This window comes from Leclercia sp. UBA1284, from assembly GCF_002308415.1.
Lineage (GTDB): Bacteria > Pseudomonadota > Gammaproteobacteria > Enterobacterales > Enterobacteriaceae > Enterobacter > Enterobacter pneumoniae.
The window spans coordinates 339,689-396,845 of record NZ_DBUS01000009.1 but is presented as its reverse complement, the minus strand read 5'-3'; the positions used below and the strand labels follow the sequence as shown (position 1 = coordinate 396,845).

At 54.5% G+C, this 57,157-nt stretch carries 56 protein-coding genes, 1 tRNA gene and 1 other RNA gene (2 of these 58 cut by a window edge); 21 read left to right on the top strand and 37 right to left on the bottom strand.

Annotation, left to right across the window (positions count from 1 at the left end):
* Positions 1–714, bottom strand: the 5' end (the start) of a protein-coding gene (locus tag B3511_RS20495; protein WP_286791464.1) for a glycoside hydrolase family 1 protein. The gene continues 714 nt to the left of window position 1, outside the view; the window shows 714 of its 1,428 coding nt (coding positions 1–714); the start codon lies at positions 712–714; its stop codon lies beyond the left edge, outside the window.
* A gap of 7 nt (positions 715–721) precedes the next feature.
* On the bottom strand, positions 722–2,059 hold the full coding sequence (locus B3511_RS20490; RefSeq protein WP_040074187.1) for a PTS sugar transporter subunit IIC: 1,338 nt from the start codon (positions 2,057–2,059) through the stop codon (positions 722–724).
* Between the two features lie 290 nt (positions 2,060–2,349).
* On the opposite strand from B3511_RS20490, the gene B3511_RS20485 reads away from it, so the two are divergent.
* Positions 2,350–3,387, top strand: coding sequence for a LacI family DNA-binding transcriptional regulator (locus B3511_RS20485; RefSeq protein ID WP_207292346.1), 1,038 nt, complete (start codon positions 2,350–2,352; stop codon positions 3,385–3,387).
* Here B3511_RS20485 and lysA read toward each other — a convergent pair.
* On the bottom strand, positions 3,357–4,619 hold the full coding sequence (gene lysA / locus B3511_RS20480; protein ID WP_286791462.1) for a diaminopimelate decarboxylase: 1,263 nt from the start codon (positions 4,617–4,619) through the stop codon (positions 3,357–3,359). The two genes, B3511_RS20485 and lysA, sit on opposite strands and share 31 nt — an antisense overlap.
* Before the next feature lie 120 nt (positions 4,620–4,739).
* On the opposite strand from lysA, the gene B3511_RS20475 reads away from it, so the two are divergent.
* Positions 4,740–5,657, top strand: a complete 918-nt coding sequence (locus tag B3511_RS20475) for a LysR family transcriptional regulator (protein ID WP_286791485.1) — start codon at positions 4,740–4,742, stop codon at positions 5,655–5,657.
* On the opposite strand, the gene B3511_RS20470 is transcribed toward B3511_RS20475, so the two are convergent.
* Complete coding sequence (locus B3511_RS20470) at positions 5,644–6,336, bottom strand: aspartate/glutamate racemase (protein ID WP_286791461.1); 693 nt, start codon at positions 6,334–6,336, stop codon at positions 5,644–5,646. The genes B3511_RS20475 and B3511_RS20470 overlap by 14 nt on opposite strands.
* Before the next feature lie 137 nt (positions 6,337–6,473).
* On the opposite strand from B3511_RS20470, the gene B3511_RS20465 reads away from it, so the two are divergent.
* Entirely contained in the window at positions 6,474–6,797 is a 324-nt protein-coding gene (locus tag B3511_RS20465; protein WP_040074182.1) for a cupin domain-containing protein, read from the top strand.
* Positions 6,798–6,836: 39 nt separating this feature from the next.
* Here B3511_RS20465 and wzz(fepE) read toward each other — a convergent pair whose 3' ends face one another.
* Positions 6,837–7,961 carry an LPS O-antigen length regulator Wzz(fepE) gene (gene wzz(fepE) / locus B3511_RS20460; RefSeq protein WP_286791459.1) on the bottom strand — a complete coding sequence of 375 codons (1,125 nt, stop codon included), beginning with the start codon at positions 7,959–7,961 and terminating at the stop codon, positions 6,837–6,839.
* Between the two features lie 547 nt (positions 7,962–8,508).
* On the opposite strand from wzz(fepE), the gene B3511_RS20455 reads away from it, so the two are divergent.
* The 5 genes from B3511_RS20455 (at position 8,509) to B3511_RS20435 (ending at position 13,927) form a co-directional block, all read left to right on the top strand.
* Complete coding sequence (locus tag B3511_RS20455) at positions 8,509–9,399, top strand: carbohydrate ABC transporter permease (RefSeq protein WP_040074179.1); 891 nt, start codon at positions 8,509–8,511, stop codon at positions 9,397–9,399.
* On the top strand, positions 9,392–10,294 hold the full coding sequence (locus B3511_RS20450; RefSeq protein ID WP_040074178.1) for a carbohydrate ABC transporter permease: 903 nt from the start codon (positions 9,392–9,394) through the stop codon (positions 10,292–10,294). The genes B3511_RS20455 and B3511_RS20450 overlap by 8 nt, the downstream gene beginning before the upstream one ends.
* Positions 10,295–10,306: 12 nt before the next feature.
* Positions 10,307–11,434 carry an ABC transporter ATP-binding protein gene (locus B3511_RS20445; protein WP_046887096.1) on the top strand — a complete coding sequence of 376 codons (1,128 nt, stop codon included), beginning with the start codon at positions 10,307–10,309 and terminating at the stop codon, positions 11,432–11,434.
* Between the two features lie 14 nt (positions 11,435–11,448).
* Positions 11,449–12,735, top strand: coding sequence for an ABC transporter substrate-binding protein (locus B3511_RS20440; RefSeq protein WP_207292350.1), 1,287 nt, complete (start codon positions 11,449–11,451; stop codon positions 12,733–12,735).
* Between the two features lie 64 nt (positions 12,736–12,799).
* Positions 12,800–13,927 (top strand): oligogalacturonate lyase family protein, encoded by a 1,128-nt coding sequence (locus B3511_RS20435; protein WP_286791455.1) that lies wholly within the window; start codon positions 12,800–12,802, stop codon positions 13,925–13,927.
* Between the two features lie 48 nt (positions 13,928–13,975).
* On the opposite strand, the gene B3511_RS20430 is transcribed toward B3511_RS20435, so the two are convergent.
* From B3511_RS20430 to kduI, 3 genes are all read right to left on the bottom strand, one after another.
* A complete protein-coding gene (locus tag B3511_RS20430; protein ID WP_286791453.1) occupies positions 13,976–15,391 on the bottom strand; it encodes an arabinose-proton symporter AraE in 1,416 nt (471 codons plus the stop codon).
* Positions 15,392–15,706: 315 nt separating this feature from the next.
* Positions 15,707–16,468: a 2-dehydro-3-deoxy-D-gluconate 5-dehydrogenase KduD gene (gene kduD / locus B3511_RS20425; RefSeq protein WP_040074172.1), complete on the bottom strand. Its 762-nt coding sequence runs from the start codon at positions 16,466–16,468 to the stop codon at positions 15,707–15,709.
* A gap of 62 nt (positions 16,469–16,530) precedes the next feature.
* Positions 16,531–17,367: a 5-dehydro-4-deoxy-D-glucuronate isomerase gene (gene kduI / locus B3511_RS20420; protein WP_040078401.1), complete on the bottom strand. Its 837-nt coding sequence runs from the start codon at positions 17,365–17,367 to the stop codon at positions 16,531–16,533.
* 443 nt (positions 17,368–17,810) lie between these two features.
* On the opposite strand from kduI, the gene B3511_RS20415 reads away from it, so the two are divergent.
* Complete coding sequence (locus B3511_RS20415; protein ID WP_286791452.1) at positions 17,811–18,986, top strand: oligogalacturonate lyase family protein; 1,176 nt, start codon at positions 17,811–17,813, stop codon at positions 18,984–18,986.
* A gap of 136 nt (positions 18,987–19,122) precedes the next feature.
* Here B3511_RS20415 and B3511_RS20410 read toward each other — a convergent pair whose 3' ends face one another.
* Positions 19,123–19,806, bottom strand: a complete 684-nt coding sequence (locus tag B3511_RS20410) for an oligogalacturonate-specific porin KdgM family protein (protein WP_040074170.1) — start codon at positions 19,804–19,806, stop codon at positions 19,123–19,125.
* A gap of 325 nt (positions 19,807–20,131) precedes the next feature.
* Positions 20,132–21,310 (bottom strand): acetyl-CoA C-acetyltransferase, encoded by a 1,179-nt coding sequence (locus tag B3511_RS20405; protein WP_040074167.1) that lies wholly within the window; start codon positions 21,308–21,310, stop codon positions 20,132–20,134.
* Between the two features lie 227 nt (positions 21,311–21,537).
* On the opposite strand from B3511_RS20405, the gene B3511_RS20400 reads away from it, so the two are divergent.
* Both B3511_RS20400 and B3511_RS20395 read left to right on the top strand, forming a co-directional pair.
* A complete protein-coding gene (locus tag B3511_RS20400) occupies positions 21,538–22,716 on the top strand; it encodes a M20 aminoacylase family protein (protein WP_040074164.1) in 1,179 nt (392 codons plus the stop codon).
* A 14-nt stretch (positions 22,717–22,730) separates the two neighbouring features.
* Positions 22,731–23,507 (top strand): ABC transporter substrate-binding protein, encoded by a 777-nt coding sequence (locus B3511_RS20395; RefSeq protein ID WP_212476458.1) that lies wholly within the window; start codon positions 22,731–22,733, stop codon positions 23,505–23,507.
* Positions 23,508–23,521: 14 nt separating this feature from the next.
* On the opposite strand, the gene B3511_RS20390 is transcribed toward B3511_RS20395, so the two are convergent.
* A complete protein-coding gene (locus B3511_RS20390; protein ID WP_286791450.1) occupies positions 23,522–24,433 on the bottom strand; it encodes a LysR family transcriptional regulator in 912 nt (303 codons plus the stop codon).
* Between the two features lie 106 nt (positions 24,434–24,539).
* Between B3511_RS20390 and B3511_RS20385 the strand changes: the two genes are divergently transcribed.
* On the top strand, positions 24,540–25,001 hold the full coding sequence (locus tag B3511_RS20385; RefSeq protein WP_286791448.1) for a multidrug/biocide efflux PACE transporter: 462 nt from the start codon (positions 24,540–24,542) through the stop codon (positions 24,999–25,001).
* Between the two features lie 121 nt (positions 25,002–25,122).
* Positions 25,123–26,352, top strand: a complete 1,230-nt coding sequence (locus tag B3511_RS20380; RefSeq protein ID WP_263616346.1) for an amino acid permease — start codon at positions 25,123–25,125, stop codon at positions 26,350–26,352.
* Here the strand turns inward: B3511_RS20380 and B3511_RS20375 are convergent.
* From B3511_RS20375 to xerD, 10 genes are all read right to left on the bottom strand, one after another.
* Positions 26,349–26,852 (bottom strand): GNAT family N-acetyltransferase, encoded by a 504-nt coding sequence (locus B3511_RS20375; protein ID WP_286791446.1) that lies wholly within the window; start codon positions 26,850–26,852, stop codon positions 26,349–26,351. The genes B3511_RS20380 and B3511_RS20375 overlap by 4 nt on opposite strands.
* A gap of 90 nt (positions 26,853–26,942) precedes the next feature.
* The gene (locus tag B3511_RS20370; RefSeq protein ID WP_040074156.1) at positions 26,943–27,215 is read right to left on the bottom strand and encodes a GNAT family N-acetyltransferase; all 273 of its coding nucleotides are present in this window, start codon (positions 27,213–27,215) and stop codon (positions 26,943–26,945) included.
* A 10-nt stretch (positions 27,216–27,225) separates the two neighbouring features.
* Positions 27,226–27,456 carry a 4Fe-4S mono-cluster protein YjdI gene (gene yjdI / locus B3511_RS20365; protein WP_040074154.1) on the bottom strand — a complete coding sequence of 77 codons (231 nt, stop codon included), beginning with the start codon at positions 27,454–27,456 and terminating at the stop codon, positions 27,226–27,228.
* A gap of 244 nt (positions 27,457–27,700) precedes the next feature.
* Positions 27,701–27,774 (bottom strand) — tRNA-Gly (locus B3511_RS20360).
* Between the two features lie 80 nt (positions 27,775–27,854).
* On the bottom strand, positions 27,855–28,598 hold the full coding sequence (gene actS / locus B3511_RS20355) for an amidase activator ActS (protein WP_212476464.1): 744 nt from the start codon (positions 28,596–28,598) through the stop codon (positions 27,855–27,857).
* Positions 28,599–28,809: 211 nt separating this feature from the next.
* Entirely contained in the window at positions 28,810–30,327 is a 1,518-nt protein-coding gene (gene lysS / locus B3511_RS20350) for a lysine--tRNA ligase (RefSeq protein ID WP_212476465.1), read from the bottom strand.
* A 9-nt stretch (positions 30,328–30,336) separates the two neighbouring features.
* A protein-coding gene (prfB, locus tag B3511_RS20345; protein ID WP_154298971.1) for a peptide chain release factor 2 occupies positions 30,337–31,435 on the bottom strand; the annotation gives its coding sequence in 2 pieces (ribosomal slippage) (positions 30,337–31,359 and positions 31,361–31,435; 1,098 coding nt in all).
* Positions 31,436–31,525: 90 nt separating this feature from the next.
* Entirely contained in the window at positions 31,526–33,259 is a 1,734-nt protein-coding gene (gene recJ, locus B3511_RS20340; protein ID WP_040074148.1) for a single-stranded-DNA-specific exonuclease RecJ, read from the bottom strand.
* Between the two features lie 5 nt (positions 33,260–33,264).
* Positions 33,265–33,978 carry a bifunctional protein-disulfide isomerase/oxidoreductase DsbC gene (gene dsbC / locus B3511_RS20335; protein ID WP_040074147.1) on the bottom strand — a complete coding sequence of 238 codons (714 nt, stop codon included), beginning with the start codon at positions 33,976–33,978 and terminating at the stop codon, positions 33,265–33,267.
* A gap of 25 nt (positions 33,979–34,003) precedes the next feature.
* The gene (gene xerD / locus B3511_RS20330) at positions 34,004–34,900 is read right to left on the bottom strand and encodes a site-specific tyrosine recombinase XerD (protein ID WP_040074146.1); all 897 of its coding nucleotides are present in this window, start codon (positions 34,898–34,900) and stop codon (positions 34,004–34,006) included.
* A gap of 102 nt (positions 34,901–35,002) precedes the next feature.
* Between xerD and fldB the strand changes: the two genes are divergently transcribed.
* Positions 35,003–35,524, top strand: a complete 522-nt coding sequence (gene fldB, locus B3511_RS20325; RefSeq protein WP_286791444.1) for a flavodoxin FldB — start codon at positions 35,003–35,005, stop codon at positions 35,522–35,524.
* Positions 35,525–35,528: 4 nt separating this feature from the next.
* On the opposite strand, the gene B3511_RS20320 is transcribed toward fldB, so the two are convergent.
* Together B3511_RS20320 and sdhE are read right to left on the bottom strand one after the other, a co-directional pair.
* Positions 35,529–35,945 (bottom strand): protein YgfX, encoded by a 417-nt coding sequence (locus tag B3511_RS20320; protein ID WP_046887112.1) that lies wholly within the window; start codon positions 35,943–35,945, stop codon positions 35,529–35,531.
* Positions 35,926–36,192 carry an FAD assembly factor SdhE gene (sdhE, locus tag B3511_RS20315; RefSeq protein WP_040074142.1) on the bottom strand — a complete coding sequence of 89 codons (267 nt, stop codon included), beginning with the start codon at positions 36,190–36,192 and terminating at the stop codon, positions 35,926–35,928. The genes B3511_RS20320 and sdhE overlap by 20 nt, the downstream gene beginning before the upstream one ends.
* 291 nt (positions 36,193–36,483) lie before the next feature.
* On the opposite strand from sdhE, the gene ygfZ reads away from it, so the two are divergent.
* Positions 36,484–37,464: a tRNA-modifying protein YgfZ gene (gene ygfZ, locus B3511_RS20310; RefSeq protein WP_207292359.1), complete on the top strand. Its 981-nt coding sequence runs from the start codon at positions 36,484–36,486 to the stop codon at positions 37,462–37,464.
* A gap of 85 nt (positions 37,465–37,549) precedes the next feature.
* On the opposite strand, the gene trhA is transcribed toward ygfZ, so the two are convergent.
* A complete protein-coding gene (gene trhA, locus B3511_RS20305) occupies positions 37,550–38,209 on the bottom strand; it encodes a PAQR family membrane homeostasis protein TrhA (RefSeq protein WP_040074140.1) in 660 nt (219 codons plus the stop codon).
* Positions 38,210–38,373: 164 nt separating this feature from the next.
* Positions 38,374–38,685 (bottom strand): N(4)-acetylcytidine aminohydrolase, encoded by a 312-nt coding sequence (gene yqfB, locus B3511_RS20300; protein ID WP_286791443.1) that lies wholly within the window; start codon positions 38,683–38,685, stop codon positions 38,374–38,376.
* Between the two features lie 52 nt (positions 38,686–38,737).
* Here yqfB and B3511_RS20295 point away from each other — a divergent pair, with 52 nt between their 5' ends.
* Together B3511_RS20295 and B3511_RS20290 are read left to right on the top strand one after the other, a co-directional pair.
* A complete protein-coding gene (locus tag B3511_RS20295; protein WP_286791484.1) occupies positions 38,738–39,469 on the top strand; it encodes a MurR/RpiR family transcriptional regulator in 732 nt (243 codons plus the stop codon).
* Positions 39,470–39,584: 115 nt separating this feature from the next.
* Positions 39,585–41,018: a 6-phospho-beta-glucosidase gene (locus tag B3511_RS20290; RefSeq protein WP_207292360.1), complete on the top strand. Its 1,434-nt coding sequence runs from the start codon at positions 39,585–39,587 to the stop codon at positions 41,016–41,018.
* Between the two features lie 40 nt (positions 41,019–41,058).
* Here B3511_RS20290 and B3511_RS20285 read toward each other — a convergent pair whose 3' ends face one another.
* From B3511_RS20285 to B3511_RS20250, 8 genes are all read right to left on the bottom strand, one after another.
* The gene (locus B3511_RS20285) at positions 41,059–41,802 is read right to left on the bottom strand and encodes an SDR family oxidoreductase (protein ID WP_286791442.1); all 744 of its coding nucleotides are present in this window, start codon (positions 41,800–41,802) and stop codon (positions 41,059–41,061) included.
* 65 nt (positions 41,803–41,867) lie between these two features.
* Complete coding sequence (gene gcvP, locus B3511_RS20280) at positions 41,868–44,741, bottom strand: aminomethyl-transferring glycine dehydrogenase (protein WP_286791441.1); 2,874 nt, start codon at positions 44,739–44,741, stop codon at positions 41,868–41,870.
* A 125-nt stretch (positions 44,742–44,866) separates the two neighbouring features.
* Positions 44,867–45,256 (bottom strand): glycine cleavage system protein GcvH, encoded by a 390-nt coding sequence (gene gcvH, locus B3511_RS20275; RefSeq protein ID WP_286791440.1) that lies wholly within the window; start codon positions 45,254–45,256, stop codon positions 44,867–44,869.
* Between the two features lie 23 nt (positions 45,257–45,279).
* The gene (gene gcvT / locus B3511_RS20270; protein ID WP_207292362.1) at positions 45,280–46,374 is read right to left on the bottom strand and encodes a glycine cleavage system aminomethyltransferase GcvT; all 1,095 of its coding nucleotides are present in this window, start codon (positions 46,372–46,374) and stop codon (positions 45,280–45,282) included.
* Between the two features lie 428 nt (positions 46,375–46,802).
* Positions 46,803–48,005: an FAD-dependent 2-octaprenylphenol hydroxylase gene (gene ubiI / locus B3511_RS20265; RefSeq protein ID WP_286791439.1), complete on the bottom strand. Its 1,203-nt coding sequence runs from the start codon at positions 48,003–48,005 to the stop codon at positions 46,803–46,805.
* A gap of 11 nt (positions 48,006–48,016) precedes the next feature.
* Positions 48,017–49,195, bottom strand: a complete 1,179-nt coding sequence (gene ubiH / locus B3511_RS20260) for a 2-octaprenyl-6-methoxyphenyl hydroxylase (protein ID WP_286791438.1) — start codon at positions 49,193–49,195, stop codon at positions 48,017–48,019.
* Positions 49,192–50,505 carry a Xaa-Pro aminopeptidase gene (pepP, locus tag B3511_RS20255; protein ID WP_286791436.1) on the bottom strand — a complete coding sequence of 438 codons (1,314 nt, stop codon included), beginning with the start codon at positions 50,503–50,505 and terminating at the stop codon, positions 49,192–49,194. Before pepP ends, ubiH begins: the two co-directional genes overlap by 4 nt.
* A gap of 21 nt (positions 50,506–50,526) precedes the next feature.
* Positions 50,527–51,105, bottom strand: a complete 579-nt coding sequence (locus tag B3511_RS20250) for a YecA family protein (protein WP_154298974.1) — start codon at positions 51,103–51,105, stop codon at positions 50,527–50,529.
* 167 nt (positions 51,106–51,272) lie between these two features.
* Between B3511_RS20250 and zapA the strand changes: the two genes are divergently transcribed.
* From zapA to B3511_RS20235, 3 genes are all read left to right on the top strand, one after another.
* Positions 51,273–51,602, top strand: a complete 330-nt coding sequence (gene zapA / locus B3511_RS20245) for a cell division protein ZapA (protein ID WP_040074128.1) — start codon at positions 51,273–51,275, stop codon at positions 51,600–51,602.
* Positions 51,603–51,643: 41 nt separating this feature from the next.
* Positions 51,644–51,827, top strand: a non-coding RNA gene (gene ssrS / locus B3511_RS20240) — 6S RNA.
* Between the two features lie 28 nt (positions 51,828–51,855).
* A complete protein-coding gene (locus tag B3511_RS20235) occupies positions 51,856–52,452 on the top strand; it encodes a 5-formyltetrahydrofolate cyclo-ligase (protein ID WP_286791435.1) in 597 nt (198 codons plus the stop codon).
* A gap of 43 nt (positions 52,453–52,495) precedes the next feature.
* Here the strand turns inward: B3511_RS20235 and serA are convergent, their stop codons facing one another.
* Both serA and rpiA read right to left on the bottom strand, forming a co-directional pair.
* Positions 52,496–53,728 carry a phosphoglycerate dehydrogenase gene (gene serA, locus B3511_RS20230; RefSeq protein ID WP_040074126.1) on the bottom strand — a complete coding sequence of 411 codons (1,233 nt, stop codon included), beginning with the start codon at positions 53,726–53,728 and terminating at the stop codon, positions 52,496–52,498.
* Between the two features lie 267 nt (positions 53,729–53,995).
* Positions 53,996–54,655, bottom strand: coding sequence for a ribose-5-phosphate isomerase RpiA (gene rpiA / locus B3511_RS20225; protein WP_040074125.1), 660 nt, complete (start codon positions 54,653–54,655; stop codon positions 53,996–53,998).
* A gap of 150 nt (positions 54,656–54,805) precedes the next feature.
* Between rpiA and argP the strand changes: the two genes are divergently transcribed.
* Positions 54,806–55,699 carry a DNA-binding transcriptional regulator ArgP gene (gene argP, locus B3511_RS20220; protein ID WP_040074124.1) on the top strand — a complete coding sequence of 298 codons (894 nt, stop codon included), beginning with the start codon at positions 54,806–54,808 and terminating at the stop codon, positions 55,697–55,699.
* 49 nt (positions 55,700–55,748) lie between these two features.
* Here argP and B3511_RS20215 read toward each other — a convergent pair whose 3' ends face one another.
* Together B3511_RS20215 and argO are read right to left on the bottom strand one after the other, a co-directional pair.
* The gene (locus tag B3511_RS20215) at positions 55,749–56,492 is read right to left on the bottom strand and encodes an oxidative stress defense protein (RefSeq protein WP_286791434.1); all 744 of its coding nucleotides are present in this window, start codon (positions 56,490–56,492) and stop codon (positions 55,749–55,751) included.
* A gap of 93 nt (positions 56,493–56,585) precedes the next feature.
* Positions 56,586–57,157: the 3' portion of an arginine exporter ArgO gene (gene argO / locus B3511_RS20210; RefSeq protein ID WP_286791433.1), read on the bottom strand. Its footprint extends 64 nt past the window's final position; the window shows 572 of its 636 coding nt (coding positions 65–636); the start codon falls outside the window, past its right edge; it ends in the stop codon at positions 56,586–56,588.

The following is a 57,157-nucleotide window of genomic DNA, read 5'->3' as shown; positions in this document are numbered from 1 at the left end:
CGCTGCGCGTGAGCGCGGATAGGTCACCTCCGGGTTGAGTATGCAGCCCACGCTTCCGCTGTAGCCTTTTTCGCGAAACAGTTTCACCACCTTTGCTGTCGCCAGCACTTTGTGATGGTTCCACTGCATCCAGGTGCCGGTGTTCTGCTCGTAGGGCCAGCGCAGCGCATCCAGATAGACGCGGGTCTGTACAACGATCGGCTCGTTAAAGGTGAACCAACGCTTCACGACCTTGTGATAACGGGCGAAGACCTGCTCTGCATACCGGGTGAAGAGCTCCACCACATGCTTCGATCCCCAGCCGCCGTAGGTCTCCAGCAGGGTGCCAGGCAGTTCGTAATGTTCGAGGCAGATCATCGGCTCAATGCCCTGGCGATGCATCTCGGCGAACAGTTCATCGTACCAGGCGGCGTAGGTCTCATCGACCACGGCATTTTCATAGTCGATTAAAAAGCGCGACCAGTTGATGGACGTGCGGTAATGGGTCAGTCCCGCCTGTTTCATCAGCGCCACGTCTTCCCTGAAGCGGTTGATGAAGTCGGTGGCCACCGCCGGGCCATAGCCGTTATGCCAGACGTGGCGATCATTTTTGTACCAGAGGTCAATCCAGGAGTCTTGTCCCTCTCGCTTGCCGCTCCAGCCTTCAGTCTGCCAGGCGGAGGCCGCCGCCCCCAGGATAAAATCCTGAGGGATGCTAATGCGTTTTATGCTCATGAAATCCTCATGCGTTATGGGTCGCCTGCTGGTTCTGGGCCTGCTGCGCGGCAATCTCTGCGCGGCGGGAGGCGATTTTCACAAAGGGCAGATAGATAAGTATCGCGGTCACAATGCAGATCAACTGGGTAATCACCGCCCCCATCGAGCCCGCCGTAGAGAGCCAGGCGTTAATCAGCGGCGGCGTCGTCCAGGGCACCATCACCACGGCTTTGCCGGCAAAACCGGTTACGGTGGCGAAATAGCCGATAGAGCCCGTCACCAGTGGGGTGATGATGAACGGGATCGCCAGAATCGGGTTGAGCATGATTGGCATACCGAAGATCACCGGTTCGTTAATATTGAAAATGCCGGGGCCAATCGAGAGCTTGGCGATCTCTTTCATCTCTTTACGTTTGGTGGCGATCATCACCGCGATCAGCAGCCCGATCGTCAGGCCGGAGCCGCCGATGCTCATATAGACATCCCAGAACGGCATGGTAATGATATTGGGCACCTCTTTGCCCTGCTCAAACGCGCTCATATTTACGGTGATGGCCCCCAGCAGAAGCGGCTCGCGGATCGGTTTGATCATCTGGTTGCCATGAATGCCGATCACCCAGAACAGCTGGGCCACAAACATCAGCAGCAGAATGCCCGGCAGGCTTTGCACCACGCGTTCAAGCGGCTGTTGCACCACCTGATAAACCGCATCGTACAGATACATACCGGTCAGCTGATGGAAGACAAAGCCGAAGGTGGCAATAGCGGTGGTGGTGATGATCGCCGGGATCAGCGCAGAAAAAGAGGCAGAAACGTTAGGCGGCACGGTGTCGGGCATTTTGATCTTCAGCCCGGGGCGGGTCTCCAGCCAGCAATAGATCTCTACCGACAGAATCGCGATAAACATGCCGAGGAACAGGCTGCGGGTGTCAGAGAATTGGCGCAGCAGCACATCTTTTACCACGTGCATTTCACCATCCACCAGCATCTCTACCGTCGTTGGCGTAACGCAAATAAAGCAGATGACCGCCAGCAGCCCCGGAAAGAGCGATTTAATGCCGTTGATCCGCCCCAGTTCGACGCCGATCAGGAACACGGCGCCGATATTCAGGAAGTTAAGGGTGGCGTAGTTAAGCGCGCTGGTGATGGGCTTTAGCGCCGCCAGGAACGAGAGCGACTGAAAGCTGGCCAGGCCGTTTTTCGGATCCAGCACCATATTGGAGATTAGCACCGAAAATGCCCCAACGATGATGACCGGCATTAAGGTGATGAAAGCGGATTTTATCGCCATGATGTAGCGATAACTGTTGAACTTGGTGGCGAAACTGCCCAGAGAATCGATCAGTTTTTCCTGTAAGGCCATAGGGGTAATACCTCAGTAAAAGGGCTTTTATTGAATAAGGTGTACAGCCGGATACTATTGGCATACCAAAAATAGCTTTCAGCGTCATATTGTTCTGTGACTTGGCTCGCAACGCGGTAAGAGGTATCCCAGATTGTGATTTAGATACACTTTGGTATACCACTTATCGCCCGCGATGCCGCGGGTGGCAAAAAGCGTGATCATGATGGGGGTTTTGCCCTACCCGCCCGGCTTAAGCGCCGGAACGTCTGTGATAAACTGCTTTTATAACGGGAATGCAGGAATAACGAATGGCAACAATGCTGGATGTCTCACTGCGTGCGGGCGTATCAAAAGCCACTGTATCGCGCGTGCTGAACGGCACAGGTCAGGTCAAAGAGAGTACGCGGCAGCAAGTGTTCAAAGCGATGGAAGAGCTGGGTTATCGCCCTAATTTTCTTGCCCGCTCGCTGGCTAACCGTACCAGCAACAGTATTGGCCTGGTGGTCTCCACCTTTGACGGATTCTACTTTGGCCGCCTGTTGCAACAAGCCTCGCGTCAGACAGAAACGCATGGCAAGCAGCTGATTGTTACCGATGGCCACGACACGCCCGAGCGGGAGCAGGAAGCCGTGCAGATGCTGGCGGATCGTCAGTGCGACGCCATCGTCCTCTATACCCGGTATATGAGCGAAAAAGCCATTATGGCGCTGATCAACAGCGTGAAGATGCCGCTTATTGTCATCAACCGTGACGTCAGCCAGGCCCGCGATCGCTGCGTCTTCTTCGAGCAGCAGGATGCGGCGTATAAAGCCGTGGATTATCTGATTCGCCAGGGGCATCGGGAGATCGCCTGTATGACGGTACCGATCCATACGCCGACCGGGAAAGCGCGCCTGATGGGGTATCGTAAAGCGCTGGAAGAACACGGCATTGCGTGGGAGGAGAGCCGGGTAAAATATGGCGACGCCGGGATGACGCGGGGCTATGAACTCTGCCGCGAACTGCTTACCGAAAACGTGAAGTTTACCGCCCTGTTTGCCTGTAACGACGATATGGCGCTGGGCTCATCGAAAGCGCTGCACCAGGCGGGGCTGCGTATTCCGCAGGATGTCTCTCTGTTCGGCTTTGATGACGCCCCCTGCGCGAAATGGCTGGAGCCAGCCCTGTCGACCGTCTATCTGCCGATCGACAATATGATCACCACGGCTATCGATCAGGCAATCCGGCTGGCGAATGACCAGCCGATCGAGGCGATCCCGCCCTTTACCGGCACGCTCGTCATCCGGGACTCCGTCGCGCCAGGGCCGGAGTATGATCAGAAGAGTTCCAGCGCCAGTAATTCCTGAATCGTCTGACGGCGGCGGATCAGGCGTGCCGCGCCGTTATCAAACAGCACTTCCGGCAGTAGCGGGCGGCTGTTGTAGTTAGAAGACATCGACGCACCGTAGGCCCCCGTATCATGCAGTACCAGATAATCTCCCGGTACTACGGCGGGCAGCGAACGGGTTTCGACCTTGCCGCCTTCCAGCTGGGTAAAGACATCACCGGATTCACACAGCGGCCCGGCGACCACGGTTTCTACCTGCTCTGCCTGGGTTAAATCGCGCCCGTCGCCAGCCAGCGCGGTAATGTGATGATAGCTGCCGTACATTGCCGGGCGCATCAGATCGTTGAATCCTGCGTCGATCAGTACGAAGTGGCGGCTACCCATTGTCTTGACGCTACGCACCTGTGCCACCAATACGCCGGACTCTGCCACCAGGAAACGCCCTGGTTCGATCTCCAGCTTCACCGGATGGCCGAGGTGAGCGGCAATTTTGTCACGCGCGGCGCTCCACAGACCGTAATAGTGATCGGTATCGATCGCTTCTTCCCCTTCACGATACGGAATAGAGAGGCCGCCGCCCGCAGAGATCGCTTCCAGATCCTGCCCGAAATCCATGACCTGACGCACCATGGCACCGCATACCTGCTCCAGATGGCCGTAATCGACGCCAGAACCAATGTGCATGTGAATGCCCACCAGCTTCAGGTTGTACTGTTGCAATACCTTCAGCGCCGCCGGCAGATCGCTATACCAGATGCCGTGTTTACTGTTCTCGCCGCCGGTATTCGTTTTCTGACTGTGGCCATGGCCAAAGCCGGGGTTAACGCGCAGCCAGACGCGATGACCAGGCGAAACCTCCCCTAACTGGGCAAGCATATCTACCGAGCCCGCGTTAACCGGGATCTGCAGTTCATGCACGCGGGCCAGGGTTTCGCTGTCGATCAGATCGGCAGTAAACACAATGGCATCGCCATCGGCTTGCGGATCATAACCCGCCGCCAGGGCACGTTCGATCTCCCCCAGCGATACGGAGTCGACTTTGACACCCTGCTCGCGCATCAGGCGCAGGATATGGATGTTTGAGCACGCTTTCTGAGCGAAACGCACCACATCAAACTGATGCAGCGCGGCGATTTTTTCGCGAACGATCTGTGCGTCATAAACCCAGACCGGGCAGCCAAACTCCGCAGGCAGGCGCAGCAGATTCTCGGCGTTGAGGGCGGTGTCTGTGTTGTGTAACGAGCGTGGCATGGTCTTCTCCGGTACAGGTTTTTTATGATTACGCCACAGTGCGAACCGAATAAAAAATATCGTTTTATCGTCAGTCTATGCAAAAATGATATGGATAACTTTTTGCCACAGGCCACCGTTATGCCCGCCGTTAACCTACGCCATATCGAAATCTTCCACGCCGTGATGACCGCCGGTAACCTGACCGAGGCCGCACGTCTGCTCCACACCTCGCAGCCCACGGTCAGCCGCGAGCTGGCGCGCTTTGAAAAGGTAATTGGGTTGACGCTCTTTGAGCGAAGCCGCGGGCGTCTGCATCCTACGGTGCAAGGGCTGCGGCTCTTTGAAGAGGTCCAGCGCTCCTGGTACGGGCTGGACAGGATTGTCAGCGCCGCCGAAAGCCTGCGTGAATTCCGCCAGGGAGAGTTGTCGATCGCCTGTCTGCCGGTTTTTTCCCAGTCCTTTTTACCGACGCTGTTACAGCCCTTTCTGACGCGCTATCCCGACGTCAATCTCACTATCGTGCCGCAAGAATCCCCGCTACTTGAGGAGTGGCTTTCCGCCCAGCGACACGATCTGGGGCTGACGGAAACCTTGCTCACCCCTGCCGGAACGGAACGTACTGAACTGCTGTCGCTGGATGAGGTGTGCGTGCTGCCCGCAGGGCATCCGCTCAGTCAGAAGAGCGTGCTCACCCCCGCCGATTTTCAGGGTGAGAACTACATTAGCTTGTCGCGCACCGACAGCTATCGCCAGCTGCTGGATTCGCTCTTTAGCGAGCATCAGGTTAAACGCCGGATGGTGGTGGAGACCCACAGCGCAGCATCGATTTGCGCCATGGTGCGCGCAGGGGTAGGAATTTCGGTAGTGAATCCGCTCACGGCGCTGGAGTATGCGGCAAGCGGAGTGGTTATCCGCCCGTTTAGCCTCTCGGTGCCGTTCACGGTGAGTTTGGTCCGCCCGCTGCACCGCCCGGCCTCCGCCCTGGTGGAGGCATTCAGTGGCTGGTTACAGCAGGGGGCAAAACAGTTTACGGCCGATCTTCTCAGGACAACATAAATTCCACCGCATCTGCCGCGTGGATCGCCGCCGTATCGAAGACCGGAATGGGGCTGTGCTCAGCAGGCACCAGCAGGCCAATCTCGGTGCAGCCGAAGATCACTCCTTCCGCCCCCTGCGCCGCCAGTTTCTCGATCACGCTAAGATAATAGTCGCGCGAGGCATCACTAAAGGTGCCGAGGCAGAGCTCTGCAAAGATGATCTCATTGATGCGCGCGCGGTCTGCTTCATCGGGGATCAGCGTTTCAATGGCAAACTGCGACGTCAGACGGCCCCGGTAAAAGTCCTGCTCCATGGTATAGCGGGTGCCCAGCAGTGCCACGCGCGACATGCCGGATGTCGTAATCGCCCGCCCGGTCGCATCGGCAATATGCAGAAATGGCAGCGGGCAAAGCGCTTCAATATGCGTCGCAACTTTGTGCATGGTATTAGTACAGAGCAGAATAGCTTCGGCCCCCGCCTGCTGCAGGCCCAGCGCCGCGCTGGCCAGCATCTCTCCGGCTTTGTCCCACTCGCCGCTTGACTGACAGGCTTCGATCTCATGAAAGTCCACGCTATGCAGCAGCAGACTCGCAGAGTGCAGACCACCCAGGCGCTGCTTTACGCCCTCATTGATTAAACGATAATAGGGAATGGTTGATTCCCAACTCATTCCGCCCAACAGACCGATCGTTTTCATTCTGCTCCCCTTTCTGGTTTTCCTCAGTGAAGCAAACTTGTGATCGAGTTTCCAGTTCCTTGGTTCAACGTTTTCTTTTTATACGGGCTGAGATAAGTTAATTGAAACAACGTTTCACTCTATATCAGGATACAACCATGTTTATTTTTCATAAAGAGACCCGCCTGGACGATTTGGGCAACGGCGTGACGCGCCGCATTCTGGCTCACGATGGCAAAATGATGGCAGTAGAGGTGAATTTTGAGGAGGGGGCAATTGGCCCGATGCACAACCATCCGCACGAGCAGCTGACCTATGTGCTGTCTGGCGAGTTTGAGTTCACTATCGGTGATGAAAAACATATCGTGACCGCTGGCGATACGCTCTATAAAGAACCGCATGTGATGCACGGCTGCGTCTGTCTGAAGCCCGGTACGCTGCTGGATACCTTCACGCCGGTGCGCGAAGACTTTCTGAAGTAAATAAGAGGGCGCGATTAAGCGCCCTTTTCTTTCCTGCCTTTATGCCGCTACCGCCTCGGGCAGTGGAATACGGGAACTTAATGCCTGGTTCAACAGTACGCTACCGCAAGCGAATAGCCCACCCAGTAATCCCGCCAGCAGTACAATGAGCGCTTTACCCGGGCCGTCTTTATTCACCGGCATAGAAGGGGAAAGCTGATATTTAAACGGCTCTACGTTCACATCTTCAATAGAAAGGTTTTCCAGCTGTTGCAGATAGTATTGACGGTTCTGGAAGTCCGCATTGAGTTCAGCCACGTCCTTGATATTTTTTTCAATCTGCAGTTTCTGCGCGATACCGTCAGCGCCTAACGCCACTGAGTAGTCAGGATCATCCTTCACGGCTTGCCCGTTACTGTAGACCGGCTTTTTGATGCCCGCCGCGTTAGCGACCTCCAGCGAGTAATGCAGGCGCTGAAGATTGGTGTTGTGGACATTGATCAGGCGCACCCTATCAAGCTGCAATTGCTCTTTTACCACTTTGGTTTTCAGCGCGATCTGGTTGCGTATGTTCTGCATTGTCTCCTGCTCGACGATGCGAGAGACGTAGTTGATATAGCCCTCCAGCACGGTCTGCGCATCGGCTGCTGTTGGCGCGGTAAAGCTCAACGTCCAGGAAATATAGGGTGCTTTATCCGTATCTTTTGCGGAGGTGTTATCGGCTGCTTTCATTCTGTCAGCGATGCTGACCACCGCGCGATGCAGCGTCAGGGGATCCACCTCTGTGCCTTTCAACTGCCCCACTACATAGGGGGAACTCGCCATGTACTCTTCGAGAAGGGACTGCGACTGGAATTTTTTAATGAACATTTTGAACACTTCCGGTCGGTCCACCTTAACGTCAACATCAAGGACTTGTAACGCAACCATCATCTGGCGCAGCGGGTTCCACTGTGTCTGTTCTGCCGGGGTGATAATGGCTTTACTGGTCCATTTCTGCGGGAGTAAAAACGCGATTGCCAGGCCGGCCAACGCAAACGCGAAGGTAATTGCCACGATGCGCTTTTTGGCTGCAAAAAGGGTCTGTAACAACTCCAGAAGGTCTATTTCTCGGGTATTGACTGCCGGGGAGGCATAACGAGGGAAATCGAGGTCCGTGTGTTTGTTGGTATCCATAGATGACATAACCGTTTTTCTTTTAAAGGTGCAGTGCATTTCTGCCTTGCAAATTACGGGGATCCCGATGATACAAGAAACTAAGAATAATCTGAACGCCTGAATGGTATATCTGTCGATGGGCTATCAAATTTAGTAGCCCATCCAACAAAAGGATTGCTGCTATAAAATCTCTCCGTTATGCCCCACCCTCCTCTTCCTTTTGGCGAGTGCAATTTTTTGAAATGACGCAAAAATGCCAGCCCCATCACCTTATTGAAACAGCGTTTCGACATCGATCACATTTCCATCATTAACCGAATGACGCGGAAATAAATAGCAATAAAATAAAATAAAACGATGTTTTAGTATTCAAGAAAGGCAGTTCGTAAGTTTTGAAAACCAGACACTTCAGTGCGAGGTGCATTCTGAAAATAACTTATAAATCAGTAGGTAACGGGTGACCAACCTTCGCATCGCCCTAAAAATTTTCCCTCATGCTAAGGAACACAGGCGTGAGCAGTCTTTACAAATGCAGATTCCGTTTTTTAAACCATTGATCGCCAGGTAGGTATGTATGAATGAAAACAAGCTGCTGGGGTTAGCATGGATATCGCCCTACATAATTGGGTTGATACTCTTTACTGCTTTCCCATTTGTTTCATCTTTCTTCCTCAGTTTTACTGATTACGATTTGATGAGCCCGCCGGTATTTAACGGCATTGAGAACTATCGCTACATGTTTACCGAAGACACCCTCTTCTGGAAATCCATGGGCGTGACCTTCGCGTATGTATTTTTAACCATCCCATTAAAGCTGGCCTTTGCCCTTGGCATCGCTTTTGTCCTGAACTTTAAATTACGCGGCATTGGATTCTTCCGAACCGCTTACTATATTCCGTCGATCCTGGGCAGCTCCGTCGCGATTGCCGTTCTGTGGCGCGCCCTGTTTGCCATCGATGGGCTGTTAAATAGCTTTATCGGCGTATTTGGCCTCGATCCGGTCAACTGGCTTGGTGAGCCTTCGCTGGCGCTGATGTCCGTTACCCTGCTGCGCGTATGGCAGTTCGGCTCCGCGATGGTCATCTTCCTTGCCGCCCTGCAAAACGTGCCGCAATCCCAGTACGAAGCGGCAATGATCGACGGCGCATCTAAGTGGCAGATGTTCATGAAAGTGACCGTGCCGCTGATTACCCCGGTGATCTTCTTTAACTTCATTATGCAGACGACCCAGGCGTTCCAGGAATTTACCGGGCCGTATGTCATCACCGGCGGTGGGCCGACTTACTCGACCTATCTGTTCTCGCTCTACATCTACGACACCGCATTCAAATACTTTGACATGGGTTATGGCGCCGCACTGGCCTGGGTCCTGTTCCTGGTCGTTGCTGTCTTCGCCGCTATCGCCTTTAAGTCTTCGAAATACTGGGTGTTCTACTCCGCCGATAAGGGAGGCAAAAATGGCTGATATTCAACAACTCTCCACGGCGAGAAGCATCGCAGAACGCGAGGTGGCCCGTACGCTGCGTCGTGAAAAAATTAGCGCCAGCATTCGCTATGTGATCCTGCTGTTTGTTGGCCTGCTGATGCTCTACCCACTGGTGTGGATGTTCTCGGCGTCGTTCAAACCGAACCACGAGATCTTTACCACCCTGAGCCTGTGGCCTGCCCATGCCACCTGGGATGGTTTTGTGAATGGCTGGAAAACCGGCACCGAGTACAACTTCGGTCATTACATGCTCAACACCTTTAAGTATGTCATTCCAAAAGTGATCCTGACCATTATCTCCTCCACCATCGTGGCGTACGGCTTTGCCCGCTTCGAGATCCCCTGGAAGAAGTTCTGGTTCGCGACGCTGATCACCACCATGTTGCTGCCAAGCACCGTGCTGCTGATCCCGCAGTACCTGATGTTCCGTGAAATGGGCATGCTGAACAGCTATATGCCGCTGTACCTGCCGCTGGCCTTCGCCACGCAAGGGTTCTTCGTCTTCATGCTGATCCAGTTCCTGCGCGGCGTGCCGCGAGACATGGAAGAGGCGGCGCAGATTGACGGCTGTAACTCTATTCAGGTGCTGTGGTACGTGGTGGTACCTATCCTGAAGCCGGCCATCATCTCCGTGGCACTGTTCCAGTTCATGTGGTCCATGAACGACTTTATCGGGCCGCTGATCTATGTCTACAGCGTGGATAAATACCCGATTGCACTGGCTCTGAAAATGTCCATCGACGTCACCGAAGGGGCGCCGTGGAACGAAATTCTGGCAATGGCGAGCATCTCCATTCTGCCATCCATCATTGTCTTCTTCCTGGCACAGCGCTACTTCGTACAGGGCGTAACCAGCAGCGGAATTAAAGGTTAAGAGGGAAATATCATGGCTGAAGTTATCTTCAACAAACTGGAAAAGGTTTACTCCAACGGCTTCAAAGCGGTACATGCTATCGACCTGAAAATAGCTGAAGGTGAGTTCATGGTGATCGTCGGCCCTTCCGGCTGCGCGAAGTCCACCACGCTGCGTATGCTGGCCGGTCTGGAGACCATTAGCGGCGGCGAAGTGCGCATCGGCGACAAGATCGTCAATAACCTGGCGCCAAAAGAGCGCGGGATTGCGATGGTGTTCCAGAACTACGCCCTTTACCCGCATATGACCGTGCGCGAAAACCTGGCCTTTGGCTTGAAGCTGAGCAAACTGCCGAAAACGCAAATTGAGGCGCAGGTGAATGAAGCGGCTAAAATCCTTGAACTGGAAGAGTTGCTGGATCGCCTGCCGCGCCAGCTCTCCGGGGGCCAGGCCCAGCGTGTGGCGGTAGGCCGTGCGATTGTGAAAAAGCCGGATGTGTTCCTGTTTGACGAACCGCTCTCCAACCTGGATGCCAAACTGCGTGCCTCAATGCGTATTCGTATTTCGGATCTGCACAAGCAGCTGAAGGCCTCCGGCAAACCGGCGACCACCGTCTACGTAACGCACGATCAGACCGAAGCGATGACCATGGGCGACCGCATCTGCGTGATGAAACTGGGTCATATCATGCAGGTAGATACCCCGGACAACCTCTACCACAAGCCGAAAAACATGTTCGTGGCCGGTTTTATTGGCTCGCCGGAGATGAACATCCGCGCCAGCAAACTGGTGCACCAGGACGGCCAGCTCGCCCTGACCATCGGCGACCAGACCATGCCGCTAAGCGCTGAACTGAAAGAGAAAGTCGAGAGCCACGTTGGCCAGGACATTTTCTACGGGATTCGCCCGGACTTTGTCTCGCTCTCTGATGAGCCCTTCCTTCAGGGCGGCTGCTGCGGCGAGATGGTTCGCGCCGAAAACATGGGGCACGAATTCTTTGTTTACCTGAAAGTCGCCGACTATGAACTGACAGCCCGCATTCCTTCCGACGAAGCTAAGCCCATGATTGAAAAGGGGCTTCATCGTAAGGTGTATTTTAAGTTCGACATGAATAAGTGTCATATCTTTGACGCGAAATCTGAACAGAACATATCTCTCTGACTGGAGTTATAAAAATGAAAAAAGTGCTTTTAAGCGCAGCAATCTCCGCTACCCTGGGTCTGACTGCTTTGCCATCGATGGCGCAGGATGTTGATTTACGTATGTCCTGGTGGGGCGGTAATGGCCGCCATCAGGTGACGCTGAAGGCGATTGAAGAGTTCCACAAACAGAATCCGGACATCAACGTTAAAGCCGAATACACGGGGTGGGACGGACACCTCTCCCGTCTGACGACGCAAATCGCAGGCGGCACCGAGCCGGACGTGATGCAGACCAACTGGAACTGGCTGCCGATCTTCTCTAAGACCGGTGAGGGCTTCTACGACCTGAACAAAATGAAAGATGTTATCGACCTGGCACAGTTCGATCCTAAAGAGCTGCAGTCCACCACGGTAAACGGCAAGCTGAACGGGATCCCTATCTCCGTGACCGCGCGCGTCTTCTATTTCAACGATGAAACCTGGAAAAAAGCCGGTGTCACCTACCCAAAAACCTGGGATGAGCTGATGGCGGCGGGTAAAACCTTCGAAAGCAAACTGGGAAAACAGTATTACCCGGTTGTACTGGAGCATCAGGACACCCTGGCGCTGCTGAACTCTTATATGACTCAGAAGTACAACATCCCGGCGGTTGATGAAAAGGCGAAAAAATTCTCCTACAGCAAAGAGCAGTGGGTGGAATTTTTCCAGACCTACAAAAAGCTGGTTGATAGCCACGTGATGCCAGACACCAAATACTATGCCTCATTTGGTAAGAGCAACATGTATGAGATGAAGCCGTGGATCCAGGGTGAATGGGGCGGGACCTATATGTGGAACTCCACCATCACCAAGTATTCCGACAACCTGAAGCCACCGGCAAAACTGGAGCTGGGTAGCTACCCAATGCTGCCGGGCGCAACGGACGCGGGTCTGTTCTTTAAACCGGCACAGATGCTCTCCATCGGCAAATCGACGAAGAATCCGGAAGCGGCCGCTAAGTTGATTAACTTCCTGCTGAACAGCAAAGAGGGTGTCCATACTCTGGGCCTGGAACGTGGCGTACCGCTGAGTAAAGCGGCAGTGCAGTATCTGACGGAAGACGGCACCATCAAAGAGAACGATCCTTCCGTAGCGGGTCTGCGCCTGGCGCAGTCACTGCCTGCCAAACTCTCCGTATCGCCATACTTTGACGATCCGCAGATCGTGGCGCAGTTCGGCACCTCCCTGCAATACCTCGACTACGGCCAGAAAACCGTGGAAGAGACTGCCGCTGACTTCCAGCGTCAGGCTGAACGTATTCTGAAGCGCGCCATGCGCTAACAAGGACTTACTTTGAATACCCTGACGCCTATGCGTTGGGGTATTTTTTTATGGAGAAAACACCATGAAAGGCAAAATCATCCCGCTGAATTTTCAGACGCGTCAGGACAGTGAGACTGGACACGAGGTCATACGGATGACGCCCCCGCATATTATTTGCCACCGTAATTACTTCTATCAAAAGTGCTTCACCCGCGATAGCAGCAAGCTGCTCTTTGGCGGCGCCTTTGAAGGGCACTGGAATTACTATCTGTTGGATATCCCCGGTCAGCAAGCCATGCAGCTCACCGAGGGGCCTGGAGATAACACCTTTGGCGGCTTTTTATCGGCTGACGATAAATCGCTCTGGTATGTCAAAGAGACCCGCGAGCTCCGGCGCGTCGACCTGGAGAGCCTTGAAGAGTACGTGGTGTACGAGGTCGATGACGACTGGGTCGCCTACGGCACCTGGGTGGCCAACAGCGACTGCACGAAGCTGGTCGGGATTGAAATTAAAAAGAGCGACTGGCAACCCCTCACCGACTGGAGCAAGTTTCGGGCATTTTACTTCACTCAGCCGGAGTGCCGCTTAATCAATATCGATTTACGCACCGGCGAAAGGAGGGTGATTTTGCAGGAGAAGCGCTGGCTTGGGCATCCCATTTATCGTCCGTTTGACGACAATACCATCGCTTTTTGCCATGAGGGCCCGCGCGATGCTATCGATGCGCGCATGTGGCTGATCAACCCCGACGGTCGCAACCTGCGCAAAGTGCGCCAGCACGCCGCAGGAGAGAGTTTTACCCATGAATTCTGGGTGCCGGACGGATCCGCTCTCTATTATGTGGCGCACAAAGAGCATGCAGCCCAGCGCTATCTGTGCAGTGCCGATCCTGCCACCTTAGAGAACCGCGAACTGATGGCCATTCCCCCCTGCTCTCATCTGATGAGCAACGACGATGGCTCGCTGATCGTCGGCGACGGCTCGCCGCACAACACGGGCGATATCAACCTGAACGATCCTTTTATCTGGGTATTCGATATTAAGAAGGGAACACAAAAAGCCATTTGCCAACATAACAGCAGCTGGAAAGTGCTGGACGGCGACCGTCAGGTGACGCATCCCCACCCCTCGTTCTCGCCGGATAATAAGTGGGTGTTGTACACCTCAGATACGGAAGGAATGCCTGCGCTCTATCTGTGTGCGGTTTAACTTGCTTGCCCCTCTCTATGCAAAGAAGAGGGGCAAACTGAACAGACATTACACGCCGATGTCGCGCAGTTTCTCTCCCGCCATCAGTTTGCGTTCGATATGTTCCAGCGTCACCCCTTTGGTTTCAGGAATAAGCCAGAAGGTGATGCCAATAAACGCCACGTTTAATGCCGTGTAGAGCCAGAACGTTCCCGCCGCACCAATGGCATCCAGCAATGTCAGGAAGGTTGCCCCGATGATCATGTTGGAGACCCAGTTAGTGGTGGTAGAGCAGGTGATGCCAAAGTCACGGCATTTCAGTGGCTGAATTTCAGAACACAAGATCCATACCACCGGCGCGGCGCTCATGGCATAGCCTGCAATGCACATCATGGTCATGCCCACCGAAAGCCAGGAGAGCCCGCTCGATGCGGTGCCGTTATCGAACTGCATCAGGCAGTAGCCGAGGATCAGCGTACCTATTGCCATCACGCTAAAGCCAATCTTCAGCGCCGGCTTACGCCCGGCTTTATCGACGGTGAACACGGCGATAAAGGTGGCAAACATAAAGGTCAGCCCGACCACCAGAGTGGCAATCATCTGCTGTTCTGTGGTGGTGAATCCGGCCATTTTGAAGATTCGCGGAGCGTAATACATGATGATATTCATGCCGGTAAACTGCTGCATCGCCTGCAATAACATACCGAGAAATACCGCGCGGCGTACATTGCGGTTAACCTTAAACAGCGACCAGCCGCCCTGCTTCAGCTTCAGACTTTCGCGGATCTCATTCAGCTCTTCGCGCGCTTTTTCAGAGGTGTCTCGCAGCATGCGTAGCACCTCTTCCGCCTCCACGTGGCGCCCTTTCTGCGCCAGCCAACGCGGGCTGTTCGGCAGGAAAATCACTAATACGATCAGCAGCAGCGCCGGTAACGCCAGTACTCCTAACATAGCGCGCCAGTTACCGCTGTAGCTAAAATAGGTATCCGACAGGAATGCCAGCACGATGCCCAGCGTCACCATCAGCTGATACATACTGATCATTTTCCCGCGCACGTTTTCACTCGCCATTTCCGAGAGGTAGAGCGGCGCCGTATAAGATGCAATCCCCACCGCCACGCCCAGCAGCACGCGGGCGAGCAACAGCACTTCAACCTGTGTGGCAAAGGCAGAGCCAACGGACCCGGCAACAAACAGAATTGCCCCCACCATCAGGCTGTATTTACGCCCCAGACGGAATGAGAGCCAGCCATTAAATAACGCACCTATCGCTGCGCCCAGCATCATGCTGCTCACTACCCACTCCTGCAGGCGGCTGCTGAGGGTGAAATGCTCGGTAATAAACGGCAATGCACCGGCGATCACGCCAATATCGAGCCCGAACAGCAGGCCTGCCACGGCAGCCGCAATCGAGACAAACTGATTCATGCGCCGGGTGTCACGCAGCGCAGCCGGCATAAGGGTAGAGTCATTTATTGATGTCATAATTTCCTGCCAGAACCGAAAATTCGTTAACTGAAATTACGAGATAAGGGGAATAAGTGTCAGGCGGGAATGGGTGAAGTTATGGATTAATTAGCTATGTCATAGCGTTATGTGATGGACATTACAATTTCAAATGATTATGAAAAATCTTAATTACCCGTTAATTAGCTAATAAATAAGCGATAAATGTGTGACGCCTGTCATGCCTGTTTTTTTAGTATGGATTAATTATCTTTCTTGATATGGATAATCAACATTACAGGCAAAAAAAACCTCCGCCCATGGGCAGAGGTTTTTTATAACGTGACGCGAAAATTAACGTGCCAGCCAGCCACCATCAACCGCAATGGTATAGCCGTTGATATAGTCAGATGCACCGGAGGCCAGGAATACCACCGGCCCCATCAGATCCGATGGCAGACCCCAGCGGCCTGCCGGAATACGCTCAAGAATGGCAGCACTGCGCTCTTCGTCAGCACGCAGCTGCTGGGTATTGTTCGTTGCCATGTAACCTGGCGCGATGGCGTTCACGTTAATGTTGTGCTGCGCCCATTCGTTGGCCAGCAGACGGGTCACGCCCATTACGCCACTTTTCGATGCGGTGTAAGAAGGCACACGGATACCGCCCTGGAAGGAGAGCATAGAGGCGATATTAATGATCTTGCCGCCGTTGCCCTGAGCGATAAAGTGCTTCGCCGCCGCCTGAGACATGAAGAACACGCTCTTGATGTTCAGGTTCATCACGTCGTCCCAGTCCTGCTCGCTGAAGTTGATCGCGTCTTCACGGCGAATCAGACCCGCGTTGTTTACCAGAATGTCGATTTTACCGAACTCAGCAACGGCGCGATCCAGCAGCTCAGGAATGGCGTCGATTTTACGCAAATCGGCAGTCAGGCTCAGGAAGCGACGACCCAGCGCAGTAACGCGCTCAATAGTTTCGGTCGGCTCAACGATGTTAATACCAACGATGTCGCAGCCCGCTTCTGCCAGACCTAACGCCATACCCTGGCCCAGCCCCGTGTCACAACCCGAAACAACGGCCACTTTACCTTGCAGAGAAAATGAATCCAGAATCATGTTTTTTCCTTAATCGTTCAGCGCCTGTCATAACAGGCAGAGTTATGCATAACTGCCCGCAGTTAGCGCAAATCTTTAACAGCGACGTGGTCCATGTCATCAAAGACCTGGTTCTCACCCACCATACCCCAGATAAAGGTGTATGCACGGGTACCAACGCCTGAGTGAATGGACCAGCTTGGCGAGATAACGGCCTGCTCGTTGTGCATCACGATATGGCGCGTCTCTTGCGGCTGTCCCATCATGTGGAATACGCAGGCGTCGTCTTCCATGTTGAAGTAGAAGTAAACTTCCATGCGGCGCTCATGGGTATGGCACGGCATGGTGTTCCAGAGGTTGCCCGGCTCAAGCTCGGTCAGCCCCATGCTGAGCTGGCAGGTTTCCAGCACATCGGGAACGAAATATTTATTGATGGTGCGACGGTTGCTGGTGAGGTTATCCCCCAGCGTGACAGGAGCGACGTCTGCCGGGGTCACTTTTTTGGTGGGATAGGTGGTATGCGCAGGCGCGCAGTTGTAGTAGAACTTCGCGGGTTTGCTGTTATCTACGCTGGCGAAGACCACCTCTTTGGCACCCTTGCCTACATACAGCGCGTCGCGATGACCAATTTCGTAGCACTGGCCATCTACGGTGATGGTACCTGGCCCACCAATGTTGATCACGCCCAGTTCGCGACGCTCGAGGAAGTAGCTTACGCCCAGCTGTTTGCCCACTTCGCCGCCCACGGAGACGGTTTTTGCCACCGGCATAATGCCGCCAACAATGATGCGGTCAATGTGGCTGTACACCATGGTGTACTCATCCGCGACAAACACTTTCTCAACTAAAAACTCATTACGCAGCCCCTGGGTATCCAGCGTTTTTGCGTGCGCACTGTGGATGCTTTGTCTGACTTCCACATTAACCTCCAACGTATTCTGGCTAGTTAGCCTGGATAATTAACAAAACGATGTTCCGTTTTCATGATGAGCACATATTATCTTCTGTGAAATGGGTTTTCAATTGCATTCGAAACGTTGTTTCACTTTTTCTGCATGTTAATCTCAGAAGTGTAGTTTCGATCACGATTGTCAGGCTAGCGGCCCTACCGCGCTGTTTAAGGTGTTTTTTAAATAACTTTAAAAACAGGAAGATAGAATAGAGAAAGGTTCTCAGCAGGATATTCAGCACAAAAATTATTATCAGCAATAACATGAAACTGAATGATACAAATGTCTCCATATTGTCCAGAAGTGCGCCACCAGTCACACACATTGAAACGATGTTTTGATAATTTAATACCCAGTTTTTAAACCATTATCTTCAGGGCCTTTGCCCTACCGTCGACATCAAGGAGCGCATCATGGCAAAAGGTATGCGGGTCAAGCTGAACTATGACGTTAGCCGCGATCCGGATACAGGCGTGGAAGTCACCCGCCTGACCCCCCCGGAAGTAACGTGCCACCGTAACTACTTCTATCAAAAATGCTTTTTCAATGATGGCAGCCATCTGCTGTTTGCCGGAGAGTTTGACGGCCACTGGAACTACTACCTGCTGGATATCAACAAAGCCGAGGCCGTACAGCTGACCGAAGGGGCCGGTGATAACACCTTTGGCGGCTTCTTGTCACCCGACGATACTTCGCTCTACTACGTGAAGAACGATCGCACCCTGCGGGAAGTGGATCTGCGCACGCTCGACGAGCGTGAAATCTATCGCGTGAGCGATGACTGGGTCGGATACGGCACCTGGGTGGCGAACAGCGATTGCACGAAACTGGTTGGCATTGAAATCGCCAAAAGCGACTGGACGCCGCTCAATGACTGGAAGATCTTCCACGACTTTTTCCACAAAGGCCCACACTGCCGTCTGCTGCGCGTGGATCTGCAAACCGGCGAAAGCCGCGTCATCCATGAAGAGAAAAACTGGCTCGGTCACCCTATCTATCGCCCGTTCGATGACAACACCGTTGCGTTCTGCCATGAAGGTCCGCACGACCTGGTCGATGCACGCATGTGGCTGGTCAATGAAGACGGGAGACATGTGCGTAAAGTGAAGGAGCACGCTGAAGGCGAAAGCTGCACCCACGAGTTCTGGGTGCCAAACGGTTCTGCCCTGATTTATGTCTCTTATCTGAAGGGCGAACAGGGCCGCACGATTTATCGCTTCAATCCGGATACCGGCATTAATGAAACCGTGATGCAGATGCCCGCCTGTTCCCATCTGATGAGTAACTTTGATGGCACGCTGCTGGTAGGCGACGGCTCTGGTACGCCGGTGGATGTGAAAGACACCAGCGGCTATACCATCGATAACGATCCTTATCTGTATGCGTTCGACGTGGCGAAGAAAGGTTATTTCCGCATCGCGCGTCACGATACCTCCTGGGCCACGGTAGCAAATAGCCGCCAGGTGACCCATCCGCACCCTTCCTTTACGCCGGATGACAGTGCGGTCCTGTTTAGTTCCGATAAAGACGGTAAACCCGCTCTTTATATCGCGAAACTTCCTGAGCAACCTGAAATGTTGCAATCTTAATTGAGTTAGTGTTTCTGTAACTGGCCTTGCCCTCCTTCGCGGAGGGCTTTTTTTATTTCTACTGCCACCCGCAAGATATTTCAGCCACAAAAAAGCCGGCGCATGAGCCGGCTTTTCTTTCCCTGATGCTGTCTGGTTAGAATGAATATGCCACACCTAAACGGAAACGGGTTTGACGTTCATCCGTTGTTTTAACACCGACGTTACCCACTTCAGCGTATGGTGCCCAGTTTTTATCCCACTTATATGCCAGCTTCACGTTATACTCTTGAGAATAATCTTTGTTGTTATTGCGAATGGTGCCTTCAGAGCTTTTCGCATAAACATAATTCAGCTCGGTGCGCCAGTCGCCCATTACCCAACCGATCCACGCATCACCACGATTGACTTTATCGTCTTCCCGGTCTGGCGTAGAAGGATAACGGTTATATTCATAACGGTAACGTGCGGCCATGTAGAAACCGCTATCGAAGCTATATTGCGCATGCAGATAAGGTTTATAGACGGTATTACTCTCTTTGCTTTCCAGCGTCAGGCCCGGCGTTATCGCAATATTCTTGTTTGCTTTCCAGCGCCAGCTAATTTGTTCTTCGTGACCATTGCCCACGATATCTGCAAAAGGCTGATCGGCTTTATCACCACCTGATTTCCATTTCGCTTCAACAGAGAAACCAAAACCATTATCAAAACGATGTGATACGGACACGCGGTCTGCGTTAGTTCCTGTATCGATATACTCATGACGCAAATCTACGGTAACAGCCTGAGCCGCGAAAGACGCACCAATGAGAGAAGCAAGGACCAGAGATTTTTTAAACATGGGACACCCTCAATTAAAATGATGTTTCGTTTTTATGGAATTGCATTTTATTTTTTAAATAACGATATTTTAGTGATCCTGATCGTAATTACTTGTTTCATTTTTTTTGGCAACGATGGACGTGACAACCATCAACAAAAGAAGATGATTAAGGGGAAATTTAATGGTAAGGATCACAAAAGAAGGGTATTAACGCACGGGATTAATGACACTTAAATTATTAGAAAATTGAGAATTGACTTATGCGGATAAAAATAAGATTCATTTCACAAAAAAAGCCCCCAAAATTGGGGGCTGTGTAGCAGGAGATATTACTGCGCTGGGGTTATCTTTCGATGGCGAGCGCCACACCCTGGCCGCCGCCGATACATAATGTGGCCAGCCCTTTACGGGCATTGCGCTTCGCCATCTCATGAACCAGCGACACTAAAATACGACAGCCTGAAGCGCCAATAGGGTGACCGAGGGCGATTGCCCCGCCGTTAACGTTGACCCGGAGAGGATCCCACTCCAGCATCTTACCTACCGACAGCGCCTGCGCGGCAAAGGCCTCATTGACTTCAATCAGATCCACGTCGCTGAGTTGCCAGCCTGCACGCTCGAGACAGCGGCGGGTGGCATAGACCGGCGCAATCCCCATCAGGGCAGGATCGACCCCCACGCTGGCAAAGGCTTTTATACGCGCCAGCACCGGCAGATTCAGCTCTTCGGCTTTACTCTCACTCATCATCATCACCGCCGCAGCACCGTCATTGATTGACGACGCATTGCCGGCGGTCACGGAACCGAGCATTTCAAAGGCCGGAGCCAGCATAGCCAGCCCTTCAGCGCTGGCATCCACACGCGGTTGTTCGTCGGTATCGACGATAAAGGGTTCGCCGCCAGCGCGGGATGCGGCAACCGGTACAATCTCATCGCGAAAACGCCCGGAATCTATAGCCGCGCGGGCCTTTTGCTGAGAGCTAAGCGCATAGGCATCCTGTAACTCACGCGTGATGCCATATTCCCGCGCCAGGTTCTCTGCGGTCACGCCCATATGGTAATCATTGAAGGCATCCCACAGGCCATCGTGCACCAGGCTATCGATAAGCTGACTGTTGCCGAGCTGCGCACCGGTGCGGCTGTCGGTCAGAACATGCGGAGCACGGCTCATGTTCTCCTGCCCCCCCGCAATGACCACGTCGGCTTCGCCGCACTGGATCGCCTGCGTGGCCAGGTGCAGTGCCTTCAGGCCCGAACCGCATACGTCGTTAATGGTGATCGCCGAGACGGTATTCGGGAGTCCCCCTTTTAACGCCGCCTGCCGCGCGGGATTTTGCCCGGCTCCTGCGGTCAATACCTGACCGAGGATCACTTCATCAATTTCATGGGCAGCAACGCCGCTACGTGCCACCAGCGCGTTAACCACCACGCTACCCAGCTCAACCGCAGAGTGACGCGCCAACGCTCCCTGAAAACAGCCAATAGCTGTACGCAATGCACCCACAATGACGACGTCTTTCATCTCAACCTCTGCGCAAAATGACACCGGCAATAGTAGAGGATTGTTATCAACTATTAATGTAATTGTTTAAAAATAGTGAGTTTTATCACAAAGGATTTGTGGCTTAACGCCGCAGGACATTAAGAAGAGTAATCATTATCAAGGTAATTATAAGAGAACGTATTTGCATTATCTCAGCAGAAAGATAAGTTAGAAATTGCAAACACGCGTTCACACTGGAGTAACAAATGGTCGACTGTATCATTCCAGAAATAAAAGAATCAGAAGACGAAATTATTGCCATCCGCCGTTATTTACATGCCAACCCAGAATTAAGCCTCGAAGAGTTTAATACCAGTAATCTGGTTGCCCGCCAGCTAGCATCGTGGGGCTACCAGGTTACCCGTGATATCGGTAAAACCGGCGTTGTGGGTTCGCTCAGCAAAGGCCAGGGCAGTAAAACTATCGGCCTGCGGGCCGATATGGATGCGCTGCCGATTTTTGAAACCACCGACCTCCCCTGGGCCAGTACCGTACCCGGCAAAATGCACGCCTGTGGTCACGACGGACACACCGCCATTTTACTGGCGACGGCAAAATACCTCGCCTCAGACGCCTGTCAGTTTAACGGCACAGTGCACCTTATTTTCCAGCCGGCCGAAGAGGCAATTGGCGGGGCGGATTTAATGATTAAGGATGGGTTGTTTGACCGCTTCCCCTGCGACCGAATTTTTGCCCTGCACAATATGCCCTGGCTGCCGACCGGTAAATTCGGCTTCTATGAAGGCAACTTTATGGCCTCTGCCGATACCGTCAAAATTACCCTTAACGGCTACGGTGGACATGGCGCGCACCCTGAGCGTAGCGTCGATCCCATTCTGACGGGCGCCGCGTTGGTGATGGCGTTGCAAAGCATTGTTTCGCGAAACGTACCGCCGGGAGAAACCGCCGTCGTTACCGTAGGGACCTTCAACGCGGGTATTGCTTCCAACGTGATCCCGGATAGTGCCCAGATGGAACTGACAGTACGTTCCATGAAACCGGAGATCCGTGAGCTACTGATTCGCCGTATTAAAGAGATTGCCGATCTCACCGCCCGTAGCTATGGCGCCCGCTGTGAAATCGAGATTTATGACTCCTACCCGGTATTAATTAATGATGCCGAACAGACTGCTTTTGCCCGCCAGCTGGCCATCGAGTTTTTTGGTCAGGATGCGGTGCTGGATAGCGTATCGCCTTCTAACGGCAGCGAAGACTTCGCTTTTATGTTGCAGGAACGCCCTGGCAGTTATTTCTTACTCGGCAACGGCGAGAAAGGGGAGAAAGGCGGCTGCATGGTGCATAACCCGGGCTACGACTTTAATGACGAAATCATCACCACGGGCGCCTCTTTCTTTGCCCGTTTAGTGGAAAACTATTGCCGTTAAGAGAGTACATAAAAATGAAAAAATATTTATTACCGCTGCTGGCATTGATGGCTGCCTCATCCGTGTTCGCGGGTGAGACCCGGGAGCTCCGCTTTGGCGTAGATCCGACCTTCGCCCCTTTTGAGTCGAAAAATCCTCAGGGCGACGTGGTTGGGTTTGATATCGATCTGGGTAATGCGATTTGCGCAAAGTTACAGGCGAAATGCGTCTGGGTAGAAAATAATTTCGACGGGATTATTCCCTCCCTGAAGGCGCGTAAGTTCGATGCCATTTTATCGGGGATGTATATCACCGAGAAACGCAAAGAGCAGATTGCCTTCAGCGACAAGATATACAGCGGACCCGCTTTCCTGGTCGCCCGTAAAAATAGCCTGCCCGACAACAGCCTGGCCCAGCTGAAAGGCAAAACCATTGGCGTTGAGCAGGGTTCCGCCCAGGAGACTTATGCCAACCAGAAGTGGCGCGGTGAGGGAGTTAACGTGGTGGCGTATCAGGGGGCCGACCAGGTTATCCGCGATCTCGAATCCGGGCGAATTGACGGGGCTGTCCTCTCGGGCGTTATGGCTGAGTACAGTTTTCTGAGCAAACCCCAGGGCAAGGCATTTGGTTTTGTTGGCGGCGCGCTTCAGGACGATGCCCTGTTTGGCGCCGGGGCGGCCATTGGTCTACGTAAAGAGGACGATAAGCTGCGCCAGGAGCTGAACGGGGCGATTGCCGCGATCCTGGCGGATGGTACCTACAAAAAGCTCGCCGACCGCTATTTCAGTTTTGATATCTATACCGGTAAGTAATGTTTTCCCGCTCGTCACAAACGGATGGGCGGGCCTTTTCTGCCGGACGATGTCCCGGGATCGGCCTTCTCCTGTAAGTAATGCCGCAGCCAGTTCCCCGCCATTCCCGGCGGGGAACGTTTATTCCATACCACATCAATGGCCACCGATCGCGGCCACCCTGCGACATTGAGCTGCACCAGAGTTTTAGCCGGCGCGAACTCCTCTACCAGCGCGCAGGGTAATTCGCACCAGCCGAAGCCCTGCACCGCCATGCTGAGCAACATCAGATAGTTAGGTGCAGACCAGACCGGCCCCTGAGCCAGCGTTGGCTGGCGCTCCAGATAGGTGTTCAGGCGCAGTTCTCGCCAGCCGTGCAGTTCATCGGCATTGATGCGCGTCTGCGCCGCCAGAGGGTGGCCGGCTGAGGTATATATCGCCATGTGCGTCTGCATGGGCAGGCGGGTGGCACCAATATCGGTGGGATAGTGCTCACGCGCCTCGGTCAGGCCAATCTGTGCCCGCTCTTTTTGCAGCAGATCGATCACGTCCTCTTCTTCCCCAATCAGACATTCGAATTCGGTGTGTGGAAAGCGCTCGTCAAAACGGTAGAGCATCTCTTCAAGCACATCCGGGTGCAGGGTGTCAGAAAGTACAAAGGTCAGCCGGGGTTCAGTTTCATCGCTGAGCGAGACCGCCAGTTCATCGAGACGGGCGCTGGCGGCCAGGATCGACTGGACATAGCCCAGCACCTGCCTGCCCTGAGCGGTCAACACCGGCTGTCGTGCACTGCGATCAAACAGTATAAAACCGAGATCGTCCTCCAGGTGGGCGATGGCCGTGCTGATGGTGGACTGGCTTTTTCGTAGACGGCGGGCCGCAGCGGAGAAGGATCCCGCCGCCACCGTCTCGACAAACGCCGTTAATGCTTCAGGAGAGTAGCGCATGGTGTATCTACTTTATCGATGGAATCCAACTTTTATATATCAGTTTAAACGATAAAAATAGCGACATTATTTTGCCCATACAGGCACGCTAACGAGGTATCAGGTTATGCAGCACAACGATGTTCAACGCAGAAAACTGCCGGAACGCATCTTTCACGCCGTCTGTTTTGAGGGGATTGCCACGGCGATCCTCGCGCCGACAACCGCCTGGCTGATGCAGCGCCCGGTGCTGGAGATGGGAGGATTAACCCTGATTCTCGCCACCACCGCGATGATCTGGAACATCATTTATAACGCCGGGTTCGACGCACTGTGGCCCCGGCATAAGGTGCCGCGCACGACCAAAGTGCGCGCCCTGCACGCGCTCGGTTTTGAAGTCGGATTTATATTTATCGGCGTCGGTATCGTATCGATGGTGCTGGGCGTGAGTCTGCTTCAGGCGTTTATGTTAGAGATAGGGTTCTTCATTTTCTTCCTGCCCTACACCATGTTCTATAACTGGGCATACGACACGCTGCGCGATCGTATTATCCGCCGCCGCGAGCTGCGACGCGCCGCAGCAAACTAACGTCCCCACCGGCCGGAAATGCTTTCCGGCCCCGCTTACCTAACGTCAACTGCGCCGTCTCCCCATAATTATGGTAAATTAGTCTCCTTTTTGTTGTTTTTATAGTTGATACGTTTTTCTAATGTCGAAAATTTGGTCTAAAGAAGAGACCCTCTGGAGCTTTGCCCTGTATGGCACTGCCGTGGGCGCAGGAACCCTGTTCTTGCCTATCCAGCTCGGGTCCGCAGGCGCTATCGTCCTGTTTATCACCGCTCTTGTGGCCTGGCCACTCACTTACTGGCCTCATAAAGCACTGTGCCAGTTCATCCTCTCCTCAAAGACAAAAGGCAATGAAGGGATCACCGGTGCGGTAACGCACTACTACGGAAAGACGATCGGCAATCTGATCACCACGCTCTATTTCGTGGCTTTCTTTGTGGTCGTGCTGATCTATGCCGTGGCGATCACCAATTCGCTTACTGAACAGCTGGCAAAACGCATGACGGTAGACCTTACCGTGCGGGTGCTGGTGAGCCTTGGCGTGGTACTGGCCCTTAACCTCATCTTCCTGATGGGACGTCATATCACTCTGCGGGTAATGGGTTTTCTGGTCTTCCCGCTGATCGCCTATTTTCTGCTGGTCTCGATTTATTTGACCGGCAGCTGGCAACCCACCCTGCTCACCAGCCAGATGAGCTTCGATAAACAGACGCTGCATCAGGTGTGGATATCGATCCCGGTCATGGTATTTGCCTTTAGTCACACGCCGATCATTTCAACCTTTGCCGTTGACCGTCGGGAAAAGTATGGCGATGCCGCCATGGGACACTGTACCCGCATCATGAAGGTGGCCTATTTGATCATCTGCCTGAGCGTGCTGTTCTTTGTCTTTAGTTGTCTGCTGTCGATTCCGCCGGCCTATATCGTGGCCGCCAAAGAGCAAGGCGTGACCATTCTCTCTGCGCTGTCGATGATGCCTTCGTCGCCGTCCTGGCTGGGTATTTCCGGGATTGTGGTCGCCATTGTGGCGATGTCGAAATCCTTCCTTGGCACCTATTTTGGCGTGATCGAGGGGGCGACGGAGATAGTGAAATCGTCGTTGAACCAGGTGGGGGTCAAGAAAAGCCGGGCCTTTAACCGCGCGCTCTCTATTATGATCGTGTCGTTGATTACGTTCGTGGTGTGCTGCATTAATCCGAACGCCATTTCGATGATTTATGCCATTAGCGGGCCGCTCATCGCCATGATTTTGTTCATCATGCCGACGTTATCAACCTACCTGATCCCGTCCCTGAAACCCTACCGCTCGGTGGGCAATCTGCTGACGCTGATTGTCGGCGTGATGTGCGTATCGGTGATGTTTATCGCCTAAATCGCCATGCCATAGACGTGCAGCACGCTGGTCTGATCCGGCGTGCTGAACACGTCGTCGCGCAGATGGCGCATGCCCTGCGCTTCATAAAACCGCCTTGCCCTTTCGTTGCCCTGCAATACCTCAAGACAAAAGTAGCGACTGCCGCTGGCTTTCGCGCGGGTTAACACCTCTGTAAAGAGTAATTGTCCAAAGCCATGGCCGGTAGCGGCCTGGGTGAAATAGAGTTTATTCAGCAGCGTACCCGGCTCCGCGGGCTGCTGCTGCCGGGTGTATTTTGCAAAACCGATGGGCTTATCGGTGATGGCCAGCAGCCAGCGCACGTCAGGGTCATTCAGGCTGGCCGTAAGGATCGAGACAGAATACTCCTCCTCCAGCCATGCCAGCATCGCCTGTTGCGAATGCCAGTAGTGGGCAAAGTGGCTAAGGTAGGTTGTTTTGCCTAATGCGGATAGCACGGCGATATCCTCAACCGTGGCTTCTTTAATCTGTAAATCCATGCTTCCCCCTGATATCCCTGAAAGAGTACCGGGGGGCATAGCACTGAGGCAACTATCAGATTTTGCAGGATAAGGTCTGTGAATGCGACATCAGGCGCGGATACTGTCGTACTCGCGATTATTATCAAATTCATGCTTAGCAAACGGGCAGAGAGGAATGATTTTGCGATTCTCTGCACGCATTTTTTCGACTACTTTCGCCACCAGCTGTTTGCCCACCCCTTGTCCCTTCAGACTCGGATCGACATCCGTATGTTCAATGATGCTCAGGTGCTCGCCCGTAGGCACAAAGACGATTTCCGCGACCTGGTTACCTGCGGCATCATTGACATAAAATTTGTTGTGGCCTTCCTGAATTTCCATAATTTCTCGCTTATTTATGACGGTATTTAAGGGCGCCGCTCGGGCAGGTGTCGATGACGCGCACCACGGTATCTACATCCACTTCATCAGGGATGATCCAGGGTTTACGTTTAAGATTGAAGAGCTTTGCACTTCCACGCACGCAGTTGCCTGCATGCTGGCAGATACCGGTATTAAAATAGACATCAATTTTTTCACCGGTATAGGCGCGATACCCCGCTTCCAGGAGTTCGTTATCCATGACATTGCCTCTGTAATTATTATTGATTCGGCAATAAGAATAGCGCTACGGCTTATTGAGAAGCAAAATGAAAAAGGGTGCCTCAGGCAGTTCAGATAGAAGAGTGGCGTTTTAAAAAGAGAGTGGAAGAAGATGCGCTTTTTTTCGTTTAAAGCTGTGATTGTTCAGGCTGACAGAGCGTTAAGCGGCTGATTATTTGTCGGGTGATGCATGAATAAAGGGATTTTTTAAGAAAAGAGAAAGCTGGAGCGGGCGAAGGGAATCGAACCCTCGTATAGAGCTTGGGAAGCTCTCGTTCTACCATTGAACTACGCCCGCTTTGAGGTGCGTAAAGCATTATAGGCTTTACGCACACGCTGACAAGCCTGCTAACAGCTAAGTGGCGATTAAATAACCATTTAGCACTTCGGTTTTCCACCCGGGGCGGGCAGATAGCGCTGGGGATCGATAGCCGTGGCGCGATAGCGGATCTGGAAATGCAGCGCCACCGTATTGGTCCCGGTACTGCCCATGGTGGCGATCTTCTGTCCGGCCTTTACGTTTTGCCCGTTATTCACCAGCATGGAATCGTTATGCGCATAGGCGGTAATGTAATCCTCACCATGTTTAATCATAATCAGGTTGCCATAGCCACGCAGCTGATTACCCACGTAGACCACTTTGCCGGCATCCGAGGCATAAACCGGTGAACCGCGCGTGCCTGCGATATCTATTCCTTTGTTCCCCCCTTCTGCGGTGGAATAGGGAACAATCACTTTTCCACTGGCAGGCCAGACCCAGCAGCGCTGCCCAACCGGTGGCCAGGAAGAGGTCGGCACCGCATAGGACGGCGTGACGGCAGTTTTTCTGCTGCTCTTGCCAGACGATTTTTTCGAACCCGCGCTGCTGCCGTTCACGTTCAGCTTCTGCCCGATTTCGATGGTATACGGCGGAGAGATATTATTCAGACGCGCCAGCTCCTTCACGCTGGTGCCCGTCATCCGCGATATGCGATAAAGGGTATCGCCGCGTTTAACGGTATACACCGCACCGGAATAACTGCCCCCCGAAGATTTACTGCCCGAACATCCCACCAGCAAAAGTGTGAGCGTCAGGCAAGTAAGCGCGAAGAGGTTTTTTCTCGTCAGGCTTCCTGCAAACAAAACAGTTCCTTATTCAACGTGAATGGCCGCCATATGATAGCAGCCCCCTTCCCGATGCCCAATCTTTTCGCGGCAGCTGAACTCGCCTTCGGCCTGACGAGATAACGGTATACCGGTGGATAGTGCCCGATGCGCTGTTATCTCCCCGCGGCAGGCAATAAAAAAGCCCCGACGCGGTAAACGTCGGGGCTTGTTTGTGTCTCTGTCAGGCTTACTTCACCGGACGCATCGCCGGGAAGAGGATCACGTCACGGATGGTGTGGCTGTCAGTAAACAGCATTACCATACGGTCGATACCAATGCCCAGGCCCGCCGTTGGTGGCAGACCGTGCTCCAGCGCGGTCACGTAGTCTTCGTCAAAGAACATCGCTTCGTCGTCGCCGGCGTCTTTCGCGTTAACCTGATCCTGGAAACGCTGCGCCTGATCTTCGGCATCGTTCAGCTCGCTAAAGCCGTTACCGATTTCGCGGCCACCGATAAAGAATTCGAAGCGGTCAGTGATTTCCGGGTTCTCGTCATTTCGACGCGCCAGCGGAGAAACTTCAGCCGGATATTCAGTGATGAAGGTCGGCTGAATCAGGTGCGCTTCGGCCACTTCTTCGAAGATCTCGGTCACGATACGGCCCAGACCCCAGCTCTTCTCAACCTTGATTCCGATGCTTTCGGCAATGGCTTTCGCCGAGTCGAAGTTATCCAGATCGGCCATATTGGTTTCAGGACGGTATTTCTGAATCGCTTCGCGCATGGTCAGTTTTTCGAACGGCTTACCGAAGTCAAAGACCTCTTCACCGTAAGGCACTTCCGTGGTGCCCAGAATATCCTGCGCCAGGGTACGGAACAGGGATTCGGTCAGCTCGATCAGATCTTTGTAATCTGCGTACGCCATATAGAGTTCCATCATGGTGAACTCTGGGTTATGACGCACGGAGATGCCTTCGTTACGGAAGTTACGGTTGATTTCGAACACGCGGTCGAAACCACCCACCACCAGACGCTTCAGATACAGTTCCGGCGCGATACGCAGGTACATGTCGAGGTCGAGGGCATTGTGATGGGTGATGAACGGACGCGCAGAGGCGCCGCCAGGGATCACCTGCATCATCGGGGTTTCCACTTCCATAAAGTCGCGATTCACCATGAACTGGCGAATACCGGCCATGATCTGAGAGCGAATTTTGAAGGTCTTGCGGGATTCATCGTTAGAGATGAGGTCCAGATAGCGCTGACGATAACGCGCTTCCTGATCCTGCAGGCCGTGGAATTTGTCCGGCAGCGGGCGCAGGGCTTTGGTCAGCAGACGCAGCTCGGTGCAGTGAATAGAGAGCTCGCCGGTCTTGGTTTTGAACAACTTGCCTTTCGCGCCCAGAATATCGCCCAGGTCCCACTTCTTGAACTGCTCGTTGTAAATGCCTTCCGGCAGGTCATCACGAGAAACGTACAGCTGAATACGGCCGCCCACGTCCTGCAGCGTCACAAAGGAGGCTTTACCCATAATACGGCGGGTCATCATGCGGCCAGCAACGGCCACTTCGATGTTCAGCGCTTCCAGCTCTTCGTTCTCTTTACCATCAAAGTCAGCGTGCAGTTGGTCTGAGGTATGGTCACGACGAAAATCGTTCGGGAACGGCACGCCCTGCTCACGCAGCGCAGCCAGCTTCTCACGGCGGGTTTTCAGTTCATTGTTAAGATCGACGACCGCGTCAGCGCCCTGTGCTTGTTGTTCAGACATGTTGGTTCCTCATAACCCTGCTTTCAAACTTGCTTCGATAAATTGGTCCAGGCTGCCATCCAGCACCGCCTGCGTGTTACGGGTTTCAACACCGGTACGCAGATCTTTAATGCGGGAGTCATCAAGGACATAAGAACGAATCTGGCTGCCCCAGCCGATGTCAGATTTGTTATCTTCCATCGCCTGCTTCTCAGCATTTTTCTTTTGCATCTCCAGCTCATAAAGCTTCGCTTTCATCTGCTTCATGGCCTGGTCTTTGTTCTTATGCTGGGAACGGTCATTCTGGCACTGTGTCACCAGCCCGGTTGGGATGTGGGTAATACGCACCGCAGATTCTGTACGGTTAACGTGCTGACCACCCGCGCCGGATGCGCGATAAACGTCGATACGCAGATCCGCCGGGTTGATGTCGATATCAATATCTTCGTCAACTTCCGGGTAAACAAACGCGGAACTGAAGGAGGTATGGCGACGGCCACCGGAGTCGAACGGGCTCTTGCGCACCAGACGGTGCACGCCGGTTTCAGTACGCAGCCAGCCGTAAGCGTAATCGCCGATGATCTTGATAGTCACGGATTTCAGACCCGCCACTTCGCCTTCAGACTCTTCGATGATTTCAGTTTTGAAACCACGCGCTTCCGCCCAGCGCAGGTACATACGAGTCAGCATGCTGGCCCAGTCCTGTGCTTCGGTACCGCCGGAGCCCGCCTGGATATCCAGGTAGCAATCTGCGCTGTCGTATTCGCCAGAGAACATACGACGGAATTCGAGCTGTGCCAGCTTCTCTTCCAGAACGTCGAGCTCGGCTACGGCTTCGTTAAAGGTTTCTTCGTCGTCGGCTTCAACAGCCAGCTCCAGCAGCCCGGAAACATCTTCCAGACCCTGAGACATTTGGTCGAGGGTATCAACAATGGCTTCGAGGGAGGAACGCTCTTTACCCAGCGCCTGTGCGCGTTCAGGTTCGTTCCAGACGTCCGGCTGTTCCAGCTCGGCGTTTACTTCTTCGAGACGCTCTTTCTTGGCATCGTAGTCAAAGATACCCCCTAAGAACGTCAGAGCGCTCCGTGAGGTCCTGAATGCGGTTTTTTACCGGGTTAATTTCAAACATGGTCTGTTTTCTTTTCTGGACTAGTCAAAATGCGGTGATAAGAGCGGGATTGTACCCAATCCACGCCCTTTTTTATAGCGATTACTGCCGTTAAATTGGCCAGATATTGTCGATGATGATCTGCAGGGAGCGGTTGCCACGAAACTCGTTAATATCGAGTTTATAAGCCAACTCCACTTCACGCACGCCGTTGTCCGGCCAGATAGAGGTATCAACATTAAAGGCGATGCCATCCAGCAGCGGACCGCCGCCAACAGGCTCGACCATAACTTTCAGGTGGCGTTCGCCGACAATGCGCTGTTGCAGCAGACGGAAGCGGCCATCGAACAGCGGTTCCGGGAACATCTGCCCCCAGGGCCCTGCATCGCGCAGCATTTGTGCCGTTTCCATGGTCATTTCGGCTGCCGGAAGTTCTCCGTCCGAGACCACCTCACCCTGCAGTAACGCGGGATCCAGCCACTCGGTCACCAGCGCGCCAAACAGCTGCTGGAATTCGTCAAACTTTGCCTCTTCCAGCGACAGGCCCGCCGCCATCGCGTGGCCGCCGAACTTAATCATCAGGTCCGGATGAAGCGTGTGGAGTCGCTCCAGAGCATCGCGCATATGCAGCCCCTGAATGGAGCGGCCGGAACCCTTCAGCGTGCCATCCCCCGCGGGGGCAAAGGCAATGACAGGACGATGAAAACGCTCTTTGATACGCGACGCCAGAATGCCGACGACCCCCTGGTGCCATTCCGGGTGATACATCGCCAGCCCGCCCGGCAGCGTCTCACTGCTGCGCTCCAGTTTCTCGCACAGAGTCAGCGCTTCGGCCTGCATCCCCTGCTCAATCTCTTTGCGGGTCTGGTTCAGCGCATCCAGTTCGTTGGCCAGCATGCGCGCTTCGCCGATGTTGTCGCACAGCAGCAGCGCCACGCCGACAGACATATCATCCAGACGCCCCGCCGCATTCAGCCGCGGCCCCAGGGCAAAGCCCAGATCGCTGGCAGCCAGCTTTAACGGATCGCGCCCGGAGATCTCCAGCAGCGCTTTAATACCCGGCCGGCATTTGCCCGCACGGATGCGGCCTAACCCCTGCCAGGTGAGAATACGGTTGTTAGTATCCAGCGGTACCACGTCTGCCACGGTACCCAGCGCCACCAGATCGAGATATTCAGCGAGGTTAGGTACGGCGATGCCGCGAGATTCAAACCAGCCTTTATCACGCAGCAAGGCACGCAGGGCCAGCATCAGATAAAACGCCACCCCGACACCCGCCAGCGATTTAGACGGGAAGGCGCAGTCGCGCAGATTTGGGTTGATGAGCGCTTCTGCCGCCGGGAGCGTATCGCCGGGGAGGTGATGATCGGTGACCAGCACCGGGATCCCAAGTTCATGCGCGCGATCCACGCCGCTATGAGAGGAGATCCCATTATCCACGGTCATGATCATTTGCGCGCCGCGCGCGTGGGCTTGATCCACCACTTCCGGGCTCAGGCCATAACCATCTTCAAAACGGTTCGGCACCAGGTAGGCCACATTGTCGCAGCCCATTGCCCGCAGGCTCAAGACGCTCAGCGCCGTACTGGTAGCGCCATCGGCGTCAAAATCGCCCACCACCATAATGCGGGTGCCTTCACGAAACGCGTTGTAGAGCATTTCAACGGCTTTATCGATACCGCTCAGTTGCTGCCAGGGAAGCATCCCTTTTACGCTGCGTTCCAGATCGTCAGGTTTTTTTACGCCACGGCTGGCGTACAACCGACGCAACAGGGGCGGCAGATCCGCAGGCAGATCTGCATTTTCATCCACTTCACGTCGGCGGAGCTGTATCGTTGATTTCACGCGAATTATTTACCGCCAAACTGTTTCTGGTGTGCATCAAGGAAGGCTTTCATCTCTTTCGGCCCCTGATAACCCGGCACTACGTAGCCGTTATTCAGCACAATGGCCGGGGTGCCGGTCACACCGAACTGAACGCCCAGCGCATAGTGATTCGCGATATCGATATCGCAAGAGGCCGGCTGAATGCCTTTGCCGCTCATGGCGTCATCAAAGGCTTTGTTGCGATCTTTCGCACACCAGATGGCTTTCATATCCTGTTCTGGCTGGCTCTGGACGCCCGCGCGCGGGAAGGCCAGATAACGCACGGTGATCCCCAGCGCGTTGTAGTCTTTCATCTCTTCATGCAGCTTGTGGCAGTAGCCGCAGGTGATGTCGGTGAAGACGGTGATAACATGTTTTTCCTGCGGCGCTTTGTAGATGATCATCTCTTTTTCCAGCGCATTCAGGTTTTTCATCAGCATCTGGTTGGTGATATTCACCGGCTGCGCGCCGCTCACATCGTACAGCGGCCCCTGAAGGAAATGTTTGCCATCTTCGGTGACGTACAGCACGCCGCCGCTGGTCATGACGGTTTTCATTCCGGCAATGGGCGCAGGCTGAATGTCGCTGCTGGTGACGCCAAGCTTAGCCAGCGACTGTTTAATCGCTGCATCATCTGCATGTGCCAAACCCGATAACGAAGCTGCCAGCAGAGTGAACAGCGCTAAAGACTTTTTCATAATCCTTCCTTAAACAATTCGGCACTCACGCGCGTGGGTGGTGCTGTTGATGTAGCTGCCGCAAGCGTTCCGTGGCGACGTGCGTATAGATTTGCGTCGTGGAAAGATCGCTATGACCAAGCAACATCTGCACCACGCGCAAATCGGCCCCGTGGTTTAACAGATGCGTTGCAAAGGCGTGACGCAGAACGTGCGGTGACAGTTTTTCACTGTCGATGCCTGCCAGTGTGGCGTAATGTTTGATGCGATGCCAGAAGGTTTGCCGCGTCATTTGCTGGGCGCGCTGGCTGGGAAACAGCACATCGTTAGAGACGCCGTTCAGCAGCCAGGGGCGACCGTGCTCAAGCCAGTTTTCCAGCCAGTACACCGCCTCTTCGCCCAGCGGAACCAGACGCTCTTTATTCCCTTTACCGATCACCCGCACTACACCCTGACGCAGGCTGATATCGCTCATCGTCAGCCCGACCAGCTCAGAGACGCGCAGACCTGTCGCATACAACACTTCAAGCATCGCTTTATCGCGTAACTCCAGCGGCTGGTCAACAACGGGTGCCTGTAATAATCGCTCAACTTGCGCTTCGCTCAGATCTTTGGGCAGGCGTTGGGGCAGCTTAGGCGACGCCAGCGAGGCGCTGGGATCGTCCGGGCGAATTTTCTCGCGATAAAGATATTGAAACAGCCGACGCACAGCGCTGAGCAGCCGCGCGGAGCTGGTAGCTTTGTATCCCCCCTCCACGCGCTCGGCAAGCAGGGCCTGCAAATCGTCGCTTTGCGCAGTCGCCAGTTCGCGATCGTGATGATGCAGCCACGCCGCCAGCATCGTCAAATCGCGCCGATAAGCACTGAGGGTATTTTCAGCCAGATTCTTCTCAAGCCAGAGCGCGTCGAGAAATTGTTCGATGAGTGCGAGATCCTTTTCCACTTCCGCCCCTTTAGTTCTGCTGTCGGTGCATTATGCCTGAAGGCGTATCGTTTCTGGTACACTAGTTCGCAACGTCAAAGCAAGTATTGAGACATTTTAGCGATGAATATTGGTCTGTTTTATGGTTCCAGCACCTGCTATACCGAAATGGCTGCTGAAAAAATTCGCGACATTATCGGCCCTGAGCTGGTCACCCTCCATAACCTCAAAGACGATGCGCCGGCCCTTATGGAGCAGTACGACGTGCTGATCCTCGGCATTCCAACCTGGGACTTTGGCGAACTGCAGGAGGACTGGGAAACGGTGTGGGATCAGCTGGACTCTCTGAACCTGGACGGCAAAATTATTGCGATGTACGGCATGGGCGACCAGCTGGGTTACGGCGAATGGTTCCTGGATGCGCTGGGCATGCTGCACGATAAACTCGCGCCAAAAGGGGTGACCTTTATCGGCTACTGGCCGACGGAAGGCTACGAGTTTACCAGTAAGAAACCTATCACCGCAGAAGGGCAGCTGTTTGTCGGTCTGGCCCTTGATGAAACCAACCAGTACGACCTAAGCGAAGAGCGGCTGCAAAACTGGTGCGAGCAGATCCTCGGCGAAATGGCAGAGCAGTTTAGCTAAATCGCTACCGTCCTTGCGTCGGCTGTTGCTGAGCAATCATCCGACGCAGGTCTCGCCACTCGCCTTCATCCATGCTATCCGCCGATACCCATAAATGGTGGCAGCGCTGCTCTTCGCTTGCACGCAGACGCAGCATCATGCCGGCGTTAATCATCCACGGCGAGCCGACGATCTCCCACTCTTTCCCCTGCCAGCGCAGGCGGGAATCCATAAACAGTTTGATTTCACCCTGACGGGCGTTGATACGCCGCTGGCTTCGAACGCTGTCAAAGACCACCAACGAGAGAAGTAGCAGCCAGAGCGGGGTATAGCTCAGCGGCCATGGCATTAACAGAATGGCGGCCGCAACCAACCCGTGGAGTAAAAGAGACATCCACTGTGAGCGCCACGAGACGCGTAAATCAGATTGCCACAGGACCACGTTCCCGATTCCGTGTTTGAATTAAAAGCACCATCCGTTGCAGCTCGCTGTCGGCTGGTTCGCCATGATTCATCAGCCAGTTGAATAAATCTGGATCGTCACACTCCAGCAGGCGGATAAACAGCTGTTTGTCTTCATCGCTCAGGCTGTCGTATTCATGTTCGAAGAACGGCATGATGGAGATGTCGAGTTCACGCATACCGCGACGGCATGCCCAGTGAATGCGGGCTTTATTATTAATATCCATGTCATTTTTCCTGCATAACGTTGGGTTCAGACACTGCTCCACGCCAGAGTTTTCCCTGCGTGAGGCAAAATCTAGTGTAACGTGTTTTCTGTCGATTCTTTACTGGAATATTACGCATAGGAAGAGGCTGCGCAGAAAACAGAGGCAAAACTGAAGCGGCTCGCACGCTCTTGCGTAACCTTTCGCAGAACGCGTTGAAGGCACGAATAGCCTGTTGAAACCGCTTGCATTGACTACAGTCTCTTTTACCATTAGGCATCAATAAAGCGTTAAGCAAATCAGGACATCACTATGGCATTTACCCCTTTCTCTCCGCGCCAGCCTGTCGCCTCTGCGCGTCTGCCGCTGACGCTGATCACCCTCGATGACTGGGCGCTGGTTTCCGTTACCGGCCCGGATAGCGAAAAATATCTGCAGGGCCAGGTGACTGCGGATGTGGGTCAACTGACGGAGCACCAGCATCTGCTTGCGGCTCACTGCGATGCAAAAGGTAAAATGTGGAGTAACCTGCGCCTGTTCCGTCGCGGCGAGGGCTTTGCTTTTATCGAGCGCCGCAACCTGCGCGATGCTCAGCTGACTGAGCTAAAAAAATACGCGGTCTTCTCCAAAGTTACTTTTTCGCCGGACGACGAGGTCGTACTGCTGGGCGTAGCCGGCTTCCAGGCGCGTGCTGCCCTGACGAATCAGTTTGCAGAGCTGCCGGATGCCAGCAAACCGCTGACCACCGATGGCGTTACGTCTATTTTATGGTTTGAACACCCGGCAGAACGCTTCCTGCTGGTCACCGACGTCGCCACGGCCGAGCGCCTGACCGAAGCGCTGCGCGGCGAAGCGCAGCTGAACGGCAGCCAGCAGTGGCTGGCGTTGAACATTGAAGCCGGTGTGCCCGTCATCGATAGCGCCAACAGTGGGCAATTTATTCCGCAGGCCACGAATTTGCAGGCGCTGGGTGGCATCAGCTTCAAAAAAGGGTGCTATACCGGCCAGGAGATGGTGGCGCGGGCGAAGTTCCGTGGCGCGAATAAACGCGCGCTCTGGTATCTGGCGGGCACCGCCAGCCGCGTTCCGGAAGCCGGCGAAGACCTTGAAATGAAGATGGGTGATAACTGGCGCCGCACTGGTACAGTTCTGGCCGCCGTTCAGCTTGATGATGGCCGCCTGCTGGTGCAGGTCGTGATGAATAACGATATGGAGCCAGACAGCGTGTTCCGTGTACGTGATGACGCCAACACATTAAGCATCGAACCGCTGCCTTACTCTCTGGAAGAGTAATAGTTTCTGCCAGACGGCGAGTAAAAAAAACGGTAACCCGAAGGTTACCGTTTTTTGTTATGAGAGCGAGCGCGCCGCACTGCGGTTACACCTGCCCCACATATAAATAAATCGCCAGGAAGTGACAGACACTTCCCCCCAGCACGAAGCCGTGCCAGATAGCGTGGTTGTAAGGGATGCGTTTGCAGACGTAGAAAATAACCCCTAGCGAATAGATTACGCCCCCTACCGCAAGCAAGGTCACGCCGCCTGCCGACAGTTTCACCGCCAGCTGATAGACCACAATCAGCGACAGCCAGCCCATGGTCAGATAGGTGACCAGTGACAGAACTTTGAAGCGGTGAGCGATGGTCAGTTTAAACAGGATGCCCAGCAGCGCCAGACTCCAGATAACAATCATTAACCCACGCGCAAGCGGAGAACCCAGCCCCACCAGCAGGAAAGGTGTATAGGTGCCGGCAATCAACAGATAGATGGCGCAGTGGTCGAATTTCTTCAGCCAGATCTTGGCTCGCTGGTGTGGAATAGCGTGATAAAGCGTGGAGGCCAGAAACAGCAAAATCATGCTTCCGCCGTATAAACTGTAGCTGGTGATAGCCATCGCACTGGCGTTAGCATCCACCGCCTGCACCAGCAGCAACACCAGACCGACAATACCAAAGACGAGGCCGATGCCGTGGCTGATGCTGTTGGCTATCTCCTCAGCCAGTGAATATCCCTGTGCGAGTAATGGTTTATTAACCATAGAGGTCTCCAGGAGAACATAAAAAAATAACGTATCGCCAGACTATGCTAACTGAGAATGATTCCAGTGAACACCTGTTAGCTAAAATAAAGTCTGATTTTCAGATAAGTTATATTTATCATATTGTTACATATAAACCTCACCGCACAGCTGTTCACTCTACTTTAAAGACATTCAAATTCAATGAGATAAAACTGCGTCTGCCCGGGATAGATGTCGGTGATGACCTGCTTTAGCTCAGACAAGTTCATGTTTTCTTGTCGGGCATGTTGTTCATCAAGCGTATCCAGCGTCACGGTCGCGGTGCCGGTCACCTTGATGGTGCAGAAATAGCCATCATCTTCATAGCGGCCAACGCGCAAAATATCACCTGTTTTAAAATGCGACTCGCTTTTATCGCGAAGGGTAATGGTCTTACGCCCGGCCAGAATGTCATCCTGAAAGCGTTGAAAAAAAGTGATGTCGTTTGGCTGCATGGTATGATTCCTTAACGATGACGTCTGCGATGAGAGTTTTGCCACAGTGAGTATGTTCACCCACGCCGCGATTGCCAGTCTCAATAATCTGGAGATGATGGTCTACAACTTTGTCATCAAAAACCGCGACAAAGTCATGTATATGACCATTCGCGAGCTGGCAGATGCCGCGGGCGTGTCCACGACCACCGTGCTGCGTTTTTGCCGCAAGCTTAACTGTGAAGGTTATTCTGAATTTCGGGTACGCTTTAAACTCTATTTAGAGCAGAACGAACCTCAACAAGCTAATTTTGGCGCCAGCGAAATTATCAGCTTCTTTAAAGGTGTCAATAACGAAGAGTTTGATGCCCTGCTCGACAAGGCTGTAGATATTATTTTATCTTCGGAACGAATTATATTTGTCGGCGCGGGCACCTCTGGCTCCCTGGCAAAATATGGCGCACGCTTTTTCTCAAATATCGGAAAATTCAGCAACCATATCGACGATCCTTATTTCCCCGTCACTAACGATATGGCTAAAAACGCTCTGGCTATTGTCCTCTCTGTCTCGGGCGAAACCGAAGAGATCCTGCGCTTCGCCAGCCAGTTCAGCCTGCATCACTGCAAGGTACTCTCCATTACCAGTCACGAGCACTCTCGCCTGGCGAAGCTGGCCGACTTTAATCTCTCCTGGCATGTGCCTCAAACGCGCATCGGCGGCGTCTACGATATTACCACTCAGATCCCGGTGATTTATATTCTGGAATCTTTAGGCCGTAAACTGGCGAAGAAACTGACAGAATAAAACATCCTGTTTTTTTGATGTAACAAATCACATTTAGCGCGAATTGTTATATCGTGACTTTTAATTCCCCTTTGTTAGACTCGAAAACAGAACGTAATTAACGAGATTAGCAAAGATGAAAAAACTCACCTTACCAAAAGACTTTTTATGGGGCGGCGCGGTTGCGGCGCATCAGGTCGAAGGCGGCTGGAACAAAGGCGGCAAAGGGCCGAGCATTTGTGACGTGCTGACCGGCGGTGCCCATGGCGTACCGCGTGAAATCACCCAGCAAGTGGTGCCGGGGAAATACTATCCGAACCATGAGGCGGTCGATTTTTACGGCCACTATAAAGAAGACATTAAGCTGTTTGCCGAAATGGGTTTCAAATGTTTCCGCACCTCCATCGCCTGGACCCGTATCTTCCCGAAAGGGGATGAAACCCAGCCAAACGAAGAAGGGCTGAAGTTCTACGATGAGATGTTCGATGAGATGCTGAAGTACAACATCGAGCCGGTGATCACCCTCTCCCACTTCGAAATGCCGCTGCATCTGGTGCAGGAATACGGCGGCTGGACCAACCGTAAAGTGGTCGATTTCTTTGTGCGCTTCTCTGAAGTGGTCTTCGAGCGCTACAAAAATAAGGTCAAATACTGGATGACCTTTAACGAAATCAACAACCAGCGAAACTGGCGTGCGCCGCTGTTTGGCTACTGCTGCTCCGGCGTGGTCTATACCGAGCATGCTAATCCGGAAGAGACCATGTACCAGGTGCTGCATCACCAGTTCGTGGCCAGCGCCCTGGCGGTGAAGGCCGCGCGTCGCATTAACCCGGAGATGAAAGTCGGCTGCATGCTGGCGATGGTGGCGCTCTATCCGTTCTCCTGCAAGCCAGAAGACGTGATGTATGCCCAGGAATCCATGCGCGAGCGTTATGTCTTTACCGATGTTCAGCTGCGCGGCTACTACCCGTCTTACGTGCTGAACGAGTGGGAACGTCGCGGCTTCTCTATCAATATGGAAGCGGGCGACGAGCAGATCCTGCGCGAAGGCACCTGCGACTATTTAGGCTTTAGCTACTACATGACCAACGCCGTGAAGGCAGAGGGCGGTACCGGCGATGCAATTTCCGGCTTCGAAGGTAGCGTGCCGAACCCGCACGTCAAAGCCTCTGACTGGGGGTGGCAGATTGATCCGGTGGGCCTGCGCTACGCGCTCTGCGAGCTGTATGAACGCTATCAGAAACCGCTGTTCATCGTGGAAAACGGGTTCGGCGCCTACGATAAAGTGGAAGAGGACGGCAGCATCAACGATGACTACCGCATCGACTATCTGCGCGCCCACGTTGAAGAGATGATAAAAGCCGTCACCTACGATGGTGTAGATCTGATGGGCTATACCCCGTGGGGCTGCATCGACTGTGTGTCGTTCACCACGGGTCAATACAGCAAGCGTTACGGCTTTATCTATGTGAACAAGCACGACGACGGTACGGGCGACATGTCGCGCTCCCGTAAGAAGAGCTTTGAGTGGTATAAAACCGTCATCGCCAGTAACGGCGAAACGCTTTAAGCCCCACGGGCACATGGCCTCTCCCCTGCGGGGAGAGGTTCTATTTCCCGCCCGCTAATTCAAGAAAACTGCCCGTCACGTACGACGCCTTCTCGCTCAGCAGCCAGACAATCGCCTGTGCCACCTCTTCCGGCTGCCCGCCGCGCTGCATCGGCAACATCGACTTCACCCGATCGACACGCCCCGGCTCACCGCCAGAAGCATGAATATCGGTGTAAATCAGCCCCGGACGCACGCAGTTCACGCGGATCCCCTGCGCTGCCACTTCCAGCGATAAGCCGGTGGTCAGCGAATCCACGGCCCCTTTCGACGCGGCATAATCCACATACTCGCCCGGTGCACCAAGGCGAGAGGCGGCGGAAGAGACGTTCACAATCGCCCCGCCTCTACCCCCGTGGTTGTGCGCCATGCGTTTGACCGCCTCACGGCAGCAGAGGAAATAGCCGGTGACGTTGGTCGCCAGCACCCGATTAATGCGCTCGGCAGAGAGATTCTCAATCGTGCTCTGTTCAAACAGAATGCCGGCATTATTGACCAGGGCGGTGAGCGGTTCTCCTTCACGATCGAGACTTTCAAACATTGCCAGCACCTGCGCTTCATCGCTGATATCGGCGCGCAATGCAAATGCCCTGCCGCCTGCGTCCTGTATGGCATTAATGACCTGCGTGGCGGCGTGGATGTTGTGATGGTAGTTAACCGCCACGGTATAACCTTCACGGGCCAGCTGCAGCGCGGTAGCTTTGCCAATCCCCCGGCTGGCGCCGGTAACCAGTGCGATTGCCATTGTTCACTCCTTAAAAAAAAACCGGGTAGCGCATGCGCTTACCCGGTTTGTTAATCAGTGGGGGGTTACTGGTATTCGCTCATCGGCACGCAAGAGCAGAACAGATTCCGGTCGCCGTAGACATCGTCCAGACGTTTAACCGTCGGCCAGTATTTGTTTGCCACACCCGCCGGGAAGACCGCCAGTTCGCGGGTGTAACCGTGGTTCCACTCCGCCACCAGTTCGTTCTGGGTATGCGGGGCATTTACCAGTGGGTTATCGGTAAGCGTCCACTCACCCGATTTCACGCGGTCAATCTCACTGCGGATCGCCAGCATCGCATCGATAAAGCGGTCCAGCTCGACTTTGCTTTCAGACTCGGTCGGCTCAACCATAAGGGTTCCGGCAACCGGGAAGGACATGGTTGGCGCGTGGAAGCCGTAGTCGATCAGACGTTTAGCAATATCCAGTTCGCTGATGCCGGTCTCTTCTTTCAGCGGACGGATATCCAGAATGCACTCGTGTGCTACGCGGCCATCACGGCCCGTGTAGAGCACCGGATAGGCATCTTTCAGACGCGTCGCAATGTAGTTCGCGTTGAGGATGGCGACCTGGCTTGCCTGCTTCAGCCCTTCGGCACCCATCATGCGGATATACATCCAGCTGATTGGCAGGATAGAAGCGCTGCCAAACGGTGCCGCAGAGACCGCGCCCTGACGGGTCAGCATGCCTTCGATCTGCACCACGCTATGGCCCGGAACAAACGGCGCCAGGTGCGCTTTCACGCCAATCGGCCCCATACCTGGTCCGCCGCCACCGTGTGGGATGCAGAAGGTTTTATGCAGGTTCAGGTGGGAGACGTCCGCGCCGATAAAGCCTGGGGTCGTGATACCCACCTGGGCATTCATGTTTGCGCCATCCAGGTAAACCTGGCCGCCATACTGGTGGACGATTTCGCAGACTTCGCGGATAGTCTCTTCGTACACACCGTGAGTGGACGGGTAAGTGACCATGATGCAGGAGAGCTTGTCACCGGTCTGCTCGGCTTTCGCCCGCAGATCCGCAAGATCAATGTTGCCGTTCTTATCGCAAGCGACCACCACCACTTCCATACCCGCCATCTGAGCAGAGGCTGGGTTGGTGCCGTGCGCGGAGCTTGGGATCAGGCAGATATCGCGATGCCCTTCGTTGCGGCTTTCATGATAGTGACGAATCGCCAGCAGGCCCGCGTATTCCCCCTGTGCGCCGGAGTTCGGCTGCATGCAGAGCGCGTCGTAGCCGGTCAGCTTCACCAGCCAGTCAGAGAGCTGGTTGATCATCTGGTGGTAACCTTCCGCCTGATCTGCCGGGCAGAACGGGTGCAGCTCGGCGAATTCCGGCCAGGTGATCGGGATCATCTCGGCCGCGGCGTTGAGCTTCATGGTGCATGACCCCAGCGGGATCATCGCCTGGTTCAGCGCCAGATCTTTGCGCTCCAGAGAGTGCATATAACGCATCATCTCCGTTTCGCTGTGGTAACGGTTAAAGACCGGATGGGTCAGGATGTCGTCGTTACGCAGCATGCTTTCCTGGATGGAGCGGCTATCGTGCGCCACCTCTTTATCCAGCGTGTCGATGTTCAGGCCATGGTCTGCACCCAGCAGGACATCGAACAGCACCGCAACATCGTCGCGGGTCGTGGTTTCGTTCAGCGTAATACCCACCGCGTTCAGGATGTCGCTGCGCAGGTTAATCTCTGCGGCCTCGGCGCGCGCCAGCACGGCGGCCTTGTCGGCAACCTCGACACACAGGGTGTCGAAGAAGTGGGCGTGACGCAGCTTTTGCCCTTTTTGCTGCAGACCCGTCGCCAAAATATCGGCGAAGCGATGAATGCGGGAAGCAATGCGCTTCAGGCCAACCGGGCCATGGAAGACGGCATACAGGCTGGCGATGTTGGCCAGCAGTACCTGAGAGGTACAGATGTTGGAGTTCGCTTTCTCGCGGCGGATATGCTGCTCGCGCGTCTGCATCGCCATGCGCAGCGCGGTATTACCGGCCGCATCTTTAGAGACGCCGATAATACGGCCCGGCATGGAGCGTTTGAATTCATCTTTTGCGGCAAAGAAGGCCGCGTGCGGGCCACCGTAGCCCATCGGAACGCCAAAGCGCTGGGCAGAGCCGAAGACGATGTCCGCCCCCTGTTTACCCGGCGCCGTGAGCAGTACCAGCGACATAAAATCGGCCGCTACGCTGACCACGATTTTACGGGCTTTCAGCTCAGCAATAAGATCGCTGTAATCGTGGACTTCACCGGTGGTGCCCACCTGCTGCAACAGCACGCCAAAGACATCCTGATGATCCTTCACCTTTTCGGCATCATCCACAATGACATCAAACCCGAAGGTTTCCGCACGGGTACGTACTACGTCCAGAGTTTGCGGATGGATATCGGCCGCGACGAAGAAGCGGTTTGCGCCCTTCAGTTTGCTGACGCGTTTTGCCATTGCCATGGCTTCGGCAGCGGCGGTGGCTTCATCCAGCAGTGAGGCAGAAGCAATATCCAGCCCCGTCAGATCCAGCGTTACCTGCTGGAAGTTCAGCAGCGCTTCCAGACGGCCCTGAGAGACTTCCGGCTGATACGGCGTATAGGCGGTGTACCAGCCCGGATTTTCCAGCATATTGCGCAGAATAACCGGCGGCAGCTGTACCGGGGTGTAGCCCATGCCAATGTAAGACTTAAAGCGCTTGTTAAGGCCGGCAATCGCCTTCAGCTCCGCCAGCGCGGCAAACTCCGTCGTGGCTTCGCCTACCTGCGGCGGTGTGGCAAGCTGGATGTCTTTTGGCACGATCTGGCCGATCAGGGCGTTTAATGAATCTGCGCCAACCGTGTTCAGCATCTCCTGCTGTTGCTGAGCATCCGGCCCGATGTGACGTTCAATAAAGGCGCCACGATTTTCAAGCTGGCTTAAAGTCTGTGTCATGAGCGATGGTTCCTGAAACGTGCAGTGAATGTGTATTCTCCCTCTCCCTGAGGGAGAGGGCTGGGGTGAGGGTGTTGTCTGTTCCCCTCACCCTACCCTCTCCCCAAAGGGAAGAGGGAAAAGGCTTACTCGTCTTCTAACAGTGCTTCGTACGCGGTGGCATCCAGCAGCGCGGCAACTTCCGCTTCATTGCTGGCTTTGATTTTAAAGATCCAGCCGCCCGCGTAAGGCTCGCTGTTTACCAGTTCCGGGGAGTCGCTCAGCGCGTCATTCACGGCAACGATTTCGCCGCCAACCGGCGCGTAGATGTCAGAAGCGGCTTTCACAGACTCTGCCACCGCACAGTCATCGCCTGCGCTAACGGTCGCGCCCACTTCCGGCAGGTCAACAAAGACCATGTCACCCAGCAGCTCTTGCGCATGCTCGGTGATGCCTACCGTGTAAGTGCCGTCCGCCTCTTTGCGCAGCCACTCGTGTTCTTTGCTGTATTTCAGTTCTGCTGGCACATTGCTCATTGAAGTTCTCCTGATAAAAATAATTAGACGACCGGCTTACCGGCGCGAACAAAAATCGGTTTAGTGACGGCAACCGGCATCTCGCGATTGCGGATCTGTACAACGGCAGTTTCACCGATGCCCGCCGGTACGCGTGCCAGCGCAATGCTGTAGCCCAGGGTCGGCGAGAAGGTGCCGCTGGTGATCACCCCTTCGCGATGATTGCCATCGGCATCGGTGAAGCGCACCGGCAGTTCACCGCGCAGCACGCCTTTGTCTTTCATGACCAGGCCAACCAGCTGTTCGGTGCCCTTCTCACGCTGCATCTCCAGCGCTTCGCGACCGATAAAGTCACGGTCAGCCGGTTCCCAGGCAATGGTCCAGCCCATATTCGCAGCCAGCGGAGAGACGCCTTCGTCCATCTCCTGGCCATATAAATTCATACCGGCTTCCAGACGCAGCGTATCGCGCGCCCCCAGGCCTGCCGGTTTCACGCCGGCTTCTACCAGCGCACGCCAGAAATCAGCGGCTTTCTCGTTAGGCATGGCAATTTCATAACCCGCCTCGCCGGTGTAACCGGTGGTGGCAATGAACAGGTCGCCTGCCTGCACGCCAAAGAACGGCTTCATGCCTTCGGTGGCGTTACGCTGCTCATCGCTAAACAGCGTCGCGGCTTTCGCCTGGGCATTCGGCCCCTGAACGGCAATCAGCGACAGATCGTCACGGACGGTGATATCGATGGCGTAAGGTTCGGCGTGTTGGGTAATCCAGGAGAGGTCTTTTTCGCGGGTGGCGGAGTTTACAACGAGGCGGAAGAAATCTTCAGTGAAGTAATAGACGATGAGGTCATCAATCACGCCGCCGGAGGCATTGAGCATGCCGGTATAGAGCGCTTTTCCCGGCGTCTTCAGTTTGGCGACGTCGTTGGCCAGCAGATAACGTAAAAACTCCCGGGTGCGGCTGCCGTGCAGATCGACAATGGTCATGTGGGAAACGTCGAACATGCCGGCATCGGTGCGCACGGCGTGGTGCTCATCAATTTGTGAGCCGTAGTGCAGCGGCATCATCCAGCCATGGAAATCCACCATGCGCGCGCCACATAACGTGTGCTGTTCGTACAAAGGAGTCTGTTGAGCCATCTTTTCCTCGTTGAATAAGCAGGGCTATCTTTGCGTTTCATGCGGTTTTATCCCCACGAAACCCGGCATCGGCACCACTCCTGGATGTCGACGCAAACGTTCTCTTTGACCTGAACTTACCACCGAAAACGGCAGCAAACCATAAGCGAAAATGGGCCATCACATTAGCTTATGACCAAAAAGGTGCCGAAAGCCTACAGAGTTATTCACTAGAATTATGCGATACAGGCCGCACAAATCCAGCATCACACCCGCCGCATTCTGTTAAAAATGATATTTAATCTGGAAAAACGGGATGATTTTCCGCAACATAAAAATCACCACATTAGTTTTATTAATGCGAAAAAGCGGGTGAAATTAGATTATTTCAAACGAGGAGAAACACCCGGCCAGCAGGCCGGGAAAGGAAAGTGTGACGGGGGTCTTATTTAGCGCAGCCAGTCCGGCAGGTCGTTCAGACCCATTGCCTGGCGTAAAAGTTGGGGTTTCACGCCCGGAAGGGTATCGGCCAGCATCAGGCCCAGGTCGCGCAGCAATTTTTTGGCCGGGTTAGCACCGGCAAAGAGCTCGCGAAAACCCTGCATCCCTGCCAGCATCATGGCGGCGCTATGTTTGCGGCTGCGCTCATAGCGGCGCAGATAGAGATGCTGGCCAATGTCTTTGCCCTGCTGATGCAGACGACGCAATTCAGCAACCAGCTCCGCGGCATCCATAAAGCCGAGGTTGACCCCCTGCCCGGCCAGCGGATGAATGGTGTGGGCAGCATCCCCCACCAGCGCCAGACGATGCGCGGCAAACTGGCGGGCATAACGCCCCGTCAGCGGGAAGACAACACGTTCGCTTTCGACGCTGCAGAGCCCCAGGCGGTTATCAAACGCCACGCAAAGCGCCTGGTTAAAGGCCTCTGGTGTAGCATCGCGCATGGCCTGTGCCGCATCGGGAGAGAGCGACCAGACGATCGAACAGAGATGAGGATCGCTGAGCGGTAAAAAGGCCAGAATGCCGTCATTGTGGAAAATCTGCCGCGCCACGGCCTGATGCGGCTCTGCGGTGCGGATTGTCGCTACCAGCGCATGGTGATGGTAGTCCCACCAGGTCAGGGGGATATCGGCTTTGTTACGCAGCCAGGAGTTGGCGCCATCGGCCCCCACCATCAGGCGTGCCGTGAGCATGTCGCCGCTTTGCAGGGTGAGAAACGCCTCATTTTCTCCCCAGGCTACCTGCTGGATTTGCGCCGGCGCCAGCAGCGTGACATCGCTGCACTGTTCAGCTTTTTGCCACAGCGCCTGGTGAATCACTGCATTTTCAACAATGTGGCCGAGATGGCTATAGCCCAGGCTCTCGTCATCAAAGGCAATGTGACCGAAGCTGTCTTTCTCCCACACTTCCATACCGTGATAGCAACTGGCGCGGCGCGCAACGATATCAGACCAGACGCCAAGGCGGGTAAGCAGCTTTTCGCTGGCGGCATTGATGGCCGACACGCGCAATTCGGGTGCCGCATCGGCGGCTATGGGCTGAGGCGGCTGCTGTTCGAGTACCGCCACGCGCAGGCCGCTACCCTGTAAGCCACAGGCTAACGCCAGCCCAACCATCCCACCACCGACAATGGCAACATCAACATTCTGCACTTGTTAACTCCTTAGCGAGCGACCCAACCGAGAGTCCTCTGCGCCAGCACGTCGCGTGCCGGAATGAATAATTCCATCGCCATCAGCCCTAAGTTGCGCCCCACAACCAGCGGGGCCCAGCGGTTAGCGAACAGATGCACCAGCCCATCGGTGACGCCGATGGTCGCCTCTTTATCGCGCTGACGACGGTGTTGATATTGGCATAACAGGGGATACGCCCCGCAATCTTCTTGTCCGAAAAATGCCTGCGCCAGCGTTTCGGCGAGGGTCATCACGTCGCGCAGCCCCAGATTAAAGCCCTGCCCGGCAATCGGGTGCAGGGTCTGGGCGGCGTTACCCACCAGTGCTACGCGATGGGAAATAGCCTGACTGGCGGTGGTGAGCGCCAGCGGATAATGTGCGCGCTGCCCAACATGGGTAATGCGCCCTAACCGCCAGCCGAAAGCCTGTTGTAATTCGTTGCGAAAACGTTCGTCAGACCAGCCTTTGATCTCGTCCGCTTTCTCCAGCGGATGGCTCCAGACCAGCGAACTGCGCCCCTCAGACATGGGCAGCATCGCCAGAGGGCCGTATTCGGTGAAACGTTCAAAGGCACGGCCCTGATGCGCCACGGCAGTGGCAACGTTGGCGATAACCGCCAACTGGTGATAAGGCTGCTGCTGCCACTGGATACCACACTGCTGGCCCAGCGCTGAACGCGAGCCATCGGCGGCCACCAGCAACTCACCCGTGAGAGAGCTGCCATCATCAAGCGTCACGCTGACCTGATCTTCACTACGCGTGAAATGGGTAACACGTGCCGGACAATGCAGCGTCACGCCCGGCGCCTCTTTTAACAGACGGAAAAGCCGCAACCCCACATCATGGAGCTCGACTACCTGTCCAAGGGCATCGATAAGATAATCCTGCGCTTCAAGGGTGACGAACCCGGCGTGGCCGCGATCGCTCACGTGCACGGTCTTGATCGCCGTCGCGCAGTCGGCAATCGCCTGCCAGATACCGATGCGGGCAAGGTGCTGACAGGTACCCTGCGCGATAGCGATAGCACGGGCATCGAAACCCGGATGGTCGTTACGCTGTGGTGCGACGGCTTCAATAAGATGGACGGGTAATTGCCCCCGGGTAAGCCGGGAGATCGCTAGCGCCAGCGTCGCGCCGGTCATGCCGCCGCCTACGATGATGACGCTCATGCGCGCGCCGCCGCCATCAACGCTTCGATATCGTCGGCTTTTTTCACCACCGTCGCCGTCAGGTTTTCATTACCGGTTTCGGTAATCACAATATCGTCTTCAATACGAATACCGATGCCGCGATATTGCGCCGGGACATCGGCATCCGGGGCAATGTACAGACCGGGCTCCACGGTGAGCACCATTCCCGGCTCCAGCATGCGGGAGCGGTCCGGGCCATAGAAACCGACATCGTGGACATCCAGCCCCAGCCAGTGACTAAGTCCGTGCATAAAGAAGGCGCGATGTGCGTTCTCTGCAATGAGCTGTTCCACGTCACCTTTGAGGATTTCGAGATTGACCAGCCCGGTGACCATAATACGCACCACTTCACCGGTCACCTCCTGAATGGTGGTGCCAGGGCGGAAGAGGGTCAGCGCCGTCTCCAGCGAATCGAGGACAATATCGTATATGGCACGCTGGGCAGGGGTGAACTTACCGTTAACCGGGAAGGTACGGGTAATGTCTCCCGCATAGCCTTTATACTCACACCCTGCATCGATCAGCACCAGATCCCCATCGCGAAGTTCGGATTCGTTTTCAGTGTAATGCAGAATGCAGCCGTTTTCGCCGCCGCCAACGATAGTGTTGTAAGAGGGGAAACGCGCGCCGTGGCGGGTAAACTCGTGCAGAATTTCCCCCTCCAGCTGATATTCAAACATCCCGGGGCGGCAGCGTTCCATGGCGCGGGTATGCGCCAGGGCGCTGATCTCACCGGCGCGACGCATTACCTCCAGCTCCTCGGGCGATTTAAACAGGCGCATCTCATGCACGACAGGGCGCCAGTCAGTCACAGATGCTGGTGCCTTCAGGTTCTGCCGTGAGCCTTTGCGCAGCGTATCGAGCGCAGTAAATACAATCTCATCGGCATACGCATACTCACCCTGGGCGTGGTAGACCTCGTCCAGGCCATTGAGCAGTTGCGCGAGCTGTTCATTGATCTCACTGAAGGCCAGCGCACGGTCTACGCCCAGTTTTTCTGGTGCCGCCTCCTGCCCCAGCCGACGGCCAAACCAGATCTCGGCCGTCAGGTCGCGTACCCGGTTAAACAACACGCTGTGGTTATGGGTGTCATCGCTCTTAATCAGCACCAGCACGGCTTCGGGCTCGTTAAAGCCGGTGAAGTACCAAAAATCGCTGCTCTGGCGATAGGGGTACTCGCTGTCGTTGCTGCGTGTGGCTTCCGGTGCGGCGAAAATAAGCGCGGCGCTGCCTGGCTTCATGGTCGCCAACAGCGCCTGACGGCGGCGAAGATACTCTTGCTGAGTCATGACACCCTCCAGTGGTTGTTCTTAATGTAAGGTTGGCTTCTTAACTTCCGGTGCTGTCGGTTTCACGCGCGTAAATGCGTCATGGCACAGCAGCGATGCTACGCGTACATACTCAATGATCTCTTCGAGAGACATCTCCAGCTCTTCCTGGTCTTCGTCTTCGTCATAGCCTAACTGGGCGATATTACGCAGATCATCGATGGCTTCACCCGCCTCACCGGTCACTTTATCCAGCTTCGGCTGCGTTACCCCCAGGCCAAGCAGGTAGTGGTTAACCCAACCGGCCAGCGCGTCGGCGCGCTCAAAGACGCTGACCTCATCGCCTTCAGGCAGATAAAGCTGAAAAAGGAAGCCGTCATCTTCCAGTGAATCGCTGGTCGCGGCGTGCATTTTTCGCAGGGCCTCGGCCAGCTCGTGGCCAAAAGCCAGCCCTTCGTTAGTCAGGTCGTGAACCAGCGGCAGCCATGAGCTGTCGTTGTTTCCGCCACACAGCATCCCGCTGATCAGACCGTGCATTTCAGCCGGGGTGAGCCCCACGCCCTGCTGGTTCAGTAACTGGCCAAATTCGTTGTAGCCAGGCATTTCGTTCTGTATAGACATGCGCATTCGTCATCATTGGGAGGAATATTCATGATATGCTACCACTTTGGACCCTGGTGACACCAGAAAAGGGCTTGTATCTCCGCACCAGGGTAGCTATAGTGTCGCCCCTTCGCAGGCCCCGGGCCGGATGTGAAGGTAGCGCAGTCAAACAGCAGGAAGGTGGCATGTCTGCACAACCCGTCGATATCCAAATTTTTGGCCGCTCGCTGCGAGTGAATTGCCCGCCTGAACAAAGGGATGCTCTGAATCAGGCTGCGGATGATCTGAATCAGCGGTTGCAAGATCTAAAAGAACGCACTAGAGTCACCAATACTGAGCAACTGGTTTTTATTGCCGCGTTGAACATCAGTTATGAACTGACTCAGGAAAAAGCGAAGACCCGCGATTACGCGGCGAGCATGGAACAACGTATTAAAATGCTCCAGCAGACCATTGAACAGGCGTTACTTGATCAGGGTCGCATTACCGAAAGAACGGGGCAAAACTTTGAATAACGCTTCACAGTTGACTATGGTAGAGTGACTGTGAAGAAAAAATTTCTCTGAGATGTTTGCATGTGGGCCAGTCCCCTGAGCCGATATTTCATACCACAAGAATGTGGCGCTCCATGGTCGGTGAGCATGCTCGGTTCGTCCGAGAAGCCTTAAGACTATGACGACACATTCACCTTGAACCAAGGGTTCAAGGGTTACAGCCCGCGGCGGCATCTCGGAGATTCCCTCTCTTCCTACTACCTCTTCATTACCCATGACGCAACTTCCTGAAGTCTCTTCATCCCGACAAGCCATTCGTCAAGCTATTCGCCAGCGTCGTCGCGCATTATCCGCCGAACAGCAAACCCTTTTTGCCCAACAAGCTGCCGCCCGCATGATGGCCTGGCCACCCGTATTGATGGCCCATACCGTGGCACTGTTTTTGTCGTTTGATGGCGAACTGGATACCCGACCGCTTATCGATGCGCTGTGGCGCGCCGGCAAGAAGGTCTATTTGCCCGTATTGCACCCCTTCAGCCCAGGCCATTTACTCTTCCTGCACTACCATCCCCACAGCGAGCTGGTGGTGAATCGTCTGAAAATCACCGAGCCAAAACTGGATGTTCGTGACGTGCTGCCTCTGAGCGAACTGGATGTATTGATTACGCCTCTGGTCGCCTTTGATGAGCACGGCCAACGTCTGGGGATGGGGGGCGGTTTTTACGATCGTACCCTGCAAAACTGGCAGCAGTATGGCCTGCAGCCTGTGGGTTATGCTCATGATTGTCAGAGAGTGGAAGCGCTGCCGGTTGCGAAATGGGATATTCCGCTGCCTGCGGTGGTTACCCCGTCCAGGGTGTGGGAGTGGTAAAGATGTCGGGTAAGCGCGAACGCTACCCGACAAACTTGCAGGATTAGTACAGCAGACGGGCGCGAATGGTGCCCGGAATCGCCTTCATGCTCTGCAGCGCTTTCTCCGCCACATCTTCATCTGCTTCAATATCGATAACCACGTAGCCCATCTGGGCGTTAGTTTGCAGATACTGAGCCGCGATGTTCACGCCCTGCTCGGCGAAGATCTGGTTGATGGCGGTAAGCACGCCTGGTCGGTTTTCATGGATGTGCAGCAGACGACGGCCACCGTGCAGCGGCAGAGACACTTCCGGGAAGTTCACGGCAGAGAGCGTCGAACCGTTATCGGAGTATTTGCTCAGCTTGCCCGCCACTTCCAGACCGATATTCTCCTGCGCTTCCTGCGTTGAGCCACCAATGTGCGGCGTCAGGATCACGTTGTCGAATTCGCACAGCGGAGAGGTAAAGGGATCGCTGTTGGTTGCCGGTTCAGTCGGGAAGACGTCGATGGCGGCACCCGCCAGGTGTTTACGCTTCAGGGCATCGCACAGAGCCGGAATATCGACCACGGTACCGCGTGCGGCGTTGATCAGCAGTGAACCGGGCTTCATCAGCGCCAGCTCTTCCGCACCCATCATGTTTTTGGTGGAGGCATTTTCTGGCACGTGCAGGCTCACCACGTCGCTCATATTCAGCAGGTCGGAGAGATGCTGAACCTGAGTCGCGTTGCCCAGCGGCAATTTGCTCTCGATATCGTAAAAGAAGACGTTCATGCCGAGAGATTCCGCCAGAATACCGAGCTGAGTACCGATATGGCCGTAGCCGATGATGCCCAGTTTCTTACCGCGCGCCTCGAAAGAGCCGGACGCCAGTTTGTTCCAGATACCGCGGTGTGCTTTGGCATTCGCTTCCGGAATACCACGCAGCAGCAACAGCAGTTCGCCAATAACCAGCTCGGCAACGGAACGGGTGTTTGAGAACGGTGCGTTAAACACCGGAATACCGCGTTTCGCTGCAGCGCCGAGATCAACCTGATTAGTGCCAATACAGAAGCAGCCGATAGCAACCAGCTTCTCAGCGGCGGAGATAACGTCTTCGGTCAGTTGGGTACGGGATCGCAGGCCAATGAAGTGTGCATCACGGATCGACTCTTTCAGCTGTTCAGTGTCCAGCGCACCTTTATGAAACTCAATGTTGGTGTAACCCGCCGCACGAAGGCTATCCAGTGCTTTTTGATGCACCCCTTCGACCAGCAGAAATTTAATTTTGTCTTTCTCCAGTGATACCTTTGCCATTTACCCGACCCTGTCTGATTGTCTGAACTGATGTTGTGCTGGATTTAAATCCGCTCCAGCCAACATATCAAAAAAAACTATTGCAGCAATATGAACGTTTGCGTCGGCTCTCTGAAGAAAAGTCATCCAGAGCAAAATGGCAGAGGAAAATGCTGGAGATGATAATGAAAGCGGCAGGATTGTCAGACGAGACCGAAAAACGTGATACAAGTCACCGAATTTGGCTTTTGCAAAATATTTAGCGGGGGGACTACGCCCCCCACCAGATCATTTTGTGATGGTTTTGACGCCATCTGCGGTACCGATCAGCGCGACATCCGCGCCGCGATTGGCAAATAATCCTACCGTGACGACGCCCGGAAGCGCGTTGATCGCGTTTTCCATTGCGATAGCATCCAGAATTTCAAGACCGTGAACATCCAGAATCACGTTGCCGTTATCCGTAACCACGCCCTGGCGGTATTCCGGACGGCCACCCAGCTTCACCAGTTCGCGCGCCACAGCGCTGCGCGCCATCGGGATCACCTCAACCGGCAGGGGAAATGCACCCAGAATATCCACCTGCTTGGAGGCATCAGCAATACAGATAAACTTGTCAGCTACGGAGGCGATAATCTTCTCACGCGTTAGCGCCGCGCCGCCGCCTTTGATCATCTGCATATGACCATTGATCTCATCAGCACCATCGACATAGATCCCCAGACGATCCACTTCGTTGAGATCAAAAACGGTAATACCCAGGCTTTTCAGTTTTTCGGTAGAGGCGTCAGAGCTAGAAACCGCGCCCTCGATCTGGCCTTTCATCGTCCCCAGCGCATCAATAAAGTGTGCTGCGGTCGACCCCGTACCCACGCCAACAATGGTGCCCGGCTGCACATACTGGAGAGCGGCCCATCCTACTGCTTTTTTCAGTTCATCCTGTGTCATGATCTCATGCCTGTGGTGTCAATGCGTGACGCGCATTATAGAGCAAACACCTTGCCGGTGTGATCGGCGCGGTCACCAATTTCGTCTGTATCAAACATAAATTTATGTCATAGTGCGACGTAATGAATTTCCTGGGAGCCAGCCAAAGCAATGAAACGTCCGGACTACAGAACACTTCAGGCGCTTGATGCCGTTATTCGTGAACGCGGTTTTGAACGCGCGGCGCAAAAGCTGTGCATTACGCAATCCGCCGTATCACAACGTATCAAACAGCTGGAGAACATGTTCGGGCAGCCGCTGCTGGTTCGTACCGTACCACCGCGCCCAACCGAACAGGGGCAGAAGTTGCTGGCGTTGTTGCGTCAGGTTGAGCTGCTTGAAGAGGAGTGGCTGGGTGACGAGCAGACCGGCTCTACCCCACTGTTGCTGTCACTGGCGGTAAACGCCGACAGTCTGGCGACATGGCTGCTGCCCGCGCTGGCGCCGGTCTTATCCGATTCGCCCATTCGTCTGAACCTGCAGGTTGAAGATGAAACCCGCACCCAGGAGCGCCTGCGTCGCGGGGAAGTGGTAGGCGCAGTCAGTATCCAGCCTCAGGCGCTGCCAAGCTGCCTGGTAGACCAACTGGGGGCGCTGGATTATCTGTTCGTCGGGTCAAAAGCTTTTGCCGACCGCTATTTCCCGAACGGCGTGACCCGTGCCGCGCTGCTTAAAGCCCCTGCCGTGGCGTTCGACCATCTGGATGATATGCACCAGGCATTTTTACAACAGAACTTCGACCTGCCGCCAGGCAGCGTGCCGTGCCATATTGTTAACTCGTCAGAGGCCTTTGTGCAGCTGGCGCGTCAGGGCACCACCTGCTGTATGATTCCGCACTTGCAGATTGAGAAAGAGTTGAACAGCGGCGAGCTTATCGACCTGACGCCAGGTCTCTATCAGCGCCGGATGTTGTACTGGCACCGTTTTGCGCCGGAAAGCCGCATGATGCGCAACGTGACGGATGCGCTGCTGGCCCACGGGCATAAGGTATTAAGACAGGATTAAATGTGAAAACCCTCTCCGGCTGGAGAGGGTTTAAGTGAAGCGTAAATCGTTACTGCGCTTTAGCCGCCGTATCCTGCTGCTGACCCTGCGCAGGCTCAAGCTGGAACACCACATCAACCTGATCATCAAACTGAATCGTTGGCTGCTCGTAGGTTTCCTGTGCGGAGACCGGTGCTGAATCGGCCTTCATCATACGAACCATCGGGCTCGGCTGGTAGTTAGAGACGTGGTAACGAACGCTGTACACTGGCCCCAGCTTGCTGTTGAAACCGGAAGCCAGCTGCTGCGCCTGACGCACGGCATCATCAATCGCCGCTTTACGTGCTTCGTCTTTGTATTTTTCAGGTTGCGCAACGCCCAGTGAGACGGAGCGAATCTCGTTCAGCCCCGCTTTCAGCGCGCCATCCAGTAGAGAGTTAAGTTTATCGAGCTGACGCACGGTCACTTCCACCGTACGCACTGCACGGTAGCCTTTCAGAATGCTTTTACCGTTCTGGTAATCGTAATCTGGCTGGGTACGCAAGTTGGCTGAGTTGATATCCTTTTTACCTATGCCGTTCTGCTCAAGGAAAGAGAGATATTGCGCAACACGGTCGTCAGCCTGCTTCTTGGCTGTCGCGGCGTCTTTTGCCGCCACGTTCACTTCAATGGCCAGGGTGGCGATATCCGGTACCGCATCCACGCTTGCCGTACCTGAGGTAACAATATGCGGGCTGTCAGGCAATTCGCTGGCCTGAACAGATACGGCGGCAAAACCCATTAATGCCGCCAGGGCGATTGCATTCAACTTCACTTTCATTCCTCCATGCTGCGAAAGAGTGCCCATGTAACAGGGCGCATGCCAGCAAGCTTAGCGGCTGCTGGCCTATTGTCCATAAGACAACGCTTAGTTGAATAGTTCACGCACGTGATAAATACCCTCTTTCGCCAACTGGAAGGCGATAAACCACATCACCAGCCCCACCAGGATGTTGATAATGCGCTGGGCTTTGGTGGTGCGCAGTCGCGGAGCCAGCCAGGCGGCGAGCAGCGCCAGCCCAAAGAACCACAGGAATGAGGCGCTAATTGTCCCCAGCGCAAACCAGCGCTTCGGCTCTACGTCGAGCTGTCCCCCCAGACTGCCCAGCACCACGAAGGTATCAAGATACACGTGCGGATTAAGCCAGGTGACGGCCAGCATAGTGACAATCAACTTCCAGCGTCCCTGCTTCATTACTTCGGCGGTCGCCAGTTCCAGATTACTGCTCATCGCGGTTTTCAGGGCGCCAAAGCCATACCAGAGTAAAAACGCCACCCCGCCCCAGGTCACCAGCGCCATCAGCCACGGTGACTGCATTAACAGCGCGCTGCCGCCAAAGATCCCCGCGCATATGAGCAGCAGATCGCTCACGGCACATAGCAGCGCAATCATCAGGTGATACTGGCGACGTATCCCCTGATTCATCACAAAGGCATTTT

Coding starts and splice junctions, on each gene's coding strand:
- rpiA (WP_040074125.1), bottom strand. CDS start 54,655: ATGACACAGGATGAACTGAAAAAAGCAGTAGGATGGGCCGCTCTCCAG.
- yqfB (WP_286791443.1), bottom strand. CDS start 38,685: ATGCAGCCAAACGACATCACTTTTTTTCAACGCTTTCAGGATGACATT.
- B3511_RS20440 (WP_207292350.1), top strand. CDS start 11,449: ATGAAAAAAGTGCTTTTAAGCGCAGCAATCTCCGCTACCCTGGGTCTG.
- B3511_RS20250 (WP_154298974.1), bottom strand. CDS start 51,105: ATGTCTATACAGAACGAAATGCCTGGCTACAACGAATTTGGCCAGTTA.
- B3511_RS20290 (WP_207292360.1), top strand. CDS start 39,585: ATGAAAAAACTCACCTTACCAAAAGACTTTTTATGGGGCGGCGCGGTT.
- gcvT (WP_207292362.1), bottom strand. CDS start 46,374: ATGGCTCAACAGACTCCTTTGTACGAACAGCACACGTTATGTGGCGCG.
- trhA (WP_040074140.1), bottom strand. CDS start 38,209: ATGGTTAATAAACCATTACTCGCACAGGGATATTCACTGGCTGAGGAG.
- B3511_RS20375 (WP_286791446.1), bottom strand. CDS start 26,852: ATGGATTTACAGATTAAAGAAGCCACGGTTGAGGATATCGCCGTGCTA.
- B3511_RS20395 (WP_212476458.1), top strand. CDS start 22,731: ATGAAAAAATATTTATTACCGCTGCTGGCATTGATGGCTGCCTCATCC.
- ygfZ (WP_207292359.1), top strand. CDS start 36,484: ATGGCATTTACCCCTTTCTCTCCGCGCCAGCCTGTCGCCTCTGCGCGT.
- B3511_RS20485 (WP_207292346.1), top strand. CDS start 2,350: ATGGCAACAATGCTGGATGTCTCACTGCGTGCGGGCGTATCAAAAGCC.
- B3511_RS20285 (WP_286791442.1), bottom strand. CDS start 41,802: ATGGCAATCGCACTGGTTACCGGCGCCAGCCGGGGGATTGGCAAAGCT.
- argP (WP_040074124.1), top strand. CDS start 54,806: ATGAAACGTCCGGACTACAGAACACTTCAGGCGCTTGATGCCGTTATT.
- B3511_RS20475 (WP_286791485.1), top strand. CDS start 4,740: ATGCCCGCCGTTAACCTACGCCATATCGAAATCTTCCACGCCGTGATG.
- gcvH (WP_286791440.1), bottom strand. CDS start 45,256: ATGAGCAATGTGCCAGCAGAACTGAAATACAGCAAAGAACACGAGTGG.
- B3511_RS20465 (WP_040074182.1), top strand. CDS start 6,474: ATGTTTATTTTTCATAAAGAGACCCGCCTGGACGATTTGGGCAACGGC.
- zapA (WP_040074128.1), top strand. CDS start 51,273: ATGTCTGCACAACCCGTCGATATCCAAATTTTTGGCCGCTCGCTGCGA.
- B3511_RS20370 (WP_040074156.1), bottom strand. CDS start 27,215: ATGGAAATTCAGGAAGGCCACAACAAATTTTATGTCAATGATGCCGCA.
- sdhE (WP_040074142.1), bottom strand. CDS start 36,192: ATGGATATTAATAATAAAGCCCGCATTCACTGGGCATGCCGTCGCGGT.
- pepP (WP_286791436.1), bottom strand. CDS start 50,505: ATGACTCAGCAAGAGTATCTTCGCCGCCGTCAGGCGCTGTTGGCGACC.
- B3511_RS20390 (WP_286791450.1), bottom strand. CDS start 24,433: ATGCGCTACTCTCCTGAAGCATTAACGGCGTTTGTCGAGACGGTGGCG.
- B3511_RS20385 (WP_286791448.1), top strand. CDS start 24,540: ATGCAGCACAACGATGTTCAACGCAGAAAACTGCCGGAACGCATCTTT.
- fldB (WP_286791444.1), top strand. CDS start 35,003: ATGAATATTGGTCTGTTTTATGGTTCCAGCACCTGCTATACCGAAATG.
- dsbC (WP_040074147.1), bottom strand. CDS start 33,978: ATGAAAAAGTCTTTAGCGCTGTTCACTCTGCTGGCAGCTTCGTTATCG.
- ubiH (WP_286791438.1), bottom strand. CDS start 49,195: ATGAGCGTCATCATCGTAGGCGGCGGCATGACCGGCGCGACGCTGGCG.
- serA (WP_040074126.1), bottom strand. CDS start 53,728: ATGGCAAAGGTATCACTGGAGAAAGACAAAATTAAATTTCTGCTGGTC.
- B3511_RS20415 (WP_286791452.1), top strand. CDS start 17,811: ATGGCAAAAGGTATGCGGGTCAAGCTGAACTATGACGTTAGCCGCGAT.
- B3511_RS20455 (WP_040074179.1), top strand. CDS start 8,509: ATGAATGAAAACAAGCTGCTGGGGTTAGCATGGATATCGCCCTACATA.
- lysA (WP_286791462.1), bottom strand. CDS start 4,619: ATGCCACGCTCGTTACACAACACAGACACCGCCCTCAACGCCGAGAAT.
- B3511_RS20235 (WP_286791435.1), top strand. CDS start 51,856: ATGACGCAACTTCCTGAAGTCTCTTCATCCCGACAAGCCATTCGTCAA.
- lysS (WP_212476465.1), bottom strand. CDS start 30,327: ATGTCTGAACAACAAGCACAGGGCGCTGACGCGGTCGTCGATCTTAAC.
- yjdI (WP_040074154.1), bottom strand. CDS start 27,456: ATGGATAACGAACTCCTGGAAGCGGGGTATCGCGCCTATACCGGTGAA.
- kduD (WP_040074172.1), bottom strand. CDS start 16,468: ATGATTCTGGATTCATTTTCTCTGCAAGGTAAAGTGGCCGTTGTTTCG.
- B3511_RS20435 (WP_286791455.1), top strand. CDS start 12,800: ATGAAAGGCAAAATCATCCCGCTGAATTTTCAGACGCGTCAGGACAGT.
- B3511_RS20295 (WP_286791484.1), top strand. CDS start 38,738: ATGTTCACCCACGCCGCGATTGCCAGTCTCAATAATCTGGAGATGATG.
- B3511_RS20450 (WP_040074178.1), top strand. CDS start 9,392: ATGGCTGATATTCAACAACTCTCCACGGCGAGAAGCATCGCAGAACGC.
- B3511_RS20430 (WP_286791453.1), bottom strand. CDS start 15,391: ATGACATCAATAAATGACTCTACCCTTATGCCGGCTGCGCTGCGTGAC.
- B3511_RS20405 (WP_040074167.1), bottom strand. CDS start 21,310: ATGAAAGACGTCGTCATTGTGGGTGCATTGCGTACAGCTATTGGCTGT.
- B3511_RS20380 (WP_263616346.1), top strand. CDS start 25,123: ATGTCGAAAATTTGGTCTAAAGAAGAGACCCTCTGGAGCTTTGCCCTG.
- B3511_RS20410 (WP_040074170.1), bottom strand. CDS start 19,806: ATGTTTAAAAAATCTCTGGTCCTTGCTTCTCTCATTGGTGCGTCTTTC.
- B3511_RS20470 (WP_286791461.1), bottom strand. CDS start 6,336: ATGAAAACGATCGGTCTGTTGGGCGGAATGAGTTGGGAATCAACCATT.
- B3511_RS20400 (WP_040074164.1), top strand. CDS start 21,538: ATGGTCGACTGTATCATTCCAGAAATAAAAGAATCAGAAGACGAAATT.
- B3511_RS20490 (WP_040074187.1), bottom strand. CDS start 2,059: ATGGCCTTACAGGAAAAACTGATCGATTCTCTGGGCAGTTTCGCCACC.
- gcvP (WP_286791441.1), bottom strand. CDS start 44,741: ATGACACAGACTTTAAGCCAGCTTGAAAATCGTGGCGCCTTTATTGAA.
- B3511_RS20445 (WP_046887096.1), top strand. CDS start 10,307: ATGGCTGAAGTTATCTTCAACAAACTGGAAAAGGTTTACTCCAACGGC.